This window comes from Viridibacillus sp. NPDC093762, assembly GCF_050279675.1.
GTDB lineage: Bacteria > Bacillota > Bacilli > Bacillales_A > Planococcaceae > Viridibacillus.
Map to the genome: position 1 here is coordinate 1 of NZ_JBNNUK010000015.1, position 57,671 is coordinate 57,671.

At 34.1% G+C, this 57,671-nt stretch carries 65 protein-coding genes, 3 pseudogenes and 3 riboswitches (1 of these 71 running past the window's edge); of the genes and pseudogenes, 48 read left to right on the forward strand and 20 right to left on the reverse strand.

Annotated features, from left to right (window positions below):
- The 10 genes and pseudogenes from ACQKM9_RS16175 to ACQKM9_RS16220 all read left to right on the forward strand — a co-directional run.
- Positions 1-390, forward strand: a 390-nt coding sequence (locus ACQKM9_RS16175) for a YitT family protein (RefSeq protein ID WP_427735392.1), incomplete at its 5' end; no start/stop codon positions are given.
- A 336-nt stretch (positions 391-726) separates the two neighbouring features.
- The gene (locus tag ACQKM9_RS16180) at positions 727-1,197 is read left to right on the forward strand and encodes a DinB family protein (RefSeq protein WP_427735393.1); all 471 of its coding nucleotides are present in this window, start codon (positions 727-729) and stop codon (positions 1,195-1,197) included.
- A gap of 85 nt (positions 1,198-1,282) precedes the next feature.
- Positions 1,283-1,597 (forward strand): annotated as a pseudogene (locus ACQKM9_RS16185) (SMI1/KNR4 family protein); the annotation flags it as partial.
- Positions 1,598-1,744: 147 nt separating this feature from the next.
- Positions 1,745-2,194: a DUF1569 domain-containing protein gene (locus tag ACQKM9_RS16190; RefSeq protein ID WP_427735394.1), complete on the forward strand. Its 450-nt coding sequence runs from the start codon at positions 1,745-1,747 to the stop codon at positions 2,192-2,194.
- Positions 2,195-2,542: 348 nt separating this feature from the next.
- On the forward strand, positions 2,543-3,370 hold the full coding sequence (locus ACQKM9_RS16195) for a MerR family transcriptional regulator (protein WP_427735395.1): 828 nt from the start codon (positions 2,543-2,545) through the stop codon (positions 3,368-3,370).
- Positions 3,371-3,447: 77 nt separating this feature from the next.
- Positions 3,448-4,589 (forward strand): annotated as a pseudogene (locus tag ACQKM9_RS16200) (agmatine deiminase family protein).
- Between the two features lie 640 nt (positions 4,590-5,229).
- Positions 5,230-6,318 (forward strand): phosphotransferase enzyme family protein, encoded by a 1,089-nt coding sequence (locus tag ACQKM9_RS16205; protein ID WP_427735396.1) that lies wholly within the window; start codon positions 5,230-5,232, stop codon positions 6,316-6,318.
- Positions 6,319-6,567: 249 nt separating this feature from the next.
- Positions 6,568-6,794: pseudogene (locus ACQKM9_RS16210) on the forward strand (protein kinase); the annotation flags it as partial.
- A gap of 247 nt (positions 6,795-7,041) precedes the next feature.
- Positions 7,042-7,497, forward strand: a complete 456-nt coding sequence (locus ACQKM9_RS16215; protein WP_234447540.1) for an NUDIX hydrolase — start codon at positions 7,042-7,044, stop codon at positions 7,495-7,497.
- Between the two features lie 157 nt (positions 7,498-7,654).
- The gene (locus ACQKM9_RS16220) at positions 7,655-8,230 is read left to right on the forward strand and encodes a DUF6434 domain-containing protein (protein ID WP_427735397.1); all 576 of its coding nucleotides are present in this window, start codon (positions 7,655-7,657) and stop codon (positions 8,228-8,230) included.
- A 76-nt stretch (positions 8,231-8,306) separates the two neighbouring features.
- On the opposite strand, the gene ACQKM9_RS16225 is transcribed toward ACQKM9_RS16220, so the two are convergent.
- The 4 genes from ACQKM9_RS16225 to ACQKM9_RS16240 form a co-directional block, all read right to left on the reverse strand.
- Positions 8,307-8,543: a hypothetical protein gene (locus ACQKM9_RS16225; RefSeq protein WP_427735398.1), complete on the reverse strand. Its 237-nt coding sequence runs from the start codon at positions 8,541-8,543 to the stop codon at positions 8,307-8,309.
- Positions 8,544-8,847: 304 nt separating this feature from the next.
- A complete protein-coding gene (locus tag ACQKM9_RS16230; RefSeq protein WP_427735399.1) occupies positions 8,848-8,997 on the reverse strand; it encodes a hypothetical protein in 150 nt (49 codons plus the stop codon).
- Between the two features lie 15 nt (positions 8,998-9,012).
- Positions 9,013-9,357: a DoxX family protein gene (locus ACQKM9_RS16235; protein ID WP_427735400.1), complete on the reverse strand. Its 345-nt coding sequence runs from the start codon at positions 9,355-9,357 to the stop codon at positions 9,013-9,015.
- Positions 9,358-9,460: 103 nt separating this feature from the next.
- A complete protein-coding gene (locus ACQKM9_RS16240) occupies positions 9,461-10,003 on the reverse strand; it encodes an NAD(P)-dependent oxidoreductase (protein ID WP_427735401.1) in 543 nt (180 codons plus the stop codon).
- 149 nt (positions 10,004-10,152) lie between these two features.
- Here ACQKM9_RS16240 and ACQKM9_RS16245 point away from each other — a divergent pair, with 149 nt between their 5' ends.
- From ACQKM9_RS16245 to ACQKM9_RS16260, 4 genes are all read left to right on the forward strand, one after another.
- Entirely contained in the window at positions 10,153-10,704 is a 552-nt protein-coding gene (locus ACQKM9_RS16245; protein WP_427735402.1) for a TetR/AcrR family transcriptional regulator, read from the forward strand.
- A gap of 373 nt (positions 10,705-11,077) precedes the next feature.
- A complete protein-coding gene (locus ACQKM9_RS16250; protein ID WP_427735403.1) occupies positions 11,078-11,533 on the forward strand; it encodes a GNAT family N-acetyltransferase in 456 nt (151 codons plus the stop codon).
- A 193-nt stretch (positions 11,534-11,726) separates the two neighbouring features.
- Entirely contained in the window at positions 11,727-11,927 is a 201-nt protein-coding gene (locus tag ACQKM9_RS16255; protein WP_427735404.1) for a hypothetical protein, read from the forward strand.
- Positions 11,928-12,112: 185 nt separating this feature from the next.
- Positions 12,113-12,505: a DUF3888 domain-containing protein gene (locus ACQKM9_RS16260; protein ID WP_427735405.1), complete on the forward strand. Its 393-nt coding sequence runs from the start codon at positions 12,113-12,115 to the stop codon at positions 12,503-12,505.
- A 154-nt stretch (positions 12,506-12,659) separates the two neighbouring features.
- Here the strand turns inward: ACQKM9_RS16260 and ACQKM9_RS16265 are convergent, their stop codons facing one another.
- The 6 genes from ACQKM9_RS16265 to ACQKM9_RS16290 form a co-directional block, all read right to left on the reverse strand.
- Positions 12,660-13,013, reverse strand: a complete 354-nt coding sequence (locus ACQKM9_RS16265) for a YxeA family protein (RefSeq protein WP_427735406.1) — start codon at positions 13,011-13,013, stop codon at positions 12,660-12,662.
- Between the two features lie 394 nt (positions 13,014-13,407).
- Positions 13,408-14,193 (reverse strand): ABC transporter permease subunit, encoded by a 786-nt coding sequence (locus ACQKM9_RS16270; RefSeq protein ID WP_427735407.1) that lies wholly within the window; start codon positions 14,191-14,193, stop codon positions 13,408-13,410.
- A 15-nt stretch (positions 14,194-14,208) separates the two neighbouring features.
- Complete coding sequence (locus ACQKM9_RS16275) at positions 14,209-15,090, reverse strand: ABC transporter ATP-binding protein (protein WP_427735408.1); 882 nt, start codon at positions 15,088-15,090, stop codon at positions 14,209-14,211.
- 1 nt (position 15,091) lies between these two features.
- On the reverse strand, positions 15,092-16,021 hold the full coding sequence (locus ACQKM9_RS16280; protein WP_427735409.1) for an ABC transporter ATP-binding protein: 930 nt from the start codon (positions 16,019-16,021) through the stop codon (positions 15,092-15,094).
- A gap of 57 nt (positions 16,022-16,078) precedes the next feature.
- Positions 16,079-16,747, reverse strand: coding sequence for a TetR/AcrR family transcriptional regulator (locus ACQKM9_RS16285; protein ID WP_427735410.1), 669 nt, complete (start codon positions 16,745-16,747; stop codon positions 16,079-16,081).
- 604 nt (positions 16,748-17,351) lie between these two features.
- Positions 17,352-18,092 carry a DUF2935 domain-containing protein gene (locus tag ACQKM9_RS16290; protein ID WP_427735485.1) on the reverse strand — a complete coding sequence of 247 codons (741 nt, stop codon included), beginning with the start codon at positions 18,090-18,092 and terminating at the stop codon, positions 17,352-17,354.
- 192 nt (positions 18,093-18,284) lie between these two features.
- On the opposite strand from ACQKM9_RS16290, the gene ACQKM9_RS16295 reads away from it, so the two are divergent.
- The 3 genes from ACQKM9_RS16295 to ACQKM9_RS16305 all read left to right on the forward strand — a co-directional run bounded on the left by ACQKM9_RS16295 (position 18,285) and on the right by ACQKM9_RS16305 (position 20,126).
- Entirely contained in the window at positions 18,285-18,419 is a 135-nt protein-coding gene (locus ACQKM9_RS16295; protein ID WP_427735412.1) for a hypothetical protein, read from the forward strand.
- A 32-nt stretch (positions 18,420-18,451) separates the two neighbouring features.
- Positions 18,452-18,637 carry a hypothetical protein gene (locus ACQKM9_RS16300; protein WP_427735413.1) on the forward strand — a complete coding sequence of 62 codons (186 nt, stop codon included), beginning with the start codon at positions 18,452-18,454 and terminating at the stop codon, positions 18,635-18,637.
- A gap of 322 nt (positions 18,638-18,959) precedes the next feature.
- Positions 18,960-20,126, forward strand: coding sequence for an MFS transporter (locus ACQKM9_RS16305; protein ID WP_427735414.1), 1,167 nt, complete (start codon positions 18,960-18,962; stop codon positions 20,124-20,126).
- A gap of 216 nt (positions 20,127-20,342) precedes the next feature.
- Here ACQKM9_RS16305 and ACQKM9_RS16310 read toward each other — a convergent pair whose 3' ends face one another.
- Positions 20,343-20,687 carry a winged helix-turn-helix transcriptional regulator gene (locus ACQKM9_RS16310; RefSeq protein ID WP_245639435.1) on the reverse strand — a complete coding sequence of 115 codons (345 nt, stop codon included), beginning with the start codon at positions 20,685-20,687 and terminating at the stop codon, positions 20,343-20,345.
- A gap of 131 nt (positions 20,688-20,818) precedes the next feature.
- On the opposite strand from ACQKM9_RS16310, the gene ACQKM9_RS16315 reads away from it, so the two are divergent.
- The 4 genes from ACQKM9_RS16315 to ACQKM9_RS16330 all read left to right on the forward strand — a co-directional run bounded on the left by ACQKM9_RS16315 (position 20,819) and on the right by ACQKM9_RS16330 (position 23,622).
- Entirely contained in the window at positions 20,819-21,448 is a 630-nt protein-coding gene (locus ACQKM9_RS16315; protein ID WP_427735415.1) for a nitroreductase family protein, read from the forward strand.
- A gap of 141 nt (positions 21,449-21,589) precedes the next feature.
- Positions 21,590-22,012 carry a VOC family protein gene (locus tag ACQKM9_RS16320; RefSeq protein ID WP_427735416.1) on the forward strand — a complete coding sequence of 141 codons (423 nt, stop codon included), beginning with the start codon at positions 21,590-21,592 and terminating at the stop codon, positions 22,010-22,012.
- A 64-nt stretch (positions 22,013-22,076) separates the two neighbouring features.
- Positions 22,077-22,901, forward strand: coding sequence for an alpha/beta fold hydrolase (locus ACQKM9_RS16325; RefSeq protein WP_427735417.1), 825 nt, complete (start codon positions 22,077-22,079; stop codon positions 22,899-22,901).
- 277 nt (positions 22,902-23,178) lie between these two features.
- A complete protein-coding gene (locus ACQKM9_RS16330; RefSeq protein WP_427735418.1) occupies positions 23,179-23,622 on the forward strand; it encodes an AraC family transcriptional regulator in 444 nt (147 codons plus the stop codon).
- A 204-nt stretch (positions 23,623-23,826) separates the two neighbouring features.
- On the opposite strand, the gene ACQKM9_RS16335 is transcribed toward ACQKM9_RS16330, so the two are convergent.
- Entirely contained in the window at positions 23,827-24,678 is an 852-nt protein-coding gene (locus ACQKM9_RS16335) for a lipid II flippase Amj family protein (RefSeq protein ID WP_427735486.1), read from the reverse strand.
- A gap of 196 nt (positions 24,679-24,874) precedes the next feature.
- On the opposite strand from ACQKM9_RS16335, the gene ACQKM9_RS16340 reads away from it, so the two are divergent.
- The 8 genes from ACQKM9_RS16340 to ACQKM9_RS16375 all read left to right on the forward strand — a co-directional run bounded on the left by ACQKM9_RS16340 (position 24,875) and on the right by ACQKM9_RS16375 (position 31,115).
- Positions 24,875-25,966 carry a sensor histidine kinase gene (locus ACQKM9_RS16340; protein ID WP_427735419.1) on the forward strand — a complete coding sequence of 364 codons (1,092 nt, stop codon included), beginning with the start codon at positions 24,875-24,877 and terminating at the stop codon, positions 25,964-25,966.
- Between the two features lie 3 nt (positions 25,967-25,969).
- Complete coding sequence (locus ACQKM9_RS16345) at positions 25,970-26,602, forward strand: response regulator transcription factor (RefSeq protein ID WP_427735420.1); 633 nt, start codon at positions 25,970-25,972, stop codon at positions 26,600-26,602.
- A gap of 132 nt (positions 26,603-26,734) precedes the next feature.
- The gene (locus ACQKM9_RS16350; RefSeq protein ID WP_427735421.1) at positions 26,735-27,667 is read left to right on the forward strand and encodes an ATP-binding cassette domain-containing protein; all 933 of its coding nucleotides are present in this window, start codon (positions 26,735-26,737) and stop codon (positions 27,665-27,667) included.
- Between the two features lie 11 nt (positions 27,668-27,678).
- The gene (locus tag ACQKM9_RS16355; RefSeq protein WP_427735422.1) at positions 27,679-28,935 is read left to right on the forward strand and encodes an ABC transporter permease; all 1,257 of its coding nucleotides are present in this window, start codon (positions 27,679-27,681) and stop codon (positions 28,933-28,935) included.
- Positions 28,932-30,038, forward strand: coding sequence for an ABC transporter permease (locus ACQKM9_RS16360; protein ID WP_427735423.1), 1,107 nt, complete (start codon positions 28,932-28,934; stop codon positions 30,036-30,038). The genes ACQKM9_RS16355 and ACQKM9_RS16360 overlap by 4 nt, the downstream gene beginning before the upstream one ends.
- 225 nt (positions 30,039-30,263) lie before the next feature.
- The gene (locus tag ACQKM9_RS16365) at positions 30,264-30,551 is read left to right on the forward strand and encodes a LysR family transcriptional regulator (RefSeq protein WP_427735424.1); all 288 of its coding nucleotides are present in this window, start codon (positions 30,264-30,266) and stop codon (positions 30,549-30,551) included.
- A 12-nt stretch (positions 30,552-30,563) separates the two neighbouring features.
- Positions 30,564-30,719: a hypothetical protein gene (locus ACQKM9_RS16370; protein WP_427735426.1), complete on the forward strand. Its 156-nt coding sequence runs from the start codon at positions 30,564-30,566 to the stop codon at positions 30,717-30,719.
- 24 nt (positions 30,720-30,743) lie between these two features.
- Positions 30,744-31,115, forward strand: a complete 372-nt coding sequence (locus tag ACQKM9_RS16375; protein ID WP_427735487.1) for a LysR substrate-binding domain-containing protein — start codon at positions 30,744-30,746, stop codon at positions 31,113-31,115.
- Positions 31,116-31,186: 71 nt separating this feature from the next.
- Here ACQKM9_RS16375 and spoIIP read toward each other — a convergent pair whose 3' ends face one another.
- The 5 genes from spoIIP to ACQKM9_RS16400 all read right to left on the reverse strand — a co-directional run bounded on the left by spoIIP (position 31,187) and on the right by ACQKM9_RS16400 (position 33,541).
- A complete protein-coding gene (spoIIP, locus tag ACQKM9_RS16380) occupies positions 31,187-32,089 on the reverse strand; it encodes a stage II sporulation protein P (RefSeq protein WP_427735427.1) in 903 nt (300 codons plus the stop codon).
- Entirely contained in the window at positions 32,076-32,618 is a 543-nt protein-coding gene (locus ACQKM9_RS16385; protein WP_427735428.1) for an RNA polymerase sigma factor, read from the reverse strand. The genes spoIIP and ACQKM9_RS16385 overlap by 14 nt, the downstream gene beginning before the upstream one ends.
- Positions 32,619-32,834: 216 nt before the next feature.
- A complete protein-coding gene (locus ACQKM9_RS16390; RefSeq protein WP_427735429.1) occupies positions 32,835-32,957 on the reverse strand; it encodes a hypothetical protein in 123 nt (40 codons plus the stop codon).
- A 33-nt stretch (positions 32,958-32,990) separates the two neighbouring features.
- Positions 32,991-33,308, reverse strand: coding sequence for a hypothetical protein (locus ACQKM9_RS16395; protein WP_427735430.1), 318 nt, complete (start codon positions 33,306-33,308; stop codon positions 32,991-32,993).
- 56 nt (positions 33,309-33,364) lie between these two features.
- On the reverse strand, positions 33,365-33,541 hold the full coding sequence (locus ACQKM9_RS16400; protein WP_427735488.1) for a class I SAM-dependent methyltransferase: 177 nt from the start codon (positions 33,539-33,541) through the stop codon (positions 33,365-33,367).
- A gap of 271 nt (positions 33,542-33,812) precedes the next feature.
- Between ACQKM9_RS16400 and ACQKM9_RS16405 the strand changes: the two genes are divergently transcribed.
- The 6 genes from ACQKM9_RS16405 (at position 33,813) to ribH (ending at position 39,111) form a co-directional block, all read left to right on the forward strand.
- Positions 33,813-34,010 (forward strand): hypothetical protein, encoded by a 198-nt coding sequence (locus ACQKM9_RS16405; protein ID WP_427735432.1) that lies wholly within the window; start codon positions 33,813-33,815, stop codon positions 34,008-34,010.
- Between the two features lie 372 nt (positions 34,011-34,382).
- Entirely contained in the window at positions 34,383-34,706 is a 324-nt protein-coding gene (locus ACQKM9_RS16410) for a hypothetical protein (protein ID WP_427735433.1), read from the forward strand.
- Positions 34,707-34,887: 181 nt separating this feature from the next.
- Positions 34,888-35,021: riboswitch (FMN riboswitch) on the forward strand.
- A gap of 147 nt (positions 35,022-35,168) precedes the next feature.
- Positions 35,169-35,302: riboswitch (FMN riboswitch) on the forward strand.
- A gap of 126 nt (positions 35,303-35,428) precedes the next feature.
- Positions 35,429-35,562, forward strand: a riboswitch (FMN riboswitch).
- A 134-nt stretch (positions 35,563-35,696) separates the two neighbouring features.
- A complete protein-coding gene (gene ribD, locus ACQKM9_RS16415) occupies positions 35,697-36,782 on the forward strand; it encodes a bifunctional diaminohydroxyphosphoribosylaminopyrimidine deaminase/5-amino-6-(5-phosphoribosylamino)uracil reductase RibD (RefSeq protein WP_427735434.1) in 1,086 nt (361 codons plus the stop codon).
- Between the two features lie 3 nt (positions 36,783-36,785).
- Positions 36,786-37,424: a riboflavin synthase gene (ribE, locus tag ACQKM9_RS16420; protein ID WP_427735435.1), complete on the forward strand. Its 639-nt coding sequence runs from the start codon at positions 36,786-36,788 to the stop codon at positions 37,422-37,424.
- A gap of 18 nt (positions 37,425-37,442) precedes the next feature.
- Positions 37,443-38,633 (forward strand): bifunctional 3,4-dihydroxy-2-butanone-4-phosphate synthase/GTP cyclohydrolase II, encoded by a 1,191-nt coding sequence (locus tag ACQKM9_RS16425; protein WP_427735436.1) that lies wholly within the window; start codon positions 37,443-37,445, stop codon positions 38,631-38,633.
- Positions 38,634-38,646: 13 nt separating this feature from the next.
- Positions 38,647-39,111, forward strand: coding sequence for a 6,7-dimethyl-8-ribityllumazine synthase (gene ribH / locus ACQKM9_RS16430; protein ID WP_427735437.1), 465 nt, complete (start codon positions 38,647-38,649; stop codon positions 39,109-39,111).
- A gap of 494 nt (positions 39,112-39,605) precedes the next feature.
- Here ribH and ACQKM9_RS16435 read toward each other — a convergent pair whose 3' ends face one another.
- Positions 39,606-39,956, reverse strand: coding sequence for a hypothetical protein (locus tag ACQKM9_RS16435; RefSeq protein WP_427735438.1), 351 nt, complete (start codon positions 39,954-39,956; stop codon positions 39,606-39,608).
- Between the two features lie 310 nt (positions 39,957-40,266).
- Between ACQKM9_RS16435 and ACQKM9_RS16440 the strand changes: the two genes are divergently transcribed.
- From ACQKM9_RS16440 to ACQKM9_RS16480, 9 genes are all read left to right on the forward strand, one after another.
- Positions 40,267-40,803, forward strand: a complete 537-nt coding sequence (locus tag ACQKM9_RS16440; RefSeq protein ID WP_427735439.1) for a sigma-70 family RNA polymerase sigma factor — start codon at positions 40,267-40,269, stop codon at positions 40,801-40,803.
- Positions 40,784-42,076 carry a hypothetical protein gene (locus ACQKM9_RS16445; RefSeq protein ID WP_427735440.1) on the forward strand — a complete coding sequence of 431 codons (1,293 nt, stop codon included), beginning with the start codon at positions 40,784-40,786 and terminating at the stop codon, positions 42,074-42,076. The genes ACQKM9_RS16440 and ACQKM9_RS16445 overlap by 20 nt, the downstream gene beginning before the upstream one ends.
- Before the next feature lie 575 nt (positions 42,077-42,651).
- Positions 42,652-43,233 carry a branched-chain amino acid aminotransferase gene (locus tag ACQKM9_RS16450; protein WP_427735441.1) on the forward strand — a complete coding sequence of 194 codons (582 nt, stop codon included), beginning with the start codon at positions 42,652-42,654 and terminating at the stop codon, positions 43,231-43,233.
- A gap of 77 nt (positions 43,234-43,310) precedes the next feature.
- On the forward strand, positions 43,311-44,189 hold the full coding sequence (locus ACQKM9_RS16455; RefSeq protein WP_427735489.1) for a TRM11 family SAM-dependent methyltransferase: 879 nt from the start codon (positions 43,311-43,313) through the stop codon (positions 44,187-44,189).
- A 214-nt stretch (positions 44,190-44,403) separates the two neighbouring features.
- Entirely contained in the window at positions 44,404-45,576 is a 1,173-nt protein-coding gene (locus ACQKM9_RS16460) for an MDR family MFS transporter (protein ID WP_427735442.1), read from the forward strand.
- Between the two features lie 209 nt (positions 45,577-45,785).
- A complete protein-coding gene (locus ACQKM9_RS16465; RefSeq protein WP_427735443.1) occupies positions 45,786-46,256 on the forward strand; it encodes a MarR family winged helix-turn-helix transcriptional regulator in 471 nt (156 codons plus the stop codon).
- Between the two features lie 5 nt (positions 46,257-46,261).
- Complete coding sequence (locus ACQKM9_RS16470) at positions 46,262-47,986, forward strand: ABC transporter ATP-binding protein (protein ID WP_427735444.1); 1,725 nt, start codon at positions 46,262-46,264, stop codon at positions 47,984-47,986.
- Positions 47,983-49,839, forward strand: coding sequence for an ABC transporter ATP-binding protein (locus ACQKM9_RS16475; RefSeq protein WP_427735445.1), 1,857 nt, complete (start codon positions 47,983-47,985; stop codon positions 49,837-49,839). Before ACQKM9_RS16470 ends, ACQKM9_RS16475 begins: the two co-directional genes overlap by 4 nt.
- 173 nt (positions 49,840-50,012) lie before the next feature.
- Positions 50,013-50,879 carry a GNAT family N-acetyltransferase gene (locus tag ACQKM9_RS16480; RefSeq protein ID WP_427735446.1) on the forward strand — a complete coding sequence of 289 codons (867 nt, stop codon included), beginning with the start codon at positions 50,013-50,015 and terminating at the stop codon, positions 50,877-50,879.
- 150 nt (positions 50,880-51,029) lie between these two features.
- Here the strand turns inward: ACQKM9_RS16480 and ACQKM9_RS16485 are convergent, their stop codons facing one another.
- Entirely contained in the window at positions 51,030-51,311 is a 282-nt protein-coding gene (locus ACQKM9_RS16485; RefSeq protein WP_427735447.1) for a hypothetical protein, read from the reverse strand.
- 300 nt (positions 51,312-51,611) lie between these two features.
- Positions 51,612-54,638: an efflux RND transporter permease subunit gene (locus ACQKM9_RS16490; protein ID WP_427735448.1), complete on the reverse strand. Its 3,027-nt coding sequence runs from the start codon at positions 54,636-54,638 to the stop codon at positions 51,612-51,614.
- A gap of 438 nt (positions 54,639-55,076) precedes the next feature.
- Here ACQKM9_RS16490 and ACQKM9_RS16495 point away from each other — a divergent pair, with 438 nt between their 5' ends.
- The 4 genes from ACQKM9_RS16495 to ACQKM9_RS16510 all read left to right on the forward strand — a co-directional run.
- On the forward strand, positions 55,077-55,769 hold the full coding sequence (locus tag ACQKM9_RS16495) for a response regulator transcription factor (protein ID WP_427735449.1): 693 nt from the start codon (positions 55,077-55,079) through the stop codon (positions 55,767-55,769).
- Positions 55,766-56,740: a sensor histidine kinase gene (locus tag ACQKM9_RS16500; protein WP_427735450.1), complete on the forward strand. Its 975-nt coding sequence runs from the start codon at positions 55,766-55,768 to the stop codon at positions 56,738-56,740. Before ACQKM9_RS16495 ends, ACQKM9_RS16500 begins: the two co-directional genes overlap by 4 nt.
- Before the next feature lie 144 nt (positions 56,741-56,884).
- Positions 56,885-57,640, forward strand: coding sequence for an ABC transporter ATP-binding protein (locus ACQKM9_RS16505; protein WP_427735451.1), 756 nt, complete (start codon positions 56,885-56,887; stop codon positions 57,638-57,640).
- On the forward strand, positions 57,630-57,671 hold the start of the coding sequence (locus ACQKM9_RS16510) for an ABC transporter permease (RefSeq protein ID WP_427735452.1). 1,881 nt of this gene lie beyond the right edge of the window; only the first 42 of its 1,923 coding nucleotides appear in the window; the start codon lies at positions 57,630-57,632; the stop codon falls past the right edge of the window. Before ACQKM9_RS16505 ends, ACQKM9_RS16510 begins: the two co-directional genes overlap by 11 nt.

Consider the following 57,671-nt stretch of genomic DNA (forward strand, 5'->3'; position numbering starts at 1 on the left):
TTTTTTGATTTAATAGTTGCTTTTTCATCTTATTTTATCATTGGTGCGGAAAAGCTGATGTTGACAATTATTATGCTATATGTAGGAACGAAAGTAATGGAATTTGTAATCGAAGGCTTGAATCCGAAGAAGGCCATTACGATTATTTCTGATAAACCGAATGACATTGCCAAACAGGTGACTACATCAATGGACAGAGGGGTAACCGTATACTCAGGGCATGGTTATTACACAAAAACCCCAAAGGAAATTCTTTATATTGTTATTAGTAAGCAAGAAGTAATAAAGTTGAAACGGATTGTTCAATCTACTGATCCGAATGCTTTCATCGCTATACACGATGTTCGTGATGTGTTCGGAGAAGGATTTATTGATATTTCTAAAGCTTAGTAAGAGGTTGTTTATAAGAGTTACAATTTGTAGAGTGGCTATTAGATAGATATCTACCTGATTGAATTACTAGTCTATTGGCAGATGTAGCTTTATAATCAAGTTTGTTCATTTATAATAAATATTGATAATTTGTATTAAAGTATGATTAAAATCATCTCACCTCTATAGATTTCTAGAGGTGAGATGATTTTTTTTGGATATTTATGTTACTATCACTGTAAAAATTGTGAAGAAAGAGTAATAAAAAAAGGGGAATAACCATATTAAAGAGAATGATTAACTATAACTAAAGGCATAAAATTCTGATAAACCTTAAGAAGGAGTGTGGCAGGTATGTTTCACCCAAAAGATGTTTTGTCTGATCAGTCGTTAGCTAATGCAAACGATCCAAGTTGGTACGTACCATTTGCAGAATCTGTTAAAAATTTGACAGATGAAGAAGCTTTTTGGAAGGTGAGTGAAGAAAGTAATAGTATTGCCGAAATTGTACAGCATTTGCTTTATTGGAATGAAACGTGGCAAACAAGGTATAAAAAAGCTAGTGTTAATGCAGTTTCAACAGTAGGAAGTAATGACAGTACATTTACCATTTCAAAAAAAAAATCATTCTATGAACTTCAAAAACAACTTTTAGATGTTCTTTTACATTGGCAAGAAATATTAACGGAAGAACAACTAGAAAGCGATGTTCAAGGGTACTTTGAAGCTAATTGGTGGCAAGTATTGGGTAATGTAACGACACATAATGCATATCATATTGGTCAAATTGTTTATATTCGGAAGATACAAAAGAGCTGGAATTAGAGCAAAAACAAAAAGTGCTATCTTTTATAGTTATTGACCTAACGGGGTACTTTAGTAAGAAGATCTATGAGCTGTTCTTAAGGAACAAAATGCAGGATATATTAATTTTGACTCTTATCCTACTGAGGTCCCGAAATCTTGGGCAGATGACCATATAAATATTGATCATATCTTTGGAATCGGTGATGAAAAAGGTATTTTAGAGAGCGCGTATTTAATTGAAGAAAGGGGATTGCCTAACAATATCGTACTGATTTCTGGAGATAGCCATTCCTGGGTTGCTTTTGATTACAGAAATACAAAAGAAGAACAACCTGTTATCTTTATTGATTTAGAAGATAAACAGATTATTGAACTCGCTTCTAACTTTGATTCTTTTTTAAATGGTTTAATCATTTAGGAAGATAAGGTTTAAAAGCAAATATTAACTGTGCTATTCAGTAAACAGAGCGATTCTTCAATATGAGAGATCGCTTTTCCTTATTGAACTATCGGGCCAAATAAGTTAAGAAGTTTGACTCATAATAATTAAAGGGGATATGCACTAATGAAGAATATTTTTAATCATATGTATACAGCAGAAATTTTAAAGCGTATTGACAAATTGAGTCCAAATTCACAATCACAATGGGGAAAAATGGATGTTGCCCAAATGCTAGCACATTGTTCATCTTTCCAAGACATTGCAATGGGGAATTCTTTTCCACCAAGGAGTTGGTTAGGGATACTAGTAGGGAGGTTTGCAAAACAAATTATTTACAATGACAAGACATTGCCCCATAATATGTCTACTATTCCAATCATTTTGATTGCAGATGATAGAGAATTTGACACAGAAAAAGAAAAGCTTAAACAAAAAATTATCACATTCCAAAATAATGGACCAGAGAAGTGCACAACTCATCCTCATCCTTTTTTTGGAAAACTTACTTCTGAGCAATGGGGGAAAGGAATATACAAGCACCTTGACCATCATTTGAAACAGTTCGAAGTTTAAACATTGAAAAACAAAATGAAACGATGTGCATCGTTAGTGGAAGAAAGTATCGCTAAGCCTAATTACTATTCTCTTGCATAAGATGTACAATGCTTTGATTTATTCTCAATTACTATTTGAAGCAACCAACAGTATGTCTTTTTATAATCTTTTGTTTTGCCTTAAAGGGGCACGATTGTGGAATAAGCTTCACTTTTCCTCTTCAACTAACGGGGGATTTAGTACAAGAAGGATTAGGCTCTTCCTAAGCTTACCTTGCTTTTTGCGAAAGGCTATTGATATCATAAGCTCAAGACGATATACTTCCGATTTTGCCCCAAAAAACATCACACTAAGTAAAGGAGAAATATGTACACAATCAGCAGATTTTCACAACTTTGCAAAATGAGTGCTCGCATGTTACGACACTATGACAAGGAAGAACTTTTGAAACCAGTACATGTAGATACAACAAACGGGTACAGATATTATGAGAAGAGTCAATTAGAAACGGCATTACTAATTAAGAAATTGAAAGAATATAGATTTTCCCTGCCTGAAATTAGAACGATCCTGCAGTCGTCAGACAGTACATTGTTTATCGGAATGATACACGCGAAAATAAATGAAATATCAAATGAGATGAGTCGATATAGACAGATCATTACAGAAATGCATGAGATGATCGAAAAGAATGAGGATTTAATACAAGGAGAAAGAAAATCCTATGATATATTGCTTGGAATGCGAAACGAGATCAGAGTCGTAAGTCAAAGATTACAGATTAATATTGATGACATGGACAAGTACTTTGATTCCTTTTACGATAAGGCAAAAGAGAGTATTATTCAGTTACTTAGTGTTCCGTCTGTCATTTTTTTTGATGAAGAGTTTACCCCTGACCACTGTGATATTGAATTAATGATTCCGATTATTCATAGGAATGACGAAAAAATATCAAGGGAATGGCAAATAAAAAAACTCCCCCAAAAGATTGTTGCTACTACCTTGCATATCGGAAGTTATGACTATATCGGATACGCACATCTGGCACTTGAAGAATGGACAGAAAGCAACGGCTACTGCATGGATGGTCTTCCTTATGAAACCTACTTGAAAGGTTCAGAATGTGACTGTCATGTAGAGGAGTATGTGACGCAAATTAGCCTTCCCGTCATCAAAAAAGAAATGCAATAATTGCTTGACTTTGACACTATGTCAAAGCTTATTCTACTTCCAAGAGAAAGCTAACACAACTTAAGGAGATCTTGGATATGAAAAAGATAATTGTACTTTGCATAGGGGCTGTATTAACGGCTGGAATCATAATGGGGGGTGTAGTCCAAGTAAAGGTGAGGGGAGTCAATTCGTGAAAAAACAGCACGTAGGTAAATACACAATGCCCGATGAAAGCAGCAAACATGAAGGTACGTGGTTGCAATGGCCTCATTCCTTTACATATGGTAAAGGCTATGAAGAAAAGATTGAACCAATTTGGATCGAGATGACAGCTGCCCTTAGTGAAGGAGAAAATGTTCATCTTATCGCATATGATGAATATGAAAAGGACTATATTAATGATCTTCTGTATGATGAGGGCATAAATATGAACAAAATTGATTTTTATATTGTTCCTACTGACGATGTATGGGCAAGAGATACAGCACCAATTTTTGTATACGATAAAGAAAACAATTTGAAACTCATGGATTGGGGATTTAATGGATGGGGTAAGAAAACGCGATACAAAAAAGATGCATTAATACCAAGTGTTCTTAGCAAGCAGTTAGGTATGGAAAGAATTAATCTAAATAGTGTAGTACTTGAAGGTGGAGCATTTGAACTAGATGGTAATGGCACTTTTTTATCGACACGTAGTGCTGTTACTAATAAAAACCGAAACCCTAAATTATCAGAATCAGAAATCGAGGAGTATATGAAAGAAAATATTGGTGCTATTAATTTTATTTGGTTAGATGGAGTGCCAAACCTAGACATTACAGATTTTCATATTGATGGTTTTGCAAGATTTCATGATAAGTCTTCAATCATTACAATGAAAAAAGATGATTTAGAAGAATGGGGTCTTTCTCATAAGGATATTAAAAAATTAATGAATGCAAAGAATGCCTTCGACAAGCCTTATCAGTATGTGTATTTACCAATCAGTAAAAATAATGTGATTTTAGATAATGGAACGAATTTAGAATACAAAGGTTCATATGTAAATTTTTATATTGGGAATACAGTTGTATTAGTTCCGAATTATAATGACCCTAATGACTAAATAGCAAACGATACAATCCAAAAACTATACCCTAATCGTAAGGTAATTGGTATTGATGTAAGGGAACTTTATAAAGATGGTGGTATGATTCACTGTGTTACACAACAACAACCAGTCAATTTAAAGTGATAGAGTTTTTTACAACGAATCTCAACATAATTGAAAACAATACTATCATTACTATTCCATTTTTCAATATTGTTTACGAAGCGATAGATCAAAAAGAATTGCTTCTACTTTGCCCACAGAATCTCGGTAAATCCTTAGCGTATAGTATACCGGTATTTTTTCTTCAGTATGTCGCTTAGCTTATATTTTCGTTAATCTATTAGCGGTTGTAGTTTTGTAAAAAGTTTGATTAAAATCATCGCACCTCTATAGATTTTTTAGAGGTGCGATGATTTTTTATGGGATATTTATGTTAATATCACTATAAAGATTGTGAAGAAATGTACTTAAACTAAAGGGGCAGGTTAGTTGAAGAGTGTTGTTTATCTTGTGTTCAACAATCGGGCCAGATTGTTTAAAAACATAATTTGTTAAAAATAGGTATTTATGTTAATGTTAAGGATAGATTGTTTAGTGTAAGTAAAGTCCAGGTAGTCAATTATTTCAATAGAAAAAGGGGATGTTGGAATATTTAAAGATCAGCTTATAAAATTTTGTAATCAGAATTTAATTAATTTAGAACTTATGCACGAAGGTTGCAGATCCTTCAGATTATTACTAATAGTGTTTTTAACTAATATAGAGCTAAGGGAGAAGATATATGACTCATAATGAAGTTGCTAAAATATACGAAGCTTATTTAAGTCCACTAGTTTCAGAGTTGTACGAGTTGGAAGGCTATGAAACAAGTTTAATTAATGCTCATGACGGAGGGCGGAATGTCGTTTATAACTGTGAGAAAGAGGGCGCTAGTGCAAAAATACTCAGAATCACCTTTTTAAATGACAGGAGCCGAGAGGATCTGCTGGGAGAAGTTGAATATATTCAATATTTATTCGAGCATGGCGGTAGTGTCTCGAATGTGATTAGCTCTCGGAAGGGGAATCTACTGGAAGAGATCACTCATAATAATCACACCTTTTTTGTCTGCCTGTTTGAAAAAGCTAGGGGAAAAATGCTTGTAGAAAATCATTTTCAGTATCGCGAAGGAGTTCCAATTACGGAATACTATTATAACTGCGGTAAAGTTCTCGGGAAGCTGCACCAATTGTCGAAAGGCTATGCTCCTGTTCATCGCCGATATAGTTTCTTTGATAAATACAATGCCGCGTATATCGATAATCTGATACCGGATACGTTACCACTGCTTAAGGAGAAGATGGTAGGGCTTCTTAAAACATTAGAAGGGTTGGACAAGAACTCTGAGTCATACGGTATGGTACATTTTGATTACAATGATGGTAATTATATGATTGACTTTGATACCGGACAAATCACTGTATTTGATTTCGATAACTCTTGTTTCTGTTGGTATATGTATGACTTGGCGAATGCCTGGATGCTGGGATTGGGCTGGATACAATTCGAACCAGATGCCGGTAAACGAAAAGACTTTATGGATGATTATTTTAAAACAGTACTTGAGGGATACACATCTGAAACCAAAATCGAAGATTCGATGTTGAATAATCTGCCCTTATTTATCCAAATTACTGTCATGGAAAATATTATAGATGCATTCGAGGTCATGCGGAACAGCGGTGAAGAGCTGGAGTGCGATGAAGAGTTGTCATATAGCATAAAATGCCTCGAAGAAGGTATACCATATAAGGGATTTTTCCATGAAGTTTTCTCATGCGAAGAACCTTTCGAGTGTGAGAAACGAAATATTCAATCTTCAATCCACTAATTCCAAATGTGATGACAGTGTTTCGTTATCTTCAAGTTTCTATTCTTATATGGTTAGCTAGGGTATTAAACATTCAGGTGCTATAGTTTATTAAAGCAACAGTTGAAGAATGATAAGAAAAAAGGGGCTCGATTCCACTAAATGGGAATCGAGCCTATTTAATATTAAACCGACCAGCACCAATATATTGACACATACACTCGACACATAGGGAGGCTGTCGAGTGGTTGGAGTTAGTGTGATTTAAAACTGTCAATGATTGATTTTCAAGATTGTGTGAAGAATTTTTATATTTTTGATTTAGCTGTTCCAATATTTAGTGCGATAGAGGTTTATTTGTCGGTGGTGGGAACATCATTGAATATGGAAGAAGTATTACAAAAGTAATCATCGAGGGATACTAAGAGGAAAACGGTCTCCCAAAGGACATGTTAGAAAAACTTCCCTTATTTATAAAACTAAAAGAAGTTTTTGAACCATTTTTGAATGAGAATTGAAAAAGACATTCTTTCCTTGACACAAACGGTTTATTGAAAAACTAATCTTAATCTTCCACAATCGAGCGCGATTGTGGAATAAGCTTCACTTTTCTTGTTCAACTAACGGGATGCTTTAATTCAAAAAGGAGTAGAGCCTTTTTTTTATTGAACTAAAGGGACAGTTTAGTTTAAGTAGAAATGATAGAATATGTAAAAGTGAATAAAAGGAAGGAGTGGTGTAATTGTGGATATTATCACTTTCGGTGAAAAAGAAGATGGTAAGGAATACATATTGAGACCTGCTGTTTATTGTTTAATGTTCGATAGTCAGAAAGATAAAATAGCAATTATTCAAACAAGTGATGGTAAGTATTTTCTTCCAGGTGGGGGAATAGAAAAAAATGAGACACACGAAGAGTGTTTAAAAAGAGAATCTCTTGAGGAAATGGGGATGGATATTGAGGTGGGTCATTTTGTAGGGTGTGCCCGAAGATACTTTTATTCTACAAATGAATATAAATATTACCTTAGCGAAGGGTATTTTTATTTATGCGACACGGGTAGGCAAATAAGTGAACCTACAGAAGAAGACAATTTCCTTAAATGGATTGAACCAATCCAAGCAATAGTAAACTTATTCCACGAACATCAAAGTTGGGCAGTTAATGAAGCATTAAGACAATTAAAGTTATTCAACTAACGGGTGCGTTAATCCAAGAATGATTAACGTTCTTTTTTGTTGGAGCTATTGAACTAACGGGGCAGTTTAGTACAAGAAGAGTTAAAAAAAATATTAGCAAGGACATTTGGAAACCAATATTCTATAATGGGATTTAAATACAAAAGAGGTGAATGAAATGCGACCCGTATTATCAAAGGATTTGAATGAAAAAGTTTTCAGGAATTTTTACTGGTTAAAAGAAGAACTACAGGTTTTTTGTAGAGAAAATGGGATAAGTACTTCAGGTTCTAAAGTTGAAATCACAGATAGAATTGCTTTCTTTCTTCAAACAGGAAAAATCGTTAAACCATCGAGAAAACAAAATTCTTACCAAAAGTCTTCCAAATCAAAGGAGTTGAGCCTAAATACAATTATTACAGAAGAGCATCGTTGTAGTCAGGCAGTAAGGGCATTCTTTAAATCACAAATTCCTAAATTTCATTTTTCCACACATATTCAAAACTATTTTAAAGAAAATGTAGGAAAGACATATCAAGAAGTAATTGCTGCCTGGTATGAAGAAGAGGATCGTAAGAAAGACCCTTCATACATCACAACAATTAGTTCTCAATTTGAATATAATCAATTTACACGAGATTACTTTACTGATCCTGAAAACAAAGGAAAAAAGCGAGAAGATGCAATTGCTGCTTGGAAAGAGATAAAGAAGTTGCCAGGAGAAAATAAATACATATCGAAAAGTAATTCTTGACCCCTTCTACTTCTTCGACTAAAGTGGCAGGTTAGTTGAAGAAGTACAAAATAAAAAGACCAATAAGTGGCCTTTTTTAAAGGGAAACATCTAAAGTTTTTAGTAACGTATCAATTTCTGTTTTAATGGTGAAAAAATGAGGCTTACTTTCATCATCAAATATGAGTAAATAAGGCTTTTCATCTTCGGGAATAATAATGATAACTTCATCAATCAAAGTTTTCACCCATTTATTTTCTATTCGAAGAGATGGCGTTAAGGGGATTTTAACTATATAACCTTTGTCTGGAATAGGTTTGATTTTTTTTAACAATATTATCAATTCCTTCAATAATTTTTTTAGTCTCTAATTGTATTTCGGGATTTGTTGGGATTGTTATTATCTTCTGTTTTTGAATATCAAGAAGTTCAATATTTGTTGTGCTCTGTGCACTTACTATAAATAGATTAAATAGGAAAAGTATGGGGATTGATGTAAATAATATTTTACGAATCACATTTATCACCTCAGATTTAGCCTTACCAAAGATGATTTTGTTATACATGCTTATTCAACTAACGCAATGGCTGCAAGGAGCATTGCGTAACTTGATGTCACGAAGTCTAAACGATGGTGCTCACCAACACCAAAACACATTAAGACCTGCCTCATCTGCCCATTTTCCCATTTGGATAATGTTTTCAATGCGCTCCTGTGCAGTGAGCACGTTGCCTTCTGCATCTGGAATACGTTCACCTAAAGAATAAACGCCAAATTCGAATTTCATATTTGCACCCACTTTTTATAATAGAATGATTAGTAATACAAGAGCTAAAATGCCAAGCACCAAAATTGTCGCTGTTTCTTTCATTGTATCTTTTACGCGAATATGTGTAATCACGCCACCAATTCCTACGGCTACTAAAATCGCAGCGCCGATAATTGCGGATGTATCATTCCAAAAACCTACAATTAATAAAATGGCCGCACCTAATTCAATTAAACCAGTTACTACGCGGAACCATTGCGGGTAACCCCATTTCTTAAATCCTTCGATGTGCATTTTTGAACCAAATGTTTTTCCTAAACCAGCCATCAGGAACATTAAAACTAAAATACCTTGTAAAATCCATGCTACTACTGTCATTTGTATTCCCCCTTATTTGTTAAAGACGATAGGCATTTTACCTATCCATTCTTGCTTGCGAATTGCATCATACATACATTGCGCTACATTTTTACGTGATACACTAAATTTTCCTTTTGTATCCCCGAGCGAAATGGTATACCCATTGCCATCTGTTTTTACATTTGGGTATAACCGTCCAATCGACATGACTTTGGTGTATCAGCTTGCTAATTACTTTCATTTCCGCAAATCCAGTTGGATACAATGTTTTCGCCATAATGCTTGGTATTACTGTTACGAGCTGCTTTTGAACGAATCTTGAATTTAGCGTTGGTGTTGCAAGTGTAGTAAAACACTTTACCCCCCGTTGATCCATTGCGTACAAAATCATTTCATGTGCTTTTGTAATGGGCAAAGCCTCTACCTTTCGACTCATCGATAAAGCAGGACCAAGTGTACTCACAACCGCATCTTGCCCTTTAATTGCTTTTGTCACTTGCTGTTCATCTGTTAAGCTGCCAACCATGACTTCTAAATTGGCGTACTTTAGCTTTAGGGCACCTTCACGTCGTACGTAAGCTTTTACTTTGTCACCATTTTGTAGGGCAATCTGAATAAAATGCTGACCAATCTGTCCGTTCGCACCAAATACTGTGATATTCATTTTTCAATTCTCCAACATGTTTCGTATATCCAACGATTGTCGTATAATTATCTTAAATTCAAAATAAAATTTGCTCAACCAACAAATAAGAGGAAAAATCGTTTATACGACATTTCGCCTCGAATGTCGAAAAAGTAGGGAGGGAAAACATGGAGAAAACATTGGATCCGCGAATATTAAGAACAAGACAACTAATAATGGATGCCTTTATGCAGCTAGCTGTAGAGAAGGATTTTAAAGATATTACCATTAAAGATATTACAACTCGTGCAACAGTTAATCGTGCGACTTTTTATTATCACTTTTATGACAAATATGATTTACTCGAAAAAGTATTAAGTGAGGATGTAATTAAAGGCGTTTTAAAAAATGTGAGCTCGTATGAGTCGATAACATCTTCTTCATTAAAAGATATTTTCATTAGTTTACTTAGTTTCCAAAAAGGGTTAGCAAGCCAATGTACCAGAAGTTATGAGTCATTCACACCTAAGATCGAAACGATTATTAAAGAAGAGTTGGGGCGAGTATTTCGTGAGCTATTAAAGAAAAAGTATCCTGATTGGCCTTTTGAGAAAGTTGATTTACAGAGTATTATGATGAGCTGGACATTGTATGGGATGTCAACGAAATATGTGAAAAGTGGCGAACAGCCAATGGAAGATGTTATTGAAGCAGTATTCCATGCATTATTAATTGACTAAAAACATCAATTTAGTACTGGAGGTCAAGAACTGAAGGTAAGTCTTATTAAGCTAACGGGTACTTTACTTGAAGATCATTGAGCTGTTCAGACAGCTCTTTTTTCTTATTCAATTAAAGGAACAGTTTAGTTGAATAGGGTTGTTTAACTTGTGTTCAACAATCTGGCCAGATTGTGTAGGAAATAAGAAGAGTATGAAAAATTAAAGGGATTAATTGTTCGATTGTCGAAAACTTACATAAAAGTTTTTATTTCTTTATTAAAAGGAGAAGCCTATAAAAATTGATGTTCATTTAACAGATAAAAGTGAAGCATATATAATAAAAAACTTATATCCTTTGTACCTATATGACCTTTCTGGACATTATTATAGAATGCCGAATGTTCACGGGATATACGAGGATAGTGATGATTTTCGAACATTAAAGGACCAGTATGAAGTTCAAAATATTTGGTGGGAAAAGCCCGGAATTTTATTTCTATACGTAATTTCAGTAGATGGAAAACCAGCGGGATTTATCTTAATAGCAACCCCGCCACATTGTAACAAAGGAATTGAGTATTTTGTAAATGATTTCTTTTTAATTCAATCATTAAGAGGAAAAGGTATCGCTGAAAGAGCAGAAAATATAGTATTTGACCAATTTAAAGGGAATTGGGAGTTGTTTACTAACCAGCTAAAGAAAAACATTGGTGGACTAAAATTTTGGAGGAAGTCAATATCTAATTACACTAATGGAATTTACACTGAGAAAAACGGGGAAACATTTGATGGACAAATGACTATTTTTCGATTTGATAATTCCGGAAAACAATCGATTTCCAAATAACTCATTTAAAAAGACATGTACTTATGATATTCCGCAATCTGGCGCTTTAGTAGAAGATCTTTGAGCTGTTCAGACAACTCTTTTTTTATTCAACTAACGGAGCAATTTAGTTGAAGATCCATGTTTAAAATGTGTGCACCAATCGGGTAATAGAGCAGTTTAGTAGAAGAAGGATATGTTAGGGGGAGTTAATATGAAACGTTGGTGGTATTGGTTGTTTAGTACTATACTTTTCGGATTCATCCTTATAACCCAAGGCTTATTTTCCTCTTATAAATTGGAGGGTGAACATCCAGGTTCATTAAATGAATCATTATTAAGCATTTGGTGGGGCTGTATTGCAATTTTGGTAGTGTTATTATTCATTAAATGGATTAGCGAAAAAGGACTATAAAGGATTGTTAAGATTATTGATTTGTGAAGGATGGTACTTAAAGTAACGGGTACTTTAGTTGAAGATTACGGGTCTCTTCAGACGGCTCTTATTTTAACTAAAGCAGCAAGTTACCAAAAACTAACTCATAATTTTTACGAACTGGACAAACTACCTTAATTAATAAAATAAGGTGGTAATAAAATATGAAAAATAAATCAACTCCCTATATTTTGATATTTATTTTCATGTTAGCGATATTCGCTTCGGGGATGTTGTCATCGAACAAAAGTACGGCTGAAACAGATGAAGTCCGCTCTGAAGAAAAGCATTCTGATTCTTCTGATGTCTTAATAGCACTATTAGACCCGTATGCAAGTAAAGAGATTAACAAGAAATATCCAAATCGAAGTCATGCACTTTGGAATGCAAAAATATTAGAGATAAAACGATTATCTGGTAGATATTCCCAATATGACTTTATTGTGAAAGTAAAATATGATACTTATACAGGTCCTTTTAATCCACCAGAGGGTCCAGTTACTATAACCTTTAATGTAACAACATCGGGGGTTTCAGTAACTGAATTTCGAGAGTAATTTTTATACCACCTTTTCTCTTCATCAACTAACGGGGCAGGTTAGTTCAATAAATGTCATTGAAACACAGTAAGTCTCTTCGCTTTTTGCACATGGTACGTCCCACTAAATAAATATGTAAAATACTATACCCTAAGACCAATTTCCATGAGTCTTACTTGAGCTTATCTCGTACAACGGAGGGAATATTATTCAGCTGCACTTCTTCCCAAGCTTTCACATAAGTTCTCTTTGTATCAACTTTTAAGTATGCCCCCTCACGTAATTGTTTACTGGCAGTGAAAGTAATCTTTATTTTTTTGCCATCTACATTAATTCCGTCAAGGGCATACTCGTATGTTTCCTGATCAATCTTTTTTCCAGGTTGATCAATCTTTACAAAAACATCCTTTTGATGAATAAAAGGGTTTAACATATCTGCAAGTTCGTTCTTAACCAAAAGAGACATAAGCAATATTATTATGACTGCAACAATCAGGGTTCCAATTGCTATCTTTATAGCTTTCATCGTAGCATTCCTCCTTATTTTCTTCTTTCGTACAATTTACAAGAAATAAAAAGTAGTAGCCTTCGGTTAGGGTTACAAATAAAGAAAGAAGTGACGATATTGTCACTTTCTACGTAAGTACGGTCTAATATCTAAGTTGTGGTCTGTTATTTTATAAAATGTAATTTTTTCCCACAAATTTACGAGTGCTTTAGTAGTTAATCTTTGAGCTGTTTAGAGAGCTCTTTTTTTATTCAACTAACGGGGCAGTTTTCTTCAATATGCAAAGATGGATTATTAATAAATACAAGTTATATTTTGTTGAAATATTTATTCAAAAATTAATAGACATAATATGTATAAAAAAAAGAAACAGCGATAAAATGAACTGTTCCTTTTTGCATTTGATTGTTAATTATAATGGTAAATCTTTTTGTTGAAATATTCGTATTCCTATTGCATAGAGTACAATTCCAACCACTGCAAGGATAACAAATTGAACCATAAAACCATCACCTTTTAAAATTGCATCTGTGTCAAAAAGGGTATTTAGTGAGATGTATTTAATGCCTTCAAGGCTTTCACTTACTTGCGCCATCAGTTGGAACAAGAAGAAAGCAAGAGGGATTCCTGCACCCAAAGCTAAAGAGTTTTTGGATAAATTGAATACACAAGAAAATAAGAATGAAATACCACTAGTAGCAAACATTAAAAGGAATAATCCTAAATTAAGTAGGAGATAATCTGAGATACTCACATCTATATCGCCTTGGAAAATTTGAATCGATGCAACTCCAACAATTGTAACAGTGGCAAACATAACGATAATGGAAGTAATTAAGTATGCTGCTTGTGTTCTAACAACAACGATTCTTTTAGTTGGTGTAGATAGTAGGTAGGCCATAGACCCTCTATCTACCTGTGAAGCGACTAAACTATTAGCAGTCATAATGATAAAGACTAACGATAGAATGACACCGTGCAACGAAAAGAACGTTTGGGCAAGCATGCCAAGGAAAGTGGTATTTTGTAGCATGTGTTCAAGTGGAGTGCCTTTTACCATATCGGCCATACCAGAAATGGTACTAGGTTCAAACACAGTGATCAAGACAGCATTCAAAACACTCATAATGAATGTGAATATCAGCCATAATTTTAAATTGGATTTTAACGTTTGTTTAAAAATAGGTTTGCTAAACATAAATTGGCTCCTCCCTTAGAATAAGCTCTTAAAGTATTCTTCAAGACTGTACTTCATTTCGGTAATAAACTTAATCTTGTAACTTTTTAATACTCTAAGAAACATATTAATTTCACAATCATTTAACTTAATAATCACTTGATTTTTACTATCTATTTTTTCTATAAAGTTAAATGCCTTTGACAAAAATTGTTGATAATCTTCTTTTGAAATAAATTCAATCTTATATACTTTATCTTCGTTATGTTTGATTTCTGCAGTTGACTTTACTGCAATGATTCTCCCATCTTTAATCAATGCAACTTTGTCACAAATATGTTCAACTTCATCAAACATATGACTCGACATGAAAATCGTTTTCCCTTTTTTTCTTTCTTCATTTAATATCGATATAAATTCTGCTCTCATCAAAGGATCAAGACCAGTTGTCGGCTCATCTAGAATGAGAACCTTTGGGTCAGCCATCAAAGCAGCAACAATCGCAGTTTTTTGTTTCATTCCTTTAGACATTCTTTTTAAATTTGCAGTAGGGTCTAGTTGTAGCTTTTCGATAATCGTATTCATATACGACATATCTTTAAGACCTATTAAGTCAGCTTGTCTTTTAAGAAACTCTGTCCCTGTTGGTGCATCAGGAAATGCGATTTCTCCTGGTAAATAGCCAATTAATTTTTTTACTTCCGCTGAATCTTGCCAACAATCCAATTCATTTATAGTAGCACTACCACTTTGAGGTTTTAAAAACCCCATTAAATGACGTATTGTCGTTGTTTTACCAGAGCCATTTGTGCCAACAAAACCAAATACTTGGCCTTTCTCTATTGAGAGATTGATGTCAAAAATACCTCGTTCACTTCCATAATCCTTTGTCATGTTTTTAATTTCAATAAACGACATATTATTCGGCATCTCCCTCAATAGTTGATTTACGGTCGTAAAATTTCATAAAGTAATCCTCTAGTGTGAATTTAATTTCTGAGAAAAATTTTATATTATAATTAGATAGGATATTAATAAATTCATTAATATGCTTGTCGTTTATACTTATTTTCACCTGATTTTTATTTGGACTTAAAGAAATTACTTCGAATTTTTTATAAATATGAATATTTTTATTAAACTGATTGAAATCATCAATTGAATTGAATTCAATTTTAAATGTTTTGTCCTCGTTATTCCGTAGTTCGTCTGCTACAAAAGTGGAAATTAAGTAACCATCTTTAATGATAGATATCTTGTCACAAGTAGCATCAATTTCGTTAAAAATATGACTCGATAGTAGAATGGTTTTCCCTTTTTCTTTTTCTTCTTTAATAAATTCAATAAAGATATCTTGCATGATAGGATCAAGGCCGCTTGTCGGCTCATCAAGAATAAGTACATCAGGATCATGCATAAAAGCAGTTACAATGGCTAGCTTTCGTTTCATACCGAGTGACATCCGTTTCAAACGACCTGATGGATCAAGTTCGAACTTTTCCATTAAATAATTAGTATGATTCATATCTTTTAATCCACGTAATTCTGCCATCATTTTAATAAACTGTGTTCCAGTTAACGATTCGGGTAGGGCGATTTCCCCTGGTAGATAACCAAGATTTTTTTGAATCTCACTGGCATTGTTCCAACTGTCCAATCCATTAACAAAAGTGCGTCCTTTTTGAGGGCGGGAGAACCCCATAATGTGACGAATTGCAGTGGTTTTACCGGCACCATTTGGTCCTAAAAATCCGTAGACTTCTCCTTTTTCAACAGAAAATGAAACATCGAACACTCCACGATTATGGCCATAATCCTTCGTCAAGTTATCTATCTGTATGATAGCCATATTAAAACTCCTTCCAAAATTAAAATACTTTCATTATTAAGAATTTATTAATGGAACTTAAACAGAAGAGCAAGTACTTAATCCATAAACAGCGACACGAACTATATCATCTATATCTTCATTGTTAGGTCTATAGTTATCCAATAGAATAAATCGAGAGACAAAGAAACCACCGATAACAGTGGCTAACATCTTTAAAATTCGATCATGAGGTAGATCTACTATTTCACCACGAGCTTTAAACTCATCAATTACTTTACCTAAAATGGGAGGAACCTTTTCGAAGAAGTAGGGAAATACCTCGTTTTTCAATTCATCTTTATAAATGATTTCTTTGATAACAACTAGAAAGATGTCTCTATTTTCAAAAATAAACTCAGCCCTATTTTTTAGCAATCTTTTTAAAAATTGCTCGAATGTAACTGTTTTAGGTAGGAATGTTTCCTTTATAACTTCATGAACCATAGTAGGGAAAAAATCTTTAATAAACGGAAGAATTATTGAAAGTAATAATTGATCTTTTGTTCCGTAATGTTTAAAAATAGTACCTTCTGATACTTCAGCAGCTTTTGCAATTTCAGCTGTTGAAGTGTTTGCGTAACCTTTTTGAGCAAACAGTTTTATAGCATTTTCTATAATCTTTTTTTGTTTTTCCGTTCTTTTCTTTGTTTCTCCTCGGGAGAGAATCATATCGAACAATTGGTTGGACATTGTTTCTCCTTTCAATGCGGCAAAAAATAGTGAGTAATCACTCACTTTTAGTATATGAAATATAATGTTATATGTCAATAAAAGTAAGTGATCACTTAATTTATACGTGTATGAGTTGTATACAATTAAAAAAACAGGTAAAAACTCGTTCCAAATAATCGGATATGCTGATAGCATGTTGCTTAAAAAAGATTATAGGCTCTTTTTGTCTCTCTTATTGAACTAACGGTTGCTTTAGTAGAAAAATCTTTGAGCTGTTTAGAAGGCTCTTTTTTCTTCTTCAACTAAAGGGAAGGTTAGTTGAAGAAGGATATTAAAACACCTCAATAGGGCTATTACTTCATTAGTAAAATTTGATGTCTGTAAAAGAACTGAGAGTTACATTTCGCTCAGCTCTTTTATTTTTTGTCTCTGTTTAATTAAATCGTTGATATATAATGAGCAGCATAAAGCTAAAAAAATGGCCGATATAATAAGTAAGGTTATGAAGACCAGGGAATTTCACTTTTCATATTAATTAAAAGGCATCCACTAATTGACTTATAGGATTTCCTCTATTAATTATGTGCAATATATAGACAACTTTGGGGAAAATGAGAGTTCTAATTATACGGAGTAGTTAAGATTTTTTTTGTGCTGTAAGATGCGCATCGAATGCATCAATAATGTGTAGAAAATGATCTGCTTCACGGTATACGTGGTCAGCAAGAAGAGGCGGAATATTACTTTTTATTCTACAAGCTTCAATTAAATCTCTAGCTGTTTTCTTGAAATCACGTAACGCTACGACAGATACTCGATTTTGATCAAGAAATTGGTCTAAGAGCGGTATTGTTTCTGATTGAGGGCGCATATGATCTAAATCTTGTGCCTGGAAAAGCAGTTGATCGAAATCATGACTGAAATCACGTGCCTGATCCACTAATTTTCTCTCAGAAGGGTCCAACAGGTGGCCAATGAATTTTGAATGGTCTGCCATAATTTTTAGGAAAAATACATTTTCTTTAATTATGGCTTCAGGTAATGGTATCAGAATACCTTCATTTAATTCTTTTAGTCGCTTCGCAAAATAATATGCCTCACGGCTAGTATGGTCAACTAATAATGGGATGTTGTTAGAAATTATTTTGCAACTTAAAATTAATCCTAGTACCTTTCGCTTAAATGCCCAAATATAAGAAACTTGTTGGTATACTTGAATGTTTAACTGCCTAATTACTTCGGGATCTGTTTTTTCATCATATCCACTAATTTGTTCTTCAATCCGTTCAAAAACTATAATAAAAGACTTTGCTTCTTGAATTAGTTCGGTCTGATCAGCTGTAAATCCAAGACTTAAAAAGAAAGCGTGTTCTTTCATAATTCGTGACCAAAATCGTATCTCCTCCAACGATTGCGTTACAAATGTAGGGATGGGATCTTCCTCCTCATTTTGTAATAACTATACAAATATATTCGAATTATTTAGGATTAATGAATTTAATCTAGGTATGAATATTTCGATATTCGTTTTGTGTAGAAATGGACAGTAAATTTAATTAAGGAGACAAAAATGTTTAAGACTATTAAATGGCGTATGCATATTAATGCAAAGTCAAAAGAAAAAGCTCAAAAGGTAATCAATCGAGTAAAACAAGAAATTGGGGAAATTGAAGTGTATCTCTACAACCATATTGGAAAGGTGTAACATTATTTGAGTTGAATTGTGAGACCCCACTCATGATTGATGAACCAGAAAAATCGGTGTTTGAGGTTCTACGATTGTCTAATCAAATAGGTAACGAAATATATGTCATAGGACCAATATTATATGAAAACAATCGTGTACAGTTTGAAGGGATTTGTTCATCTTCTAGTGTAGTAGGTATTCATTGGTTCCATTTCCGAATCGATAATTTTGAATAGTGGGCTACTATTAACGATTTGCCTTCCGAAATTAAACAGCTTAATTATTCTTGTTTCTAAATATATGTAAATTGACGATAGAGTTGTTAGCAAAGTATTTTGTATATAATGTTGAATTTTGATATAATCAAAAAATTATATTGGTCCTATTATTATTGAATAACAAGGCAATCAAAATAAGATGCCCTTTTTACTTGATAAATAACTAAGGAGTTATAGAGAGGGTGAATCAATTGACTAAAAACCTTAGACAATTGAAAAACGTTTCAGTGATCCTAACGCTTCTAACTTAGAAAATAATTTAGAAGCGAGGAATAGTTATATGAAAAATCACAGAATCATTAATAAACCATTTATTTTATTATTTATTAGCAACTTTTTAGTTTTTATAGGGTTTGAAATGTTGCTCCCTATTTTACCAGTTTATTTGTTAAGTATAAATGCATCTACCATTCAAGTAGGTTTAGTGACAACATTATTTACGATAGGTGCTGTTCTGATCAGACCTTTTGTAGGGTACTATTTAATTGATAACCAACGGAAAAGTTTAGCCATTGGTGCAAGTGCAGCTTTAATGATAATTACAATGCTGTATCCATTTCTTAATTTTGTATGGCTTTTTCTATTGTTACGAATTTTCCATGGTGCAGCGTGGGGGGTATCAACCACAGCCAATAGTACAATGGTAGTCGATTTAATTCCTAAGACAAGGTTAGGAGAAGGAATGGGGTATTTTTCTATCTCTACAACAGTAGGGGCTATCATTGCACCGAGTATCGGTATCCTTACCTATGAGTCTTTTTCCTTTGAAATTTTAATTTTTTCCTCCGTAGTACTTAGTTTATTGGCAGTAATTGCGCTTCAATTTGTAAAAGCACCTCCTACGACTATAAAGCGTGAGAAGCAACCATTTCGATTTTTGGATATGATTTTTGAAAGAGAAGTGTGGTTTCCAGCGTTACTGACAATTATTACAACAATTGGTTTTGGAGCGGTTATTACATTCTTAGTTCTTTTTGGAAAGCAGAAGGGGATAGATTATATTTTTCTATTCTTCCTTATCAACGCAACTGTAGCAACTTTAATACGTCCATTTACTGGGAAATGGTATGACAAAAAAGGACCGTGGTCTATTATCATTGTGTCAGCTATGTTCGGGTTTTTATCACTTGTTATGCTATCTTATGCATCAAATGATATTGGCCTGATTATAGCGGCGATTTTATTTGGCGCAGGTTATGGAACTGTTATGCCATGTTTACAAACATGGACGGTTCAAAAAGTAAGTGAAGAAAAAAGTGGCGCAGCAAACGCAACTTTCTTTTCTAGTTTTGACGTTGGTGTAGGAGTTAGCGCATTTGTATTAGGTATTTTAGCAGAATGGATTAGTTTAGAAATGATCTTCCGGATTGTTAGTCTAAGTTTTATTGTTGTTGCTTTTTTAGTCTATAAAGATTATTTAAATGAGAAAAAGATTAAAAATTTTTAAATAGAACTAAAACAAATCAAATCAATAATAAAGTAAAGGTACTAACTGGTGGCAACTCAAGGATAACTAACGGAGTTCGATAGATGGGTAAGGGGTTTGGTGTATACTAACCAACAATATAGAAATTTATAGTTGTAATAAACAAAAGCCGTTCATCTAGTCCTAACTTAGATGAATGGCTTTTTTCGTACTTTTAGATAGTAAGATACGCTATAACTATTTTGATTCATTCGTTTGTTTTTCAAAATCACATAGATCAATCCATTTCTGAATAGATAAAATGACATCATTAAATGCCAAACCATTTGGTGTTAACTCATATTCTACTTTTTTAATGGAAGAATCAATTAGCTTTTTATTGATTAAGCCAGCATCTACTAATTCATTTAAGCGTTCTGTTAATAAGCGGTCAGAAATTCCAGGAATTAAAGTGTGAATTTCGTGATACCGTTTAGGACCTGATAACAGAGAATAAATAATCATCCCCATCCAGCGTTTCCCGATAAATTCAATTGCTTGATGGTAGCTACTACATTTATGTGTACAATTCGGTTGAGTCATAAAACAACCTCCCGCATGTGAATGTATTTTCCTCTATTGTAACATATAAAACTTTTTTATTGACGTATAAACTTACTAATGGTAAGATTTATTCATCAACTTACCTTAAGTAAGTTTTAGGGGGAAATATAATGACAACTACAACAGGAAAAAGTTTATATACAATTATGGAAGACAGAAAATCAGTTCGTAAATACGATCCTACTTTTAAAATGACTCAAGCTCAACTTGAAGAAATCATTAAAGAAGCGACAAGTGCACCTTCTTCAAGTAACCTACAAGCATGGAGATTCCTTGTTATTCAAGATGAAGAAACGAAAAAAGAACTTCGCGCAATTGGTAACAATCAAGAACAAATTGAAACATCTTCAGCAGTTATTGCCGTTTTAGGTGATGCTGAAATGTATAAAAACGTAGAAAAAATCTACACACAAAATGTAGAAGAAGGACTTATGGGTGAAGAACAGAAGAACATCACAATCAACAATACAATGCGTATGTACCCAGCAGCACCATTAGAAGTAAGACAAAGTATCGCAACTTTTGATGCAGGCTTGATTTCTATGCAATTGATGCTGATTGCAAAAGAAAAAGGTTTCGATACAGTAACAATGGGCGGGTTTGATAAAGTGAAATTTGCAGAGCGATTTGGATTACCTGAGAATGAATTCCCAATCGTATTAATTGCTATCGGTAAAGCAGCAGCACCAGCATTTGGCTCATCACGTTTACCATTAGAAGATATTGCTCGTTTTATCTAAATAACATAGCAAGTTAAAGATTCAGCAGAAACGAATTTGTTTCTGCTGTTTTTTTGTGGAATTTTATAAAAATTGGGTGAAAGAGGGAAATAGCTTTATTAATAGAATTATATAAAGTACAAATTGAAGGGAGTTTAGATAATGAATAATAAATTAATGCGGGTTGGAACTACTTATATTCCAGTAACAAATGTAGAAATTTCGGCAAAGTGGTATGTCAATAATTTGGGTGCTGTACTTAGCTATCAAGACGAAGAGAAGGTGATTCTTAATCTAGCAGATCAAAGCTTTTTCTTGGTGAAAGCAGAAGGAAATCAAAGTTCGAATTTCATCGATAGTAACGGCAATGAACGTTTTTCGATGACATTTGAGGTAGATGGGTTCAGTGCTTTGGAGGAATTACATAACTTCTTTAAGGGAAGAGAAATGCAAGTTGGAAATATTGAAAATAGAGGACATGCTGGAAGAAACTTTGTTTTTGCTGATTTAGATGGGAATAAATTTGATGTGTGGAGTGAATTGAGTCTAAAATTTAAAGAAATCAAAAATTTGATTAGTAAATAGGTAATGCGCTTTTTTATCAAGCGTAGTTAATGAAAATCTGACATATATATAGGTAGGGGACATTATGCTACAATATTATTCAACTGTAAGTGGAAAAGGTAAAAAGGTTGCTATTTTTCTCCCTGGTACTGGATGGTTTGGAGGGATGGGGATGCCTATAGCGGATGCATTACAAAAGGAGTTTACTACACATATGATAGATCTTCCTGGTATCGGGAAGAGTACTGGGATTGAAGGCGTAGTGACAGAAAGGGATATGGCTGACTGGCTTCATGGCTATGTTGAAAAGAATAATTTGGATAAAGTTGCTATCATCGGCCACTCATTAGGTGGCATTATTGGTTTAGCATATGCATTCTATTATCCCAAGAAAGTAGATCGACTGATTCTTTTAGATATCGGATATGCAAGGGTTAATCGTTTCCCTGTTAAAATGTTCGGTAAAACTGGATACTTTTTACCCATTATAAGTATTTGCCATAAGTTATTTGGACAAGGTTTATTAGGGAAAGAATCGAATGATGAGCAAGTACCAAAGCCTAAAACAGAGGAAGAAATTAAGAAAGTTATTGAAAAGTTTAATTTTGAAGATAGTCCTTTTATTAGAGAAGCCATTGAAAACCAACGATCAAGTAATTTATCGGGGATTAGTTTGTTGTTAGCGGCTTATAGGAGCAATCCACCTAAAATCCTAAAAACAATTCAAATGCCTTGTTTGCTTCTTTACGGAAATCGAGAAAATAGTCCAGCAGCTGCACAACGAAAAGTAAAGAAAGAAGTAGAAGAAATAAAATCCAATCAAGTAAAAGTTCAGATGTTAAAGGGTGATCATTTTGCTCATGTACAGGATAAAAAAGCGATAGAGTATATTAATACTTTTTTGGCTTAACATGTAAGTGGATTTTTAAAAGTCAAAAACTTAATGGTGAAATAAATAAAATTAGTAAAAAAATGTAGACTATTTATCTTCAAATAAGAGGATAGATGGTCTAATTTTTTGAGTTGGTATTGTACAAGCACATATGGTAATGGCTGTTTTTTTGTTTTAATAATCTGTACATAAAAAAGATTGTTACTTTTTAAAAAATGAAGTGTATATATTTTTTAAGCATGTTACATTCGGAATGTACCAAATAAATCCAAAAGAAGAAAGGAAGAAAGAATATATGAAGTTTAAAGTTGAAACACTCCCTAACTATCGCTTGGCTTATGTACGACGTGTTGGTTCGTATGGTTCTGCAAATATTGATGTTATGGAGAAGTTGAAAAAATGGGCAAGAGAGAAAAATCTTTCGGCAATTATACTGGCAATTCAACAAGATAACCCTGAGACTACACTTCCTGAAAACTGTAGATTTGATGCTTGTATGGTGATTTCAGAGGATTATCAAATCGATGATTCAATTTGCGAAGGGGAGCTTGCTGGTGGAAAATACCTTATTTACGAAGTCAAACATACAGCAGAAGACATTCAAAAAGCATATACCACTATTTTTACTGATTTACAAAGCAATGGATATCAAATTGATAACAAGCCCATTTTGGAAAGATACTCTGAGGATATGGTTAACAATCAATATTGCGAAATATGTGTACCGGTAAAACCGTAATAGTTTGATTAGCTTTCTTTACTTGATTTATACTCCAGTATGACCCTGCAAATTTATTGACTATGTTTAAAAATAAAAAGCAAATTCGAAATATATATCGAATTCGCTTTTTATTTCGAGTGGCGAACAATTAATAATCGCCCCCCCTAAGGGTAATTTTCAAGTACGATAGAAATGCGTAGATTAAAATAAGTGATTAAAAGTTTACACAATAAATTTCGTAAACCAAGCTACATAATGAGCTCCTGGAATGAAAAAGACTTGTGCTAGCAATGTCCCGAACAATCGGGAAGTCATCATCATAATTGACATACCTTTAAGATTCGAATAACTGCCTCTTTGGTTAATGACGTCATCTGCAAGAATTGATATTCTTGGGTCAATAAAGATGATAAGCAAGATAGTAGCGACCCCGTTAATAAGACCGGAGGCCATAATGGCTGTTGCTTTTCTTTCTGGAGCGAGCAATCCCGCGTACAGAGCAGATAATACGCCAATTGTGTAGATAGCTGTGATGACCATATTGATGAAAAATAATTTTACTGGGATATCTTTTAATCGTATATCCTTTACATAAGAAATTTTTGGCAAGTGAATATGCTTTAGTCCGCGTTTTATGTATGCAAATGTGAAGCCCTTTTTAATCAACGACGGAATCGAGCCTCTTTCTTCAGCTAAATGGATAATTGCTCTAGAAAAAATGGCGATAAAAGTCGGGAGCAGTAGAATCCCGATGATAGTACCTATTGTGGAAGATGCAATAATGATCCTAAATTGACTTTCGACAAATTCTAGCGTATTTTCTTTTGGTGCTTTATCAATTAGGCTTCCAGTAAAAGGTTGCTGCATCATATTAGCAAGCCTTGATACCATGACCATCAAGTTGAATAAGGATAAAGCAGAAGCAAGCAGTTTAACCCTTGCACCGGATAATCGGACAGCGTATGCAAGTGTTTCGATACAATGGATAATCAGGATAAACAGTGCAATGAATATTAGTTTCTCAGTAAATAGTTCTGAAATAAAATCACCTTCTCTTAGATGATATATTAGCATAACCAAACGATAAAAACTGATTTTAGACATAAGCAAAGAAAAGATATTTTTATTGTTACCATATTTTGTTATTATTACATGTAACAGACTAATAAGTTTGTACCGAAAAATGTTTCGTTCTTTTTTGCTACACTCAAGTCTTAACTATAGAAGTAATTAATAGAGTGAATACTAATAATAAAAGTGAGGTGTAGCAGTGCAAGTATTAATTGTTCGTTATATTGCGTTGCTTTTTACGATTGGCTTATTTATATTACATATCTTGTTGAATGGTGGGTCCGTCACAAACGCATTCATTATAGCCACAGCTACTTTATGTTTATATTTTACAATCCCACTTAGTAAAATACCTATCATTAATTATCTCACTATGGTGTTATTAATCCCTATAGGAGTGGCACTTTCAATTGATGTTGTTTATCTATTGCCCATGCATGCTTTTTTTATAATGGAGGGTGCTTTTCAATTAAAACATCGGGAACACACATTATACATAATTTCGCTAGTCTTCGTTAGTGCAGCAATATCTTTATTAAATTTCATTCCTTTTTTAAGTTTTGTGTTATTTATCTCGATTTGTATAAGTTCTTATTTTGTAAGTCAACTTTTTTGGGACGTTAAAGAAAAAGGGGATCTTTATACAGGATTGCTAGGGGAATATCGAACGTTAAAGCGCTCTTTTGTAGAGCAAGAACAATTAGCTCGAGCAGAAGAACGTACGAAAATGGCTAGAGATATCCATGATTCAGTTGGACATAAGTTAACAGCTTTGTTAATGCAATTAGAGATTCTATCCATCGAGAATAATTTGAAAGGCATAAATGACATAAAAGAATTGGCTAGAGATAGTTTAGATGAAACGAGAAATGCAGTGCGACAGTTGAAAACGAGTGAAGTAAGCGGTATTCAATCTGTTATTCAATTAATACGAAAGCTTGAAATGGAGAGTCACTTACAAATTCGCTTTACGTTTGAAAAAGGTGTGTTAACTTTACCGATTTCCAATAAACAAAGTATTGTTCTCTATCGCGTACTCCAAGAAAGTTTGACGAATGCGATGAAATATAGTGATTCTAAAGAAGTAGAAGTAATCTTAAGACAAAATTCATTACAACAGGTTCATTTTATAGTGAAAAATAAAGTGTTGAAACTAAGAACTTTTGAATTCGGGTTCGGGCTAACGAATATGATAGGGAGAGTAGAAGAAATCGGAGGCGAACTTCGTGTCAATAGAACCGAAGATCATTTTATTATTGAAGGTACATTTCCGATAAAAGCGAGGGAATAGAGAATGATACATATTTTGATTGTTGAAGATCAGGCTATTGTGCGCAATGGGCTGAAAATGATTGTAGAGCAAGAGCCAGATCTCGAAATTGTTGCTGAAGCAAGTAATGGAGTTGAAGCACTGGCTGCACTTGAAAAGCATCATATTGATCTCATATTGATGGATGTCAGAATGCCAGAAATGAATGGGATAGAAGCAACGAAAAGAATCCGCAATCGATTCCCACAAATTAAAGTTTTAGTGTTGACGACGTTTGACGATGAAGAATATGCGTTCGAAACATTAAAAGACGGAGCTAATGGATTTTTGTTGAAATCCGCTGAACCTCATAAATTAATTAGTGCTATTCATAGTGTCCTTGAAGGAGGGCTCGTTTTACATGAGGATGTTGCAGCAAAGTTAATGCCTAAATTATTAAAAAAATCATCGCCATCACAACCAGTTCATACTTTAACTGAACGAGAGCTTGATGTAGTGAGGCTTGTAGGTGAAGGCAAGACTAATAAGGAAATATCAGAAGAATTGTTTTTATCAATTGGTACGGTTAAGAATTATATGACACATATTCTACAGGAACTTGATTTAAGAGATCGTACACAGCTAGCTATTTATGCTGTAAAAAATGATCTCGTATGAGTAAAGAAAGAAGCGGCGATGATTTCGTCGCTTTTTTATGTGACTAAGGTCATATCGATTGATGACGTTAGCTAGTCGGCAAGCAGAATGATTTTATTTATAGTGTAATTAAGGAGAGAGGGGATGTAATTTATGATAGAGGTAGTGGATTTAACTAAAACTTATAAAAAAGTAAATGTGGTAGATCATGTGAATTTATATATTGAACCAGGTGAGATTGTAGGATTACTTGGTCCAAATGGTGCGGGGAAATCGACCGCTATTGCTATGATATCAACGCTTATCAAACCATCAAAGGGTGATGTATTACTACACCAAAAAAGCGTTATAAATGATCAAAGTTCTTTGCGTGAGGTGCTGGGGGTCGTACCACAAGAAATAGCTTTATATAGTGATTTAACGGCTAGAGAAAATCTGCATTTCTTTGGCAGTATTCATAAAATGCCAAAAGATAAATTGAAAGAGAGAATTGAAATTGTATTACAAGAAATTGGCCTACAAGATGAAAATAAAAAACTCGTCAAACATTACTCAGGTGGTATGAAACGTCGTTTAAATATTGGTGTGGCGCTATTACATGAGCCTGAATATTTAATAATGGATGAACCAACTGTAGGGATTGATCCTCAATCACGAAATCACATTTTAGAGACAGTGAAAAAACTAAATGAACGATCCAATACAGCAATTATTTATACAAGTCATTACATGGAAGAAGTCGAATTTTTGTGTGATCGTATTTACATTATTGATAAGGGAAGGGTTATTGCATCTGGTACAAAGGAGGAGATAAAAACTATTCTGTCTTCTGAGAAAACCGTGCGTCTTAAACTTGAGAAACCTTCTAAACTACTTGTTGAGGATTTAACTTTGAATCCGATGTTATCAAATATATTAGCTAAGGATGCGGAGATTACTTTTACAGTAGCGAAAGATACAAACTTTCTACCTATGATCTTAACATTATGTGATCAACATCATGTGGCGTTAAATAGCTTTCAGATAGAGGAACCGAGTCTTGAAGATGTATTTTTACACTTAACAGGTAGAGCATTACGGAATTAGGAGGAGAGCTAATGTTTTTTGCGCTTATCGTAAAACAATTAAAAATATTGAGTAGAAATCCGTTAGAGTTGTTGGTTCTTCTGTTAATGCCTGTTGTATTAATTACAATTTTAAGTGTAGCTCTTGGACCAATAATGGATGGGAATAGTGAAATGTTAGATTTGGATATAGCTGTTATTCAACATGATGACGAAGAAGCGCAGCTCGAATCCTTTATAAAAAAGGCAAATGATAGCATGCCAATTGATGAAAAGTTGAAGGGAAATATAAAACAAATGCTTCCAGTAACGTTGTTGCTCGATCAATTAACTGGAAATGAAGAAATGAAGAAATTTGTAACAGTAAAAAAACTAAATGCAAATGAACTTAAAAAGGCAAGAAAAAGTGGAGATTATGACGTAATTATCGACGTTCCTAAGAATTTCACTGAACAGTATTTATCGTCAGTTTTTTTATCAGAAAGTAAACCTTCATTAAATGTCTTTTTAGATGAAGACCAGCCTATTACTTCATCGATTACTAAAAGCATGCTTGATTATTTCCAACAACAATATTCTTTACTAACACAGTTGAGTAGTTCTAGTAACTTAGATGCTGCAGTAACGATTCCTAAAATTGTAGTGGCGTCGGATATTGAGACAATAGCTAACCAAAAGAGTATCACATCAAAAATATATTATACGTTTAGTATGAGTGTCATGTTCATCTTATATATGGCTAGTACTATAGCAGGTTTGGCATTTTTAGAAAAAGATATGAATATTTTTGACAGGATTGTATTAGCACGGATTCATCCAATAACTTATTTAGGTAGCATCATTGTTTCAACTATTTTATTGGCATTGATTCAAATGACTATTTTGTTTACAGTTTCTCATTTAATGTTTGATATTCAATTTGAACAAATAGGATTATACGTGCTTATTACATTATTGCTGGCCATTATTATAGGGGCATTGGCAGCATTATTGTCATCGATTAATTATAGAAATAATTCAGCAGGAGCTTCAAATATATTTTCAAATGCAATAGTATCTATTCTTGCCTTAGTAGGAGGTAGTTTCATACCAGTAAGTGAGTTATCATCATTTTTAACTACACTTGGAAAATGGACACCAAATGGGGCAGCACTTGAAGCTTATTTGAAACTACAGCAAAATGCCACGTTTCTTGATATTCAAGAGCAAGCCTTCAATTTAAGTATGTTAGGTATAGTTCTCCTAGTTATAGCGATTGTACTCTTTCCTAGAAGAGGTGGCATATCATGATGAATATTTTAAAAACGAAACTTTTATTATTTAGAAGAAAGCCAGCTGCTTATATTGTAACAACTATCATCATTTGTATATTTACTTATTTTATGGGACTTGGTCAAGAAACGAAGGAGCCTATTGCTTTATTTTCTACACTAAATAACGAACAGAATTCGGAAATGATGAAAGAGTTAAAAAAACTATCGCAATATGATTTCACAATGTACCAAGAGGATAAAGCAATTAAGCAAGTCAAAGATGGCAAAGTTGATGTGGCTATTTCTTTAAAAGATGAAGGTTATAAATTAATTGTAGCACCAGATTTTATGAATGCTCCGATGTTGCACAATGAGTTGAATACGATTTATAGCCAAATATTATTAAAGCATGCGATTATTCAATCATCTCCAGATGAACAAAAAGAGCAAATAACAAGTAAAATTGAGAAAATTCAAGATGATCCAAGTTTTAAAATTGGCTATAAAAACTTGGGAAATGAAAATGCGTTAAAGTTTGATCAGAAGCTGCATAGCTTATTTGGTTTTACATTATTCATGGTTATTTATACTATTGCAAGTGGCGTCAATCATATCGTTATGGAACGTAGAGATAGGATTTGGGAAAGGATAACGGTGTCAGCTATTCCAAAATGGAAAGCCTATCTAGCGAATTTAACTTATAGTTTCTTGCTTGGATACTTGCAAATTACCCTCGTACTTTCTATATTCTATTTCGCTGTGGGCGTCGATTTCTATGGTGGCTACTGGAAGAGCTTAATTGTTGTCATTCCATATGTGCTTTGTATCGTATCACTTTCCATATTCATAGCTGCAATTGCAAATACACCTGGTAAATTTAATGCCTTTATGACAGTGTTAGCAGTTCCGTTAGCCATGCTTGGTGGAGCATACTGGCCACTTGAAATTGTAACATCGAAAATAATGTTAGCATTATCAAAAATATCACCGATAAAGTATGGGATGGATTTATTAAATGGCGTCACAGTTAATAGTAGTTCCATAACTGATTTACTTTTTCCATTTAGTATATTAATGTTCATGACAATCATCTTCATGGGTATTGGGATAAATGTGTTAGAGAAAAAAGAACAAATTTAATCTTGGAGAAGGGTGCTTACATTTTATATGTGAGCACCCTTTTTATAATTCAATATTCATAATCTACGGAATTAATTTATCAGTTGTTATGAAATAATTGGTATTATAATTAAATAATAATGTTTACTAAAACTGCGAACGTACTGGTGGGAGATTAAATACTATGAATGAACATTTAGCTGCTGATTTAATTTTAAAATATAAATTAACTTAAAGGAGGAAAACGTGGAGAATCAATGGTTGAAATCATTTATTAAAGCTGCAAAATATGAAAATTTACGTCTTGCTTCTGAAGAGCTATTTATTTCACAGCCAGCTGTGACTAAGCATATTCAAAGCTTACATATACAGTTGTTTGTTAGACAAAATAAATCCATTCGTTTAAATCAAAATGGCGAACTGTTGTCTCCTATTGCCCAGGAAATTATTGACACTTTTGAGGCGGGGATCCATCGGTTTCAGCAATATGTAGACGGCTTTGAGAGGGAGCTGAAGATAGCAGTTGCACCTTAAATTGCCGATTCTATGCTGCCATCTATTTTAAAACAATTTTCTAAACAAATGTCACATGTAAGTGTGCGTGTAGAAATCGTTAAATCCAATGAGATTGCAAAAAGTATTCACTCAGGACAATCTCATGTAGGTTTGTCAAAGATTGAGCCTGTATATCCTACTTTTTGAGGTCAGTGTTTAATTGTTGAGCTTATTGTTTGTGTTGGTCCAAAACATTTAGAAAGTATGGATATGGTAGAAATAATACGCCAGGAAAAAGTATTGCCTCATGAATATGCTCCTTATTGGGATGAGGTTAATCGTCAGCTGCAACAACATTTTCCTCATACTACTAATATAAAGGTGAATCAAACTGAGGCTATCAAACAAAAGATACTAGAAGGAATAGGTGTAGTATTTTTACCGAAAAGTGTAGTAAAAAAGGAGTTAGAAGATAACAGGCTAGCATTATTAGCGACAAATATACTCAATAACTGTACGTCTAAAAAGTATTTTATCTCAAAATATAGCTCAGAGGAGCCAGAATATCTTTATGAATTATGCAAATCTATTTATGGGATTTAAAAATTGAGGGATTGATAAAGCGAGTATATCTGACTTTAACTATCCCTGTTTTGTATATCGAAAATAGGCACTTATTTATGATCGATTAGCTCTTTAAGAATTTCAGCAAAGATGTCTGTCGTTCTATACTCTTCTTGTAGTGTATTTTCCACTCCACCAATTTGTAATAGTACCATGTTACTCAAGACGTCTTGGTTGTAGGTGTTTTGTTCCGTTGGGTTGTTTTTAATAACGACACCCCTTGAGAGACCGGGGTATTTTTTTTCTATTTTATTGTGAAGACGATTAGCGAACTTTAAATTTTTTTTATAGTTGACATTTGATTTAGAAATGACAAATTGTACTTTAGCAAAGTCTTTTCCTTTTATATTAATTGTTGTAACATCTCTATCAGCTGAATCCCTGTGTATATCAAATACCATTTGAATATTTTTGTTCTTTTTCAGCGTATCTTCTAGAACTTCTCTTGAAACTGTATACGTCTTATTAAGGGCTAGTCCTCTATCTTTTAGAATACTTGTAATATCTCTGGATTCTTGAATAGTCCTGATGTTGGTGGCATTTAAATTCTTACTTAGCCTTTTACCGACTAATGTAATATTTTTTATTTCATCATAAAAGCGATTTTGTTCTTTAACATCTATTTCTGAATAAAAGGATTCATAATTATGAGAATGATATATATAAATAGATGGTTCTTGTTTATTAACTATAGATGCAGATTGCGTTTTATCAATAGAAGATTGGGCGTGATCTATTACGGATGTACCTTTAAAGGATAAAATTGAAAAGATAGCTATAGCACATATGATTAATCCACTAGAGGCAATAGATAATCGTTTATAAGCCTTTTTTCTATTTAGCTTTCTTGCATTTTGTCTTAGTTTAGCTTCAGTAGTTGAAACAAAATCGGCTCTTGGGTTAAGAGGATACGTTTTTTTTATTAAATCAAATAAACCTTTATCCTTTTGCATTGATAAATACCTCCTCTATATCAGTATTTAATTTGTTTTTGAGCTCTTTTAATGCCCGGTGATAATCTACTTTTACTTTGGACTCACTACATTGCAGTATTTCAGCTGTCTCTTTAATAGATAATTCGTTTATACCTCTTAGAATAACGACTGTTCTAAAATTTGGTTTTAGTTTTGAGATAGCGACGTGAACAGATTTTTTTAGTTCGGACTGTTCGACTGATTCATTAGGTTCTGTGTCATTTGATTTAAGCTGCAAAAAGAATCCCTCTGTAAAGAGAGTGGCAAATCTTTTCTTTCGATAATGATCAACAGCTACATGTTTTGCGATAGAAAATATCCAAGTCTTTAAATTGTTTATTCTGTTAAGGCTAGGTAAATTATTCAAGACACGTAGAAACACCTCTTGCGTCATATCCTCAGCATCATTTTGATTACCTGAAAAACAAATAAGAAACCTATATACATCTAAGTAATGTTGATTGTATATATCAATAATACTGTCTTCCAAGTTCTCTTTATCGATCAAATTTCTCCCTCCTCAATTATGTATTCGTATATTAATCGTTTGAACTATAAGAAAGGTTACAATTATTTTCTATTATTTTGAATGAAATGTATATTTAGGATGATTGTTGCTTCTTTTAGTAGTGTAACATCCATATTCATTTGTAGTTTCACTTCTTTTTACAGATAGTAGAGGAGGAATAAAAAAAGTCGCCCAATTTTCAAATGGGCGACTTTTTTATTTTGTAGCTAATACACGAAGACGGTAATAATCCGCAATCCACTTTCGATCTTGATACAAAGTGATTTTTAAATGTGCTTCAGTTCGTTTAATAACATTTTCTTTTTCAATTTTGCTCAAATGCTCGAGTAGACTGTCACTAAATATATTCAGTCAGTTTAAAATACCGACTTCCCCAGATAATTCAGTAAGACGATTGGATAATTCTACATAGTGCACGTGAAAGCCATGTTCATCAAGTAAAGCAACATACTCGGCCACGCTTGGAAAATACCACGGGAACTTTTCTGCTTTGTATTCATAACTTAGTTCACTAAATGATTGTTGAATTGCTTCCACATTGGATGGGAAATTACCTTGCCCACCCATTTCAGCGACAAAACGACCACCGTCTTTTAATGCTTCATAAATACTTGCGACGGCCTTTTCTTGAGGTTTCACCCAGCAATGCGGCGTTTGAAAAAACTGCATCAAACTGTTTTGAATAGCCAAGGTGTTGTGCATTTTTGACGTGGACGGAAATATGATCAAATTTTTTGCTTGTTGTCATTCATTGATGCAGATTGATCAATCCCAATGACTTTTGCACCTGAATTGGCAATTTGTGCAGTTAAATCACCTTTACCACAACCGACATCTAAAATCTGTTCTCTTGCTTGTGGATTAAGAAACGAAATTAATCCTTCACCATATTTTAAACAAATTGATGCTTCGTATCATATAAATTTGCATTCCAAGTACTATTCTTTCTGCTCACTCCTTTTTTAAAGAAAACTTTACCACTAACTGGAACGATATAGAAATAATTAAAAATCGATTATTGATAACGAATTGGAAATAAATTGTGAATAAAGATCAGTTTCTATCGCGTTGCGAATTAATACTTTTAAAAAGTTCAATTCAATTTCACTAAATAAATACTAAGAATAAATCAATAGAAAATGAACAAATTAAGGTGGATGGAGGTGATTATAAATGGCGAATAACAATCAAGAAAAGAATAAAGCAAAAAAGAATAATAACTTAGGTCGTGAAGAATTTGGTTATGGGTTTGATTTGAGTCCAGATGACTTTGATGTGGTTGGACAAAATGATGAAGCACATAAACAACATAATCATGAAGATAAACAAAAACCGAATAATAAAAATAATGCTAGAAGAATAAATGAATAAGTAGTTGGATAGAGGAGTGCTACATATGAAACGATATTAAATTGTTTTATTATGTAGTGCTTTTTTATTTTGCATGTTTAAATTTTTGTATGAGAGCAGATAACTTTACTGTTATGAAAGTGGATGTTCTTGCAATATGCGCAGAATACTAAAGGGAAATTGAGAGCGTAATTTAAGGGGAAACGTTGTAAATATTCGATATCATATGTGTCTTATACATAAAATATTAGAACAATCTATATAATAGTTAATGTTATGAATACAAAGAAATTCAAATAGCGGTAAGGAAATTTTCAATAGTATGTGCACTAAGACTGAAAACAATGTGATGAGGTTTTTAAAGCATAATTTCAATAATAAAAGGAGGATATAATGAGAATAGGATACCGGTCTATTTCCGTAATAGTTAACTTATTTCTCGGCTATTTATCGTTTTTTATAGGTGTATTATGGTTTATGACTATAATGTACGCTTCGCATTCTTTCGGATTGAGTGTAGACTCTGCTTACGATGATGGTTTACTAGGTGTCTTTTTGATTATATCTATCATTGCTACAGCTATTTATATTCCTGCATGTATTAATTTAAACAGCATTATGAGGCCGAAATTAGAAATGAGAAGATGGAGTTTTATCACTTTTATATCCATAGTTTTCATCCTTGGTTTTTGTATTATTACCCTAACTATACAGTGAATTAGAATGGGTGAATAAAAAAAATGCTTTTTTTCATGACATGTAACAAGGCTATATAGCCCAGCACATCAAGCTTTTATAACTAATTTCTTTTGAGTTTGCTTTCGATCAATTCTATGGAAATAAAAAAAACCTCTAGTTTTTAAATAAGTAAAGTGCTATGGTATTTACATACAATATAATAATCCTTCGGGGTCGGGTGAAATTCCCAATCGACGGTGATAAAGTAAAACTTTTAAGCCCGTGAGCCTTTTTTAGGCAGGATATGGTGAGAATCCAAAGCCGACAGTATAGTCTGGATGGGAGAAGGATGTAAAGAATATCAAGGTCTTATTAAATTTATATAGATTTAATAGGTTTATTTAGCATTGATAATTTATGTCTCCTATCAAACTCCGTAGTGTTCTATGGGGTTTTTTGGATGCCCTAAAACTATATTGTATTGTTGTCAATTTCATATGTAATATCCTTCGGGGTCGGGTGAAATTCCCAATCGACGGTGATGAAGAAAAGCTTCTAAGCCCGTGAGCTTGATAAAAGCAGGATTTGGTGTGAATCCAAAGCCGACAGTATAGTCTGGATGGGAGAAGGATGTAAAGAATATCGAAGTCTTATTAAAAATTTTGTATTTTAATAGGTTTATTTGCTTATGATATTTTACAAAACTCCTATCAAACTCCTTAGAAATCTATGGAGTTTTTTTAATGATAAAATTAAATATGTATGTCCTTCGGGGTCGGGTGAAATTCCCAATCGACGGTGATGAAGTGAAGCTTCTAAGCCCGTGAGCTTGATAAGAGCAGGATTTGGTGCGAATCCAAAGCCGACAGTATAGTCTGGATGGGAGAAGGACAACTAGATCACACGCAATTCCTTTTGAAAAATAGTCTTTCATAAGGTTTATTTAGCGATGCGTTTATCTAAAATTCTCCCAAACTCCCTAATTTAATTAGAGAGTTTTTTATTTTTCAAAAAGGGAGGATTTTCTCTATGCATGACGAGTATTTTATGGATTTAGCATTGAAATTAGCAGCAATAGGTGAAGGTCAAACTTCGCCCAATCCTGTAGTAGGAGCGGTCATTGTAAAAGAAGGTGATGTGGTAGGTTTTGGAGCGCATCTTAGAGCTGGTTCTCCACATGCGGAGGTACATGCACTCAACATGGCTGGAGAAAATGCTGTTGGCAGCACAATATATGTCACATTAGAACCTTGTAATCATTTTGGTAAAACACCGCCGTGTACGATGGCCATTTTGAATGCAGGTATAAAAAAAGTAGTGATTGCAACACTCGATTCAAATCCCTTAGTAGCTGGAACTGGTGTAGCAAAGCTAAAGGATGCTGGCATTGAAGTGGAAGTAGGACTTTGTGAAGCCGAGGCTGTGAAATTAAATAAAGCCTATTTGTATTTTATGAAACAGAGGTTGCCTTTTGTCACGTTAAAGCAAGCAATTACATTAGATGGAAAGATTGCGACAGTTCATGGTCGAAATGAAAATATCACAGGTAAAGAAGTTCTGAAGGATGTTCATCGCAAAAGAGCGCGAACCGATGCAATCCTAGTTGGAGTTGGCACGGTGCTAAATGATGATCCATTACTAACAAACCGATTAGCAGAAAGTAAAAAGCAACCAATTCGAATTATTTTGGACACGCATTTGAGAACCCCTATAAATGCTAAGGTTGTCACCGATCAAAAAACGCAGACATGGATAGTTGTTGGGTGTGAAGTTACTTCTAATCAAATCACAAGCTTTGTACAAGCCAATGTACAAATCATTCAACTAAAAACAAAAAAAATCGCAATCCAGGACGTCCTTCAAGAGCTGGCACGGCGAAATATCGTCACGCTTTATGTGGAAGGGGGGCAGCGTTTAACTACGAGCCTTGTCAATTCAGGTCTAGTTAATGAAATGATTACTTACATAGCACCAAAAATAGTAGGTGATCATGATGGAATTGGAATGTTGGAAGATTTAGGCGTAAAAAGCATGGCCGAGGCTATCCCACTAAAACTGCAGCAAGTGGATCGAATTGGTAATGTGATTAAAGTGATTTCGAGAGTGGGGGTATAGCGTATGTTCACAGGGATTATTGAGGCAAAAGGTAAAATAACAGAGCTGAAAAAAGATGCAGAGAGTATGAAGCTTATTATTGCAGCTCATGACATCATGTCGGATATGAAAATTGGCGATAGTATAGCAGTAAACGGGGTATGCCTTACCGTTTCGCATTTTACTCCTCATGAATTCAGTGTAGATGTCATGCCAGAAACGGTCAAAGCGACAACAATTCACTCCTTAAAAGTAGGGCAGTTGGTAAATTTAGAAAGAGCAATGGCTGCAAATGGGCGATTTGGCGGTCACTTCGTTTCAGGTCATGTTGATGGGACAGGGACAATTGTCAGAAAAACAAAGCAAGCAAATGCAGTTTACATTGACATCGCTATCTCTAGAGAACTGAGTCATTTTTGTATATCAAGGGGTTCCGTAGCCATTGATGGAACAAGCTTAACGATTTTTGACAAACAGCCTGAAAAACTGACTGTATCTCTTATTCCACATACGTATCAAGAAACGATTTTCGCACTAAAGGAAACCGGACAACAAGTGAATATCGAAACGGATATGCTAGGCAAATATATTATTCATCAATTACAGAATAACGATAGTACTTCAGCAATTACAATGGATTTTTTACAAAGAAACGGATATTAAAACGGGCGGTGTATAGCAATGTTTCACTCAATTAAAGAAGCGTTAGAGGATTTAAAAGAAGGCAAAATGATAATTGTCGTTGATGATGAAAATCGTGAAAATGAAGGGGATTTAGTAGCACTTGCAGAATATGCAACGCCAGAAAATATTAACTTTATGGCAACACATGCAAGAGGTCTAATTTGTACACCGATTACAGAAGAAATCGCAACAGAATTGAATTTACATCCTATGGTATCCAATAATACGGATCACCATCAAACGGCATTTACAGTAAGTATTGATCATTCTAATGCAAAAACCGGTATTAGTGCATTTGAGCGTTCGCAAACGATTCAACATTTATTGAATCCCAATGCATTAGCCGCTGATTTTAAAAGACCGGGTCATGTTTTTCCGTTAGTTGCTAAAAGAAATGGCGTATTAGAAAGACCTGGTCATACAGAAGCGGCAGTTGATTTGGCAAAAGCATGCGGCGCTATTCCAGCAGGCATTATCTGTGAAATAATGGGTGATAGCGGGAAAATGTCAACTGGACAAGAGCTAATAGACTTTGCCAAAAAACATCAATTAAAAATCATTACGATTGAAAGCTTAATTCAATATCGTTACATCCAAGAAGAGATTGTCACTAGAGCAGCTAATGTGCAACTTCCGACTAGCTATGGCCATTTCAATTTGATTGGCTATGAAAACGACATTGATAAGTTCGAACATGTGGCACTAGTAAAAGGGGACGTAAGCATTGTAGAAGCTCCGATTGTTCGTGTTCACTCATCATGTCTAACTGGTGATATTTTTCATTCGGAAAGATGTGATTGCGGCCCTCAATTAGAACAGGCCTTAAAAGTCATCGAGGCTGAAGGGGCAGGTGTTGTGTTGTATATGCAGCAAGAGGGTAGAGGTATCGGTTTGATTAATAAACTACGTACTTATGAGTTACAAGAGCAGGGCTTTGATACAGTTGAAGCCAATGTAAAGTTGGGCTTTCCTGCAGATGCACGTGATTATGCATTAGCAGCTCAAATGCTAAAAAATTTAGGCATATCGAAAATCCGCTTGTTAACGAACAACCCGGATAAAGTTCAAAACCTAGAAGCATACGGTATTGAAGTTGTTGAAAGATTGCCAATTGAAATTGAAGCTGTAGCGAGCAATTTGTTTTATTTAGAAACTAAAAAAGAAAAGATGAATCATCTTATTTCGTAAAGGGGATCTTAAAATGGGAAAAGTATTTGAAGCACAATTAATTGGAACAGATTTAAAAATTGGTATTGTAGTAGGTCGGTTCAATGAGTTTATCACAAGTAAATTACTAGGTGGCGCAATGGACGGCTTAGTACGACATGGCGTTTCAGAAGATAATATTGATGTTGCATGGGTTCCTGGTGCATTTGAAGTACCCTTTATAGCAAAACAGATGGTAGAGAAAGGTGACTATGACGCTGTAATAGGTTTGGGGACGGTCATTCGTGGTTCCACTACGCATTATGACTATGTGTGCAATGAAGCGGCAAAAGGAATTGCCAATGTTTCGTTAAATACAAATGTTCCCGTCATTTTCGGTATAGTCACAACAGAAAATATTGAACAAGCAATCGAACGCTCAGGTACGAAATCAGGCAATAAAGGCTATGATTCAGCAGTTGCCGCGATTGAGATGGCTAATTTAAAGCGTCTATTTTAAAAAAAAGGCACTTCTACGATATTGTAGAAGTGCCTTTTATATATCAGCCATTATACAAGCCGCTTGCATCCATTAACATGAGAATTAAGGGTATGATACCTAGTGTGAAGCAGGTAATCGTTACTATTTTTGCTTGTCTAGCTTCTCGTTTATTTCCTTCATGAAGGTGTTCTATAAATGAAATTTTAAAATAATAGCTCAATATTAAAAGTAAGATAGGACTATACATAATTATTGTACCCAAAATATCACCTCCATTTCTAAATTTATCTTACATATAATTATATCAAAATATAATTGTATAGAAAGCATTCGTTTACAGTTACAAGAGAACAGCACCTCCAATTGTAGACTAAGTCTAACAATTGGAGGTGCTGTTCCTTTGGAATAATTCATCTCAAATAGATAAGTTCTTTATTATCACACGAATTCTCATTGGAAAATCAATGTACTAAATAGAAGGAATTATTCTTAATTGTAATTCGAAGATTAAATTAAAATTTAAGTTCATTTTCAATTTTCTCTAGTATCTTTTTTACTTTCTCTCTTGTTTCTGGATTAGTTGGATCTAAGATAGACCCTTCTGGAATATTCGCATGATCTCCATTATAATCGATTTTTTTATCTGATTTGAATAAGTCTATTTCATCAATGCTTTCATCTTCTAACTCACCAAATGCAGCAACAATGCGTAATTCATCATTTCCTTCATCAATAAACGTTAATTTAGAACTGTAAGTACCTAACTCTTCTTGATCTGCTAAGTGGTGACAAACTATTTCTAAAATATCATCTGCATTTAATTTAAAATAGTGATGCTTTTTATCGTTTTTTTCATTTTTCATTTTAATTTAAACCACCTAAAATAATTTAAAAGCTACCAAATATCAACTTTTCCCTATTACTCAGTTGCTTTACCTAAAGCAATTCTAATTACTGAATCTTTTTGTGATTTCTAAAGATTACTACTCATTTTAACAAATGGATGTAAATAAGTATAAGGAATGCTGTAAACTAAGAGAAAAGTAACTCAATATTAATCCTACAGGAATCGAATCTTTTCGGTTCTTTTTTTATGAAAATAGTTGTTGAAGAAATGAAACTTTTCCAATAATCACCTAGTCTAACTACAAACAATTAAGGGAGGCAAGCGAAATGAATGATAAAGAAAAGGAAAAACGCTTGCAACAGGCGATGGATGATTCTGGCGATTATCTTGTGCAGCTTTGTTATACATACGTGCGTGATTGGGGTGCAGCAGAAGATGCTGCACAAGAAACATTCATACGATATTACAAAAATATGGAGCATTTTCGAGAGGATGCAGCATTAAAAACGTATTTATACCGAATTGCGGTAAATGTTAGCCATGACTACATAGCAAGCTGGAAATATCAAAAAGTACGCATTACTGACTTTTTTGGTAAATGGATTGCAACAAAGCAAACAACAGAGTCCATTGTAATGGAGCGAGATACTTCAAAAAAGCTTTTACATTCTATAGAAAACTTACCTACTAAATACAAAGATGCGATTGTATTGTATCATTTTGCAGAAATGTCTTTAATAGAAGTAAGTGACACACTTAATTTAAACGTCAATACGGTTAAAACCAGATTAAAAAGAGGAAGGCAATTACTAGGTAAGACAATGCAAGAAGGGGGAGAATTATATGGTAGATCCGATTCGTGACACGATGAAAAACGGGTATAGAGAAGGGCGTTTTTCTACACAAAAGAAACATGAAACGATTGAAAAAATAAGAAGAAAGAAAAAACACAATTTATATCCATATATTGCGATGGTTTTAACTTCTGTTGCACTAATAACGTTGACATTCAGATTAATCAACTTGCCCACAGAACAACAAGAAGTTATAGTGAATGGCAATAATTCTTCAACAAAGGCTGATCAGACAGTGACAAAAACTGTAGAGGAGAGAGTTGCGCTATTTACTGAATTAGTAAAGTTAAGTGCTTCCAACGATTCTAAAATCGAGAAGATTGATGAGCTACGAAATACATTTTTCGTTCAAAATGATTGGTTGTTACAGAGGGCAATTGAAACTGGAAATAGCTTATTTTACGAGTCACCTGATTTATCTAAAAGTGAAAGAGCTTCTCTAATTGAATTGCTGCAATATATGAATGCTTACGTTGTAAAAGGGGAAGAAGGAATTCCAGAAGTTTACAAGGTCTTTTCAGAAAATCAAGCATTCCGAGATGTGGTATCTAATAGTAAAGAACTAAAAAAAACTTTGGCTAATTATGTAGCTCTACCAGTTTATCCACCGGATTTGTTAAAACCACAGAAGTTTACAGAAAAAGTGGCAAGCCTTCCTATTCTTACATTGGGTTCATTTATATTATTTGTGCTATTGTTCGTTGCTGTAGTTATTCTAACTATAAGTGGGAGACGAAGAAATTGGATTTTTTTCCTACCATTAGTGTTCTTAGTTTTAGGATTGATCGGACTTTATAATAATCAAGAAGTAAAACTGTATGGTGATGATGAAACGATGATGTTGCAATCCATATCTAAAGCTTTAGATATATATGCAGATAAAGGAGAACCGATTAAAAATATAAAAAAATTAGAATTAGTTACAGCCGCTGCGTACCTAGATAAGAGAGTAGCACTAGCAAAAGCAGACGATCAATATATTCTCGCATCATTTGGTCTTAAGAATGGCCATTATGTATATGAAAAAATGAAGTGGGGTAGTAATGTGACGTTAACGAGCTATCAAAGAACGTTCGACGGTGAAGATTTCAGTAGTAGTTTCTTTAATAATAAATCGAATGTAGTCAAAGTGAAATTAGAAAACAAAGGATTCTCGACGTTTTTTCAAGTAGAACCTAAAGAAACCGTATTTTGGACCATACCAAGTGAGATTTTAGATGATGCTTTATCAGAAGGTTATTTTGTGGTATTTTACGATGGAAAAGGGAAAGTTGTAGATTAAATTAAACGTTTCAAAAGTCAATAGGCTTTTGAAATGTTTTTTTTGATTCCACCGAAACATAGAACAAGACTTGAACATTATACAACTAACTCACGTAAGACTGCTAATCTCATAATCAAGTAAATATTACAACAAAATATAATCGAATTTTATCTTGCGTATCTTCAAGCTCAAATCCATTATTAATATTCTCATAGGTTGTATAAACACTTTCTATATCTTTGAATATTTTTTTGATTGAATCGAAACTTAGTGTCGTTTAACATACTGTACTTCTTGATAATTATCCTTTTGTAATACAACAGAAGCCATTAAAATAGCGTCTTCATTATATTTCGATCATTGATACTACCCCAAGTTTCTTGTATAGGTTTTTTCCACTTGTCTTAGCACTGCTATCGTTCTTTCTTATAATCTTTTAATATTATAAACAAATAATTGTTCTAGTAGCAAAAATTTATGTCATGATTTAACTGATTGCTTATAAATTAAAGGCTTAACAGTCCAAATTAGGCTATACTAGGGTATGAGAGGAATCAAATTCAATTTCTTTCAAGTAAAGGAGCTGACTTAAATTGTTAAAACAACAAATTGAACATTATATTGAAAATCATATAAGTGAAAAAAAAATTGGATTGTTTGATATTGAAAAGGAATTCGCAGAAAAACATCAATTACTTCCTAGTGGGGTAGCTGTTACTGAAAAGGCATTTCACATAGATGCTCTTGAACGCTGTAATAAAGAGACGGAAGAATTGATCTCTACGGAAACTTCTGCCTTCTTGCAGAAATCAATTTCGTATTTGAAAGAACAAGCAAACGAATTTGTTTATGTGGAATCTAGTAATTTTGAGTTAATCCGTATGGACGCTGTAGCGCTAGAATTCGATGATGTTTTCGAAACTTATACTGCTTTATTTGGATTGAAATTACAAAAGAAATTCGGCGAGGCTATAAAAACTTATTTGAATACACATTTGCAAGGAGATAATACGAAATACAGTGTTATGTTTTCCGCTGAAGATGGTTTGTGGGATGTAAATGTGCCATTAGACTATCTAGAGGGTTTTAGTGAAGCGAAATCATTTGAAGAAATCTATCATATGATTTATCGCTTCTTCTTCAAATTAGTTGAAGAGATTGAAGAAGCACAGTGAAGGATGGGAAATGATTGAGTAACAGAGAATTTATTTACACATATTCAGGACATCGAGATGAGTATGATTTGTGTCGTATGGAGATGCGATCATTTTTTGGATTTGACGTCCATTCAAATGTGTTGAAAAGTACGATAGAAATAGATCCGAGTAGAAGTCCATTTATGAAAGAGCGCCTTGAAGTAATATATGAAGGTGAGAGCTTCGAACAAATAGCCGACTTAGTTGAACAACTTGATTTAGATCATGCAACATTTAAAGTTGTTTGTTTGAATGACTCTGAGCTTGGTTCTATGAAAAAGGTAGGCCACTCAAAACGACGAGAAATCGAACGTAATATTGGTTTACGTATTAAAGGTGAACCTGATTTAGAGCAACCTGAAACTGTATTTGGTGTCGTTATGATAGATAATAAATGGTATTTTGGTAAATTAGAAGTCAGTGAACCTATTTGGCTTCACCACCAGCAAAAACCGCATATGTACTCAACAGCGCTAAATACACGTGTTGCAAGAGCAGTTGCAAATATCGCAGTTCCGCATCCTAACGGGGTTCGTGCAATCGATCCATGTTGCGGTATTGGGACAGTTTTAGTAGAAGCATTATCGATGGGAATTGATATCGTTGGACGAGATATTAATCGACGTGTTGTGCTTGGCTCAAGAAAGAATATCGCACATTTCGGACTAGAAGGCGATGTAACTACTGGACCAATTTCAGAGATTGAAGACAATTATGATGTTGCTATTATTGATATGCCATACAATTTATTCACTCATATTACTATTGAAGAACAGCTTGATATTGTAAAGCAGGCTCGCCGATTCACCAAAAAAGTTGTTATAGTAACGATTGATACAATGGACCATATGGTCGAAGAAGCTGGTTTTGAAATTATCGATCGCTGTGAAGCAAGAAAAGGTACTTTTTCTAGACAAGTATTAGTTTGTAAATAATATATGCCCCTATACAAAGAGGATCATCTTATTCTTCTAGTATAAGGGGCTTTTTTTAATGATAAATACAACAACATATCTATATGCCTCATATACTTCGATTTATCAAAATAATTGAAGTAGTGAGAATTTAATTCTGTTCATACATATATGTAGGGTGTTATATTTGTTTAAAAGTCTTAAATTTTATTATTTGAAAGTGAAGTGCTTAAAATTGAGATTCCTCCAACAGTTTCATCCATTAGTATGGATCATTTTAGGTGGTACCGTATTTACCCGTATTGCAAGTTTTATGGCTATGCCATTTTTAGCGCTTTATCTACATAAAGATTTAGGAGTAGGGCCTTTACTTATAGGTATAACGATAGGGATTGCTCCATTACTATCTACTATAGGGGGCTTTATCGGCGGTTATTTGACTGACAGATTTGGTAGAAAACGAATTCTATTAATCACTGTTTTTGTATGGAGTACGGTGTTTATAGGATTCGCTACGACAAATATAGTTGCTATATTCATAGTCTTAAATGCTATCAATGGTTTATGTCGTTCATTTTTTGAACCGGCTACACAAGCATTAATGATTGATTTTACACCACAAGAAAGAAGAAAACGTCTCTTTTCATTACGATATACAGCAATTAATATTGCTGCTGTTATAGGTCCTGTTGTTGGAGTATATATTGCCAGCTTGTCCAGTCCAAGCGTGCCTTTTTTGTTTACAGGAGTTATGTACTGCGTATATGGAATCTTTTTGATGATCGTATTGAAGCGATATGAAATGAAACAGCAAAAACTAGCATCACAAATTCAAATACATCATATGTTTCGCATTATTTTATCGAATCGAAAAATGCAGCTGTTTGTTGCAGGTGCGATATTGATTAACTTTGGATACTCTCAGTTCGATTCCACCTTACCTCAATTGGTCGAATTGACTGTTGAGGATGGAGTAAAACTTTACTCATTATTAATAGCACTTAATGCTGCGGTCGTTCTTATTTTGCAATTACCGATTAGTATCTATTCGGAGCGATATTCTACGAAATTCACACTATTATTGGGTATTGGATTCTTTGTTGGGGGATTAACTTTATTTGGCTTGGCAAATAGTAGTCTCCTATTTGTTATTGGGATGGTACTCTTTACCATTGGAGAGATTTTCGTATTCCCAACAATGAATGTCCTAATTGATGAAATTGCCCCCGAAACACAAAAAGCAAGCTTTTTAGGGGCTGCCCAATTCAAGAACTTAGGAAGTTTCATCGGACCTGTCATAGGCGGATGGCTGTTAGTGCATTTTCAAGATCAACTCTTTCTTTTGGTAGCGTTGATTGTACTATCTAGTGCAGCATTTTATAAGACGGCGATGAATTTGAAACATTAAAGTGAACTTGAATATGTAAAATAACCCGGTTAATGGACAATATAATAAGGTCCTCTAGCTGGGTTTTATTTTGCAGTTTTAATAATGAAATTAGTTTGCCAAATACAACGCTTTTCTCTTGATTGTTCTGCAATAAAAAGGTAAATTAAATTGTGCTAATAAAGAACTGTTCGTAATGGAACTGTTCGGAATGAAAGGAGTGGGGGAATTTGAGTCTTGAAAAGGACGCTGTTATAAGGTCTGAAAAGCTATTACATTCATTTTGGCATGTGAACCATTGTATTAGGAGGATAGTACAAAGAACGGCATTAGAAAATGATCTTACGATTCCTCAATATGCTCTATTAATAACGCTTGCACCATTTGAAGAGATGACTCAAAAACAGTTAGGGAAGGTAACTTTTTTTCCGAAAAGTACATTAAGTCAAGCTGTTGATGGACTTGTGCAGGCTGAATTGATTCATAGAAATCCTGTAGCAGATAACCGAAGAGAAATGTTGCTGACCCTTAGTGATAAAGGTCAATTACTTTATAACAAGATACAAAGCCAAGAGAGTAGTATTCTCCAAGCTTTTGAGACAGCGGCTGAGTCACTCAGTGAAAAACAATACGATGATCTTCTAACATCACAGCGCCAAATAATTACATTATTAGAAGAGGCTATAGAAAGAGGAGAATGATTAAAGTGCTTAAACTACTAAAAAACCTAACAGTTTATAAGTGGATTGTTCTAGCGGTGGTTGGACTTGTATTCGTTCAATCCATGGCTGATCTGTATTTACCTACTCTAATGTCCGACATCATTGATAAGGGAGTAGTAGTAGGTGACAAGAATTATATTTTGAAAATCGGAGGATTAATGCTTTTAGTGGCTGCATTCGGTGTGTGTGCATCGATTGTTGCAAGCTATTACTCATCAAAAGCGGCAATGGGTTTCGGTCGCGATGTCCGCCGAAAAGTGTTTAATCATGTTGAAGGATTTTCACTGCAAGATTTTGATGAAGTTGGAACAGCATCACTGATTACACGTACAACAAATGACATAACTCAAGTACAGCAAGTAGTGATCATGTTACTAAGAATGGTTGTAAGTGCACCGATTATGTTTGTTGGTGGATTAATAATGGCTTTATCAAAAGATGCAAAATTATCGCTTATTATCGTAGCAACAATCCCTGTACTAATGGGAGCAGTTATTCTCATTATGACAAAAGGAATACCGCTTTTTAAATTAGTGCAAACACGTTTAGATCGTTTGAATTTAGTATTACGAGAAAATTTAACAGGGATACGCGTTATACGTGCTTTTAATCGTGAAAAGCAAGAAAAAGTTCGTTTACAGAAAGCAAATAAAGATTTAATGGACGTTTCTATCAAAGTCAATAAAGTAATGGCATTTTTAATGCCGGTTATGATGCTTGTAATGAATTTAACAGTTGTTGGTATCATTTGGTTTGGTGGAATTCGTATCGATAATGGTGGTATGCAGATCGGGGACTTGATGGCTTTTATTCAATACGTCATGCAAATCATGTTCGCTCTTGTTATGGCATCAATGATGTTTGTTATGATTCCAAGAGCTGCAGTATCTGCTAAACGTATAAATGAAGTGTTAGATAAGAAACCAACAATACTTAATGAAGGATCTAAAGCGGTAGACCAAGAGCGAGGAACACTTGAATTTGACAACGTCTCTTTTACTTATCCAGGAGCAGAAGAACCTGTTTTATCTAATATTAGTTTCCGTGCTAAGTCAGGTGAAATTACTGCAATCATTGGGGGTACCGGTGCTGGGAAGTCAACACTTGTGAATCTAATTCCCCGTTTTTATGATGTTACTAGTGGAACGATTCGAGTAAATGGTGTAGATCTAAAAGAGACATCAATTGAAGAGGTACGTTCTAAGATTGGTTATGTACCGCAAAAAGCACTACTCTTTACAGGTACGATCGCTGAAAATATTTGCTTTGGTAAAGAAGATGCTACGCTAGAAGAGATTGAACATGCTGCGCGCATAGCTCAAGCAGAAGATTTTATTAGCAAAATGGAAAATGGTTATGAATCTGAGATTTCTCAAGGTGGTTCAAATGTATCTGGTGGTCAAAAACAACGTCTTTCAATTGCAAGAGCGTTAGTAAGAAAACCCGATATTTATATATTCGATGATAGCTTTTCAGCGCTTGATTATAAAACAGATGCAAGTTTACGTGCTGCATTAAAAGAAGAAACGAAGGATGCGACCATGCTACTTGTTGCTCAGAGGGTTAGTACTGTAGTTGATGCTGATCGAATCATCGTTTTAGATAAAGGTGAAATAGCTGGTATAGGTACACATAAAGAGCTACTTGAAGAAAATGAAGTATATCGTGAAATCGTGAAATCACAGCTCTCAGAGGAGGAAATCGCATGAGTAAGCACAGAAAAACGCAACCTCAAGGCGGCGGTCCAATGGGGAACGGCGGTAATATGATGATGGCGGGTCAAAAAGCGAAAGATTTTAAAGGTACGTTTAGACGTTTACTTAGCTTTTTAAAACCACATCGTAATCGATTAATTATCGTGTTTTTAGCAGCAATAATGAGTACAGTTTTCATGGTTGTAGGTCCGAAGATAATGGGTCATGCTATCACTGAATTATTTGAAGGGGCATATAGCAAATTCAAAGGAGTACCAGGAGCAGAAATCGATTTCCATGCAATTGGACAATTGTTACTGTTACTTGCAGGACTTTATGTTGTTAGTAGTTTGTTTTCGTATATTCAACAATATATTATGTCTAGCGTCGCTCAAAAAACAGTTTATGATTTAAGAACAGAGATCAATGAAAAGCTAGAGAAGCTTCCATTGAAATACTATGATGGACGAGCAAATGGAGAAACTTTAAGTAGGGTAACAAATGATATTGATACGATTGGTAGTACGCTACAGCAGAGTGTAACTCAGTTTATCACTTCGATTGTAACAATAATTGGGATTATTATCATGATGTTAACAATCAGCCCGTTGCTGACATTAATATCAATTGTAAGTTTGCCACTTTCAATTTTCGTTATTAAACCAATTTTGAAAAGGTCTCAAAAACATTTTGCAGAACAACAAAAAACACTTGGCCAGTTAAATGGTCATATTGAAGAAATGTATACAGGCCACCAAGTCGTGAAAGTATTTGGTCATGAGAAAAAAGCGGTCGCAGAGTTCGATGAAGTAAATGAAAAATTATATCAAGCAGGTCGTAAAGCACAATTTATCTCAGGGATGATTATGCCTTTAATGTCATTCATCGGGAATTTAAGTTACGTTATCATTAGTGTTGTGGGTGGTATTTTAGTAACACAACGTGCGATTTCAATTGGTGATATACAAGCATTTATTACGTACACTCGCCAGTTTACACAGCCAATTGCACAAACAGCGAACATTGCAAACATTATCCAATCAACAATTGCCGCGGCGGAACGTGTTTTTGAACTGCTAGATGAAGAAGAGGAAGTAAAAGAAGTGACATCATCTAGTTTAACAAAAGCGAAAGGAGCCGTGACTTTCGAGCATGTTAGTTTTGGATATGGCAAGGAACTTTTAATAGAAGACATGAATATTGAAGTACACCCAGGTCAAACAGTTGCAATTGTAGGTCCAACTGGAGCTGGTAAGACGACACTGATCAATCTGTTAATGAGATTCTATGAGTTAAATGACGGGAACATCAAAATTGATGGTATTGATACACGTAACATATCTCGCGAAAACCTTCGTAAAACATTTGGTATGGTGCTCCAGGACACTTGGCTCTTTAATGGGACAATTAAAGAGAATTTAGCTTTTGGGAAAGAAAATGCAACAGATGAAGAAATATTTTCGGCTGCCAAAACAGCTCGAGCAGATCAATTCATTCGTACACTTCCAGATGGGTATAACACAGTTTTAAATGAAGAAGCTTCTAACATTTCACAAGGACAAAAGCAGCTCTTAACTATTGCTCGAGCCGTACTTGCGGATCCACCGATCATGATTTTAGACGAAGCAACTTCTAGTGTTGATACGCGTACAGAATTACTGATCCAACAAGCGATGAATCGTTTAATGGAAGGGCGAACTAGCTTTGTTATTGCACATCGTCTATCCACGATTAGAGATGCTGACTTGATTCTAGTCATGGATCAGGGTAAAGTGATTGAACAAGGAACACATCAGGATCTGTTAGAAGATGACGGTTTTTATGCTGACCTTTATAACAGTCAATTTTCTAATAAAAAAGCAATGTAAAAATGTAGCCTTGATTCTAATTTGGAATCAAGGCTTTTTAACATTAGGAGGACAGAATAGTCAGTAATATTAGAATTGTATAAAATAACAAATGACAATATAATAAAAAGAATAGCTTAATATATTTGCAGAAATTACAGTCCGAATAATATGATGAAAAGCGGAGGTAAGCAATGAACATTTCTTATAAATTATTGTCGTCAGTAAGCTTTCAAGAAGCACATGGATTATTTAATAGAGGGTTTGAAGGATATTTATTACCGATGAATTTATCTTTTGAAACATTCATTAGTAAGTTTGGAAATGAAGGATTATCCCCATCACTCTCAGTCGTTGCGTATGATGGTATTGAGCCTGTGGGATTTGTACTGCAAGGGATTAGAGAAGTGGGTGGTCAAAAGGTTTCTTGGAATGGTGGAACCGGTATTGTGCCCGAATATCGTGGGAAGAAGTTGGGCTTTTCTTTGATGCAAGAGGCGGAGAAAGTCTTAATAGACAACAAAGTTTCTATAGCTACATTAGAAGCACTTTCTGAAAATAGACCGGCCATATTGTTATATGAGAAGTGTGGTTACAAAGTAGTTGACGATTTGCTCTTTTTATCAGCAGAAGGGGCATTAGATAATCAATTACCAAGTTTAGATGGCTATGAAATTCAAAGAATTCCTGCTGTACATGCAATAGGTTCACGTTTATTACCGTCTATTGTACCTTGGCAAACAGATCCTAGTAGCACACCTAAAATAGGTGGAGAAGTTGTGATGATTACAAAGGATGAAGATGTACAGGCGGCATGTCTTATTCGGAAAAAACATGTATTTGGAAATGAAACGGAAGGTATTACATTATTTCAAGTATCTGAAAATGGTGATGAAGAGGTACTAAATGCATTACTTGCGTATGCTTTAGAATATGATAAGCCAATAAATCGTACTACTTATAACTTCTTAAAAGGAAACGGACGAGTGATTTCCTTATTAATGAAAAGTGGATTTAAAAAGACGCCTGTTTCACAAGTATTTATGACAAAGACTTTCTAACTTAACCAGTTCAAAAATCAATAAAGTGACTGTTTTGCTTTTAATTTTTGGGCTCTATTTAACTTTAATATTAGTTTTTATTAATTAAGAAGCGTATTGGCTATTTTAAGTCGAATACGCCTTCTTTCATTCATGGGGTGAATAATTACATTAATATCCAGACTTATACTCTGCTACTAAGTATGCAATAATTAAAATTATGTTTAAAAGCATAATACCTAGAACAGAACTAGCTTTTGTCTGTGTAATTTCTTTCTTGGTAACATCTACTCCCTCTTTAAAGTTCTTACGTTTTTGTTTTTCAATAGTATATGTAAATCCCAAAAATAAAAATGCTCGTCCATTCAATAATGCTTCCTTAGGTTTGAAGAATTGCCAAATTAATAATGTATATAGCGGACTAAATAATAGGATACCTGTTAATATTTTCAACTCCTCCTAAAATTCCTATTTCTAAACTATGGTGAATTTTTTCGTTTAATAAAGATGGTATTCTACAAATATTCCTGAAAAACCTTTTAATCTATCATTTATCTCAATGGACTCGCTACGTTCGTGTATTGAATCTAAGCAACTATTCACGACAAATGTGTGATTACCTTGTTTATCTGTATGCAAAACAAGTGTATTTAAGAAATATCAAGAATCTAATTAAATAGATACCATTTTTAGAACATGCTATATCACAATTCAAGCCCTTCAATCAACAGATTGAAGGGCTCGTTAGTTAGGTTAAACAGATTTATTCATTTCGCTTGCTTGTTCTCTTTGCTGCCTTTTTGCTTTACGGAAGTGAAGTGTCTCGTATATAACGGGAATAACCACAAGTGTCAGCAATGTGGCCATTGTTAAACCGCCAATTACGACGATTGCAAGACTGCTGGATACTAAGCTAGTTGACTCAGCCTTTTTAAATAATAATGGAATCATAGCACAGACTGTCGCCATAGCGGTCATTAGAATTGGACGCATTCTTGTAGCTGCTGCTTCTACTAGTGCGTCACGAATAATCATTGTTTTTTCATTTTGTTTGACTCGATCTAGCAAAACAATCGCATTCGTAACTACAATGCCAATTAGCATTAAGGCACCAAGTAGTGCCGTAACATCTACCGTAATTCCACTAATCAATAGGCCGAGAATCGCGCCAATTGCTGCTAATGGAAGTGAACATAATATTGCAATTGGTGCACGGAATGTCTTAAAGGTTACAACCATAATTAAGAATACGATTCCGATTGATACAAGCATAGTGATAAATAAATCAGAGAAATCGTCTGCCTGCTGTGCACTTGCACCGCCAATATATACGTTTACTCCAGATGGAATCTTCATTCCTTTAACATCTTTCTTACCAAAGATAGTTTTAGTAATCTCTTCATTGACCTTTGATAGATGCTCAGGATCAACACTAGCGGTAATACGTACATATGAATTGCCATCTTTATGAATTATGTTTGTTGGCTTCTCTTCTTGTTTTAGCGTAGCTACTTTGGATAAAGGCTCCATTCCTGTAGGTGTAGCGACTAACATCTTGTTTAATTCATCTTTCGTTTTTGGGTTCAGGAGAGGCTCTATCATAATGGTAGTTGGCTGTGAACCAATCGTTGCCATTCCTATAGGCGTTCGATTTAGAAAAACACCTAATTGCTGAGAAATTTGCGTTGCGCTTCCTTCAGCAGCATTCACTTTATAGGAATAGACCATTTTTTTGTCATCCTGATTGGTTGTTACCTTATCAATACCTTTTATTCCTTCGATTTTTTCTTTTACATTAGTTGCAGTTTTTTCAATTTGATTTAAATCATCACCCATAATATCAATCGTAATTGGTGAAGATGACCCTGACATAAAGGAAGCTGTATCTACTGTTAGTTCTGCACCCACATACTCATTCTTTTGTTTTTCTAGTCTTTCAAGCATTTGTTCTGTATCTTTACTATCCTTTAACATGATCATGATGGTTGCAAGCGTTGGAGAATTAACCCCTCCAAATCTCGCGGCATCTTCTGTATTACCAAGCTGTGTATATTCATATTCCACTTCATCTTGAGAGTGAATGTAATCTTCAAGGCGAAGTGTATTTTCTTTTACTTTTTCAAGTGGTGTATCATTTGGATATTCTAAAGTTGCCTGAATGAAATCAGCTGTCGATTTATCAATCTCTCCCTTAGGCATTGCGAAATAAGTCCCAATTGAACCTGCAAATAATAACAAAGAGAGTAGATATACAACCCATTTGTGATTTAGTGTCCATGTTAATAAGCGAGAAAAACGTACTGCAGGCTTATGCACAGCAAGTTTACTATTTTTCAATAAGGATGAACTCATCAACGGTACAACTGTGACTGCAACAATTAATGAAGCGAGTAAAGAATATGTGATCGTCAAGGCAAATGGCATTAAAAAGTCTTGTAAACTGCCACTAACTAATCCTATTGGTAAGAATACGGCAACAGTTGTTAGTGTAGAAGCTAATATAGCTGTTCCTACTTCTTTTGTCGCTTCTACAACAAGACTAACTGAGAATTTTTCGTTTTGCATTTTCCGGAAAATGTTTTCTATTACGACGATACTATCGTCAACAAGTCTTCCAACAGCTACAGCTACTCCACCTAATGTCAAAATGTTTAAAGACACTCCTGACATCCATAGCAGAAACAGTGTAAAAGCTAGAGAAAGCGGTATGGAGACAATCGTAATAAATGTTGAACGTAGGTTTCTTAGAAATAGAACAATTACTATGGTCGCGAATAGTGCGCCTAATAATACTTCTTTCATCATCGTATTTACGGAACCTTCAATCATATCGGCTGTCGACATAATAACATCGCTCTGGACATTATGGTATTGTTTGTTCATTTTCTTTGTTACTTCGGCAATTTCTTTCCCTGTACTTACTGCGTTTGCATTACTTTGTTTCGTCATAATAAGAATTAACGCATCTTTACCGTTTACACGAGTAAGAGTAGTAGTTGGCTTTTTAATGCTTACTTTTGCGACATCCTCCAGTTTGACATCTGGAGCAATGGACAGTTGTTTAATGTCTTTCAAAGAATTCAATTTTCCAATGATTTTGATGTTACTGGCTTTGTCGTCAATCGTTTTTTCCCCGACAGAAGCAGAAAGGTTTTGATCTTGGAGTACTGTCATAATATTCTCAAGTGATAATTGTTTTTCTGCTAATAGCGTATTATTTATTTTTATAGAAACATATGAACTTTCTGTACCAAACGCTTGCACATCTGCGATACCTTTTATATCTTTATACATTGGAATGATTTTTTTCTTAGCAAATTCGCTGTTTCTTTTTGTTAATCCATCCTTAAAAGTAATAGAAACATCTGCGATCGGGATCATGGATGTATTAAGCTGAATGATTGAAGGTTTCTGAACATTCTTAGGTAATGTCACCGTAGCAAGAGCTTCTTGCACTTCTTGCTTAGCATCTTTCATATTGGTTTTTGATTCAAATAATATATCGATTTGTGTAAATCCATCACCTGTTGTGGAGAAATAATCTTTCTTTCCTTTGACAGAACTCACTGCGGTTTCAATTGGCGTTGTGACCTGTTCCTCCATCGAATTAGAATCGATTCCTTGCCCCAGTGCAATAATCGTTATTTGCGGTTGATCAGCAGGTGGTAAAAACTCCATTGGTAATTTGAAATAGCTAACACATCCTAAAAGTAATACAAGGATTGTAACTAATGTTATGGCCGCTTTATTCTTGAAGGACCATTTAGTAAACACAGACATTTAATAAAATCTCCTTTCTCATACTCATCCATTTTATGCATTGCTCAATCTCAACATTAAGATTTCTCACTTTTTTTTGTGGTTTTCCTCCTGTATGTAATTGTAAGTCTTTGGAATTTTAAGGATAATAGACCAGGGGTGGTGGTTTCTCTAAGTCTTGAGACCGATTTTTAATCATTTGAGGGACCGATTGCAGATTCAATGATTCGAAATTTGAAGGAGATTTTATATTTCAAATTGCTAAGGTTATACTTAAAGATATACATTAGGGATTTATGGTTATTTTAGTACGTTCGAACAAATAATATAAAAATTGCCCAACTTTAAAAAGCTAAGCTGTTATTAGAGGACATAAAATCATGCTAATGTAGATAATCCTTTGAAAAAGTAGATTCTAAAATTAACTATCCAATAAAGAAAACTATAGAAGGTGAAAATTTGTACCGAATATTACTAGTAGAAGACGATGAATCGCTTGCAACATTATTAGCTGAACATCTAGAGAATTATAATTATCAATGTACAATCTGTACGGATTTTGAAGATGTATCCGGAGAAGTTGAACGGATAAAACCGCATCTTGTTCTTCTTGATATCAACTTGCCAAAATACGATGGATTCTATTGGTGTAGAAAGATTAGGCAATTCTCAACTTGTCCTATAATCATTATCTCCGCGCGCAATGGTGATTTTGAACAAGTCTTTGGCATTGAGAACGGGGCAGACGACTATATTACGAAGCCGTTCTCACTTGATGTTGTAATAGCAAAAGTAAATGGTCAAATTAGAAGGATTTATGGTGACTATGCATCAAATCAAACGGAGCGTACTGTCGTCAAAGGGGATTTGAAACTATATCTTGAAAGTATGATTCTTGAAAACAATCATGAGCAAGTTACGTTAACAAAAAAAGAGTTAATGCTTGCTAGCATGTTACTAGAAAATACACCAAAAGTATTAAGCCGAGATGTATTACTAGCTAAGCTATGGGATGATGAGAGCTTTGTTGAAGAAAATACATTAAATGTGAATATCGCAAGACTACGCAAAAAGCTACAGGATGTAGGGTCAAAAGCTGAGATTGAGGCGGTCCGGGGGGTAGGATATCGCTTAATTGAGGGGACAAGATGAAACTTTTTATAAAAGACCAACTACCAATTATTATTTTGTATGGGTTAACATTCATCGGTTTGTTCCTGTTATATGACTGGTTAGGGGAGATGAATAATAAGAAAGGCTATTTCATCTTTTTAAGTTTAGTTCTATTATTCTTATTTCTTCTTTATCAGTACTTTAGCCATAAAAACCTCTATAAACAATTATCTACTAAGCCTGAAAAGCTAGAGGATGCGATCATTCCAAAACCTTACTGTGCAATGGAAGAAGCTTATAGTAAAAGTATGCATAGCTATTTGCAACTACATCATTATGATATGAATCGTTTAACAAAAAGACAGAAAGAGTACCAAGTAATGATAAATAATTGGGTACATCAGATAAAGACACCTGTTTCGGTGATTAGCATGTTAACACAAATGAATGAGGGAGATCCAAATTTCAGTAAAGTGAAACGTGAAGTTAACAAAATCAATTATGATCTATCACAAATATTGACATATCTTCGTACTGAAGATTTTTCGGCAGATCTTAAAATCGAAAAAACTTCATTTAGAGATGTGATATTAGAAGTCACGAATGATTTAAAAGATTTTTTTATTTCGAAGTCTGTCTTTCCAAATCTATCAGTTAGTGAACATCTATCTGTCTATACTGATGAAAAATGGATGAAAATTGTCTTATATCAAGTCATTAATAATGCTATTAAGTATAGTGATGAAGGCGAGCGAGTTCATATCGCAGTAGAAATGGAAGGGGAAACAGCCATTCTAAAAATTACGAACAAAGGAATGGGCATCGAACAAAGTGACTTGAACCGAGTATTTGACTTATTCTTCACCGGTGAAAATGGTCGAAGGAATGGTGAATCAACAGGAATGGGTCTCTATATTGTGAAAAAAATCCTTGATATGCTAAATCACGAATACAAAATTGAATCTACCGTTAATGAGAAAACAACTTTCTCTATTTACTTTAAGCCATGATGATGTCATGGCTTTTATTTATGACAAAAACGTAATGATACTGCAATGATAGGAAATTGTGAGCTTTCCATTCAGCACTTATGATTAGGTTAGTCAAAAGACGTCAAATATTAAAAGTAATGACCAGAAGGAGAAGATAATTAAATGAAGATTTTACAGGTTGATAACCTTGAGAAGACATATATGGGGAAAGTAAATTTTAAAGCTTTACACTCTGTTTCTTTTGATTTGGAACAGGGGAGTTTTGCGGCTATTATGGGACCTTCAGGTAGTGGGAAGACAACATTGTTGAATTGTATTTCAACGATTGACTTGCCAACTGATGGTGAAATCACGATTAATGGGCAACACCCACATAAATTAAATGACGATAACTTAGCGCAATTTAGAAGAAAAGAACTTGGTTTTGTATTTCAAGATTTTAATTTAGTTCATACGTTATCGGTTAAAGAAAATATCCTTCTTCCACTTGTTTTAGATAGTATACCGGCTTCTGAAATGGAGAAGAGATTAGAAAAAGTAACAAAACTATTAGGTATTGAACAACTATTACAAAAGCGAACTTTCGAAATTTCTGGAGGACAAGCACAACGAATAGCTATTGCACGTGCTATCATTCATCAACCATCGTTATTACTTGCTGATGAGCCGACGGGAAATCTTGATACTAAATCTGCTAAAGATGTCATGGAGCTTTTTAAATCGATCAACAAAACATTACAAACGACTATTCTAATGGTTACTCATGACCCTTATGTAGCAAGTTTTTGTGATCGTGTCATCTTTATAAAAGATGGGAATCTTTATAATCAAATACATCGAGGCACTAAACAAGGAGAGTTTTATCAGAACATCATGGATACCTTGACCTTCCTTGGAGGTGGAAGAAATGACATTTAATCATATTGTCTTACAAAATATTTTAAGAGAT

Bases quoted from the DNA above. Each gene is read 5' to 3' on its own strand.
- ACQKM9_RS16180 (WP_427735393.1), top strand. From the start codon at position 727: ATGTTTCACCCAAAAGATGTTTTGTCTGATCAGTCGTTAGCTAATGCA.
- ACQKM9_RS16190 (WP_427735394.1), top strand. From the start codon at position 1,745: ATGAAGAATATTTTTAATCATATGTATACAGCAGAAATTTTAAAGCGT.
- ACQKM9_RS16195 (WP_427735395.1), top strand. From the start codon at position 2,543: ATGTACACAATCAGCAGATTTTCACAACTTTGCAAAATGAGTGCTCGC.
- ACQKM9_RS16205 (WP_427735396.1), top strand. From the start codon at position 5,230: ATGACTCATAATGAAGTTGCTAAAATATACGAAGCTTATTTAAGTCCA.
- ACQKM9_RS16220 (WP_427735397.1), top strand. From the start codon at position 7,655: ATGCGACCCGTATTATCAAAGGATTTGAATGAAAAAGTTTTCAGGAAT.
- ACQKM9_RS16230 (WP_427735399.1), bottom strand. From the start codon at position 8,997: ATGAAATTCGAATTTGGCGTTTATTCTTTAGGTGAACGTATTCCAGAT.
- ACQKM9_RS16235 (WP_427735400.1), bottom strand. From the start codon at position 9,357: ATGACAGTAGTAGCATGGATTTTACAAGGTATTTTAGTTTTAATGTTC.
- ACQKM9_RS16240 (WP_427735401.1), bottom strand. From the start codon at position 10,003: ATGAATATCACAGTATTTGGTGCGAACGGACAGATTGGTCAGCATTTT.
- ACQKM9_RS16245 (WP_427735402.1), top strand. From the start codon at position 10,153: ATGGAGAAAACATTGGATCCGCGAATATTAAGAACAAGACAACTAATA.
- ACQKM9_RS16250 (WP_427735403.1), top strand. From the start codon at position 11,078: ATGCCGAATGTTCACGGGATATACGAGGATAGTGATGATTTTCGAACA.
- ACQKM9_RS16255 (WP_427735404.1), top strand. From the start codon at position 11,727: ATGAAACGTTGGTGGTATTGGTTGTTTAGTACTATACTTTTCGGATTC.
- ACQKM9_RS16260 (WP_427735405.1), top strand. From the start codon at position 12,113: ATGAAAAATAAATCAACTCCCTATATTTTGATATTTATTTTCATGTTA.
- ACQKM9_RS16265 (WP_427735406.1), bottom strand. From the start codon at position 13,013: ATGAAAGCTATAAAGATAGCAATTGGAACCCTGATTGTTGCAGTCATA.
- ACQKM9_RS16270 (WP_427735407.1), bottom strand. From the start codon at position 14,193: ATGTTTAGCAAACCTATTTTTAAACAAACGTTAAAATCCAATTTAAAA.
- ACQKM9_RS16275 (WP_427735408.1), bottom strand. From the start codon at position 15,090: ATGTCGTTTATTGAAATTAAAAACATGACAAAGGATTATGGAAGTGAA.
- ACQKM9_RS16280 (WP_427735409.1), bottom strand. From the start codon at position 16,021: ATGGCTATCATACAGATAGATAACTTGACGAAGGATTATGGCCATAAT.
- ACQKM9_RS16290 (WP_427735485.1), bottom strand. From the start codon at position 18,092: ATGAAAGAACACGCTTTCTTTTTAAGTCTTGGATTTACAGCTGATCAG.
- ACQKM9_RS16295 (WP_427735412.1), top strand. From the start codon at position 18,285: ATGTTTAAGACTATTAAATGGCGTATGCATATTAATGCAAAGTCAAAA.
- ACQKM9_RS16300 (WP_427735413.1), top strand. From the start codon at position 18,452: ATGATTGATGAACCAGAAAAATCGGTGTTTGAGGTTCTACGATTGTCT.
- ACQKM9_RS16305 (WP_427735414.1), top strand. From the start codon at position 18,960: ATGAAAAATCACAGAATCATTAATAAACCATTTATTTTATTATTTATT.
- ACQKM9_RS16310 (WP_245639435.1), bottom strand. From the start codon at position 20,687: ATGACTCAACCGAATTGTACACATAAATGTAGTAGCTACCATCAAGCA.
- ACQKM9_RS16315 (WP_427735415.1), top strand. From the start codon at position 20,819: ATGACAACTACAACAGGAAAAAGTTTATATACAATTATGGAAGACAGA.
- ACQKM9_RS16320 (WP_427735416.1), top strand. From the start codon at position 21,590: ATGAATAATAAATTAATGCGGGTTGGAACTACTTATATTCCAGTAACA.
- ACQKM9_RS16325 (WP_427735417.1), top strand. From the start codon at position 22,077: ATGCTACAATATTATTCAACTGTAAGTGGAAAAGGTAAAAAGGTTGCT.
- ACQKM9_RS16330 (WP_427735418.1), top strand. From the start codon at position 23,179: ATGAAGTTTAAAGTTGAAACACTCCCTAACTATCGCTTGGCTTATGTA.
- ACQKM9_RS16335 (WP_427735486.1), bottom strand. From the start codon at position 24,678: ATGCTAATATATCATCTAAGAGAAGGTGATTTTATTTCAGAACTATTT.
- ACQKM9_RS16345 (WP_427735420.1), top strand. From the start codon at position 25,970: ATGATACATATTTTGATTGTTGAAGATCAGGCTATTGTGCGCAATGGG.
- ACQKM9_RS16350 (WP_427735421.1), top strand. From the start codon at position 26,735: ATGATAGAGGTAGTGGATTTAACTAAAACTTATAAAAAAGTAAATGTG.
- ACQKM9_RS16355 (WP_427735422.1), top strand. From the start codon at position 27,679: ATGTTTTTTGCGCTTATCGTAAAACAATTAAAAATATTGAGTAGAAAT.
- ACQKM9_RS16360 (WP_427735423.1), top strand. From the start codon at position 28,932: ATGATGAATATTTTAAAAACGAAACTTTTATTATTTAGAAGAAAGCCA.
- ACQKM9_RS16370 (WP_427735426.1), top strand. From the start codon at position 30,564: ATGCTGCCATCTATTTTAAAACAATTTTCTAAACAAATGTCACATGTA.
- spoIIP (WP_427735427.1), bottom strand. From the start codon at position 32,089: ATGCAAAAGGATAAAGGTTTATTTGATTTAATAAAAAAAACGTATCCT.
- ACQKM9_RS16395 (WP_427735430.1), bottom strand. From the start codon at position 33,308: ATGCAGTTTTTTCAAACGCCGCATTGCTGGGTGAAACCTCAAGAAAAG.
- ACQKM9_RS16405 (WP_427735432.1), top strand. From the start codon at position 33,813: ATGGCGAATAACAATCAAGAAAAGAATAAAGCAAAAAAGAATAATAAC.
- ACQKM9_RS16410 (WP_427735433.1), top strand. From the start codon at position 34,383: ATGAGAATAGGATACCGGTCTATTTCCGTAATAGTTAACTTATTTCTC.
- ribD (WP_427735434.1), top strand. From the start codon at position 35,697: ATGCATGACGAGTATTTTATGGATTTAGCATTGAAATTAGCAGCAATA.
- ribE (WP_427735435.1), top strand. From the start codon at position 36,786: ATGTTCACAGGGATTATTGAGGCAAAAGGTAAAATAACAGAGCTGAAA.
- ACQKM9_RS16425 (WP_427735436.1), top strand. From the start codon at position 37,443: ATGTTTCACTCAATTAAAGAAGCGTTAGAGGATTTAAAAGAAGGCAAA.
- ribH (WP_427735437.1), top strand. From the start codon at position 38,647: ATGGGAAAAGTATTTGAAGCACAATTAATTGGAACAGATTTAAAAATT.
- ACQKM9_RS16435 (WP_427735438.1), bottom strand. From the start codon at position 39,956: ATGAAAAATGAAAAAAACGATAAAAAGCATCACTATTTTAAATTAAAT.
- ACQKM9_RS16440 (WP_427735439.1), top strand. From the start codon at position 40,267: ATGAATGATAAAGAAAAGGAAAAACGCTTGCAACAGGCGATGGATGAT.
- ACQKM9_RS16445 (WP_427735440.1), top strand. From the start codon at position 40,784: ATGGTAGATCCGATTCGTGACACGATGAAAAACGGGTATAGAGAAGGG.
- ACQKM9_RS16455 (WP_427735489.1), top strand. From the start codon at position 43,311: ATGGAGATGCGATCATTTTTTGGATTTGACGTCCATTCAAATGTGTTG.
- ACQKM9_RS16475 (WP_427735445.1), top strand. From the start codon at position 47,983: ATGAGTAAGCACAGAAAAACGCAACCTCAAGGCGGCGGTCCAATGGGG.
- ACQKM9_RS16480 (WP_427735446.1), top strand. From the start codon at position 50,013: ATGAACATTTCTTATAAATTATTGTCGTCAGTAAGCTTTCAAGAAGCA.
- ACQKM9_RS16490 (WP_427735448.1), bottom strand. From the start codon at position 54,638: ATGTCTGTGTTTACTAAATGGTCCTTCAAGAATAAAGCGGCCATAACA.
- ACQKM9_RS16500 (WP_427735450.1), top strand. From the start codon at position 55,766: ATGAAACTTTTTATAAAAGACCAACTACCAATTATTATTTTGTATGGG.
- ACQKM9_RS16505 (WP_427735451.1), top strand. From the start codon at position 56,885: ATGAAGATTTTACAGGTTGATAACCTTGAGAAGACATATATGGGGAAA.